At 35.8% G+C, this 57,671-nt stretch carries 52 protein-coding genes and 1 tRNA gene (2 of these 53 running past the window's edge); 14 read left to right on the top strand and 39 right to left on the bottom strand.

The annotated features are described in order from the left end of the window. From ACLMCG_RS19630 to lpxB, 12 genes are all read right to left on the bottom strand, one after another. A protein-coding gene (locus ACLMCG_RS19630; protein WP_413960808.1) for a GEVED domain-containing protein crosses the window boundary here: on the bottom strand, window positions 1-3,361 show its 5' portion. Its footprint begins 1,070 nt before the window's first position; only the first 3,361 of its 4,431 coding nucleotides appear in the window; it begins with the start codon at window positions 3,359-3,361; its stop codon lies off the left edge, out of view. Between the two features lie 167 nt (window positions 3,362-3,528). After that, window positions 3,529-6,561, bottom strand: coding sequence for a reprolysin-like metallopeptidase (locus ACLMCG_RS19625; protein ID WP_413960809.1), 3,033 nt, complete (start codon window positions 6,559-6,561; stop codon window positions 3,529-3,531). 180 nt (window positions 6,562-6,741) lie between these two features. Then, window positions 6,742-7,407, bottom strand: a complete 666-nt coding sequence (locus ACLMCG_RS19620; protein ID WP_413960810.1) for a DUF6048 family protein — start codon at window positions 7,405-7,407, stop codon at window positions 6,742-6,744. Further along, complete coding sequence (locus ACLMCG_RS19615; protein ID WP_413960811.1) at window positions 7,373-7,849, bottom strand: DUF6452 family protein; 477 nt, start codon at window positions 7,847-7,849, stop codon at window positions 7,373-7,375. Before ACLMCG_RS19615 ends, ACLMCG_RS19620 begins: the two co-directional genes overlap by 35 nt. Before the next feature lie 30 nt (window positions 7,850-7,879). Continuing rightward, window positions 7,880-9,292, bottom strand: coding sequence for a 23S rRNA (uracil(1939)-C(5))-methyltransferase RlmD (gene rlmD / locus ACLMCG_RS19610; RefSeq protein WP_047425122.1), 1,413 nt, complete (start codon window positions 9,290-9,292; stop codon window positions 7,880-7,882). A 107-nt stretch (window positions 9,293-9,399) separates the two neighbouring features. Then, complete coding sequence (locus ACLMCG_RS19605) at window positions 9,400-10,932, bottom strand: TlpA family protein disulfide reductase (protein ID WP_413960812.1); 1,533 nt, start codon at window positions 10,930-10,932, stop codon at window positions 9,400-9,402. Window positions 10,933-11,240: 308 nt separating this feature from the next. Further along, entirely contained in the window at window positions 11,241-12,008 is a 768-nt protein-coding gene (locus ACLMCG_RS19600; protein WP_062675785.1) for a succinate dehydrogenase/fumarate reductase iron-sulfur subunit, read from the bottom strand. Window positions 12,009-12,031: 23 nt separating this feature from the next. Beyond that, on the bottom strand, window positions 12,032-14,044 hold the full coding sequence (locus ACLMCG_RS19595; protein ID WP_413960813.1) for a fumarate reductase/succinate dehydrogenase flavoprotein subunit: 2,013 nt from the start codon (window positions 14,042-14,044) through the stop codon (window positions 12,032-12,034). 15 nt (window positions 14,045-14,059) lie between these two features. Next, entirely contained in the window at window positions 14,060-14,722 is a 663-nt protein-coding gene (locus ACLMCG_RS19590) for a succinate dehydrogenase cytochrome b subunit (protein WP_047425117.1), read from the bottom strand. A 144-nt stretch (window positions 14,723-14,866) separates the two neighbouring features. Next, window positions 14,867-16,639, bottom strand: coding sequence for a ComEC/Rec2 family competence protein (locus tag ACLMCG_RS19585; protein ID WP_413960814.1), 1,773 nt, complete (start codon window positions 16,637-16,639; stop codon window positions 14,867-14,869). Between the two features lie 142 nt (window positions 16,640-16,781). Further along, window positions 16,782-17,873, bottom strand: a complete 1,092-nt coding sequence (locus ACLMCG_RS19580; RefSeq protein ID WP_413960815.1) for a glycoside hydrolase family 99 protein — start codon at window positions 17,871-17,873, stop codon at window positions 16,782-16,784. Window positions 17,874-17,913: 40 nt separating this feature from the next. Then, entirely contained in the window at window positions 17,914-19,017 is a 1,104-nt protein-coding gene (gene lpxB, locus ACLMCG_RS19575) for a lipid-A-disaccharide synthase (RefSeq protein WP_413960816.1), read from the bottom strand. Window positions 19,018-19,095: 78 nt separating this feature from the next. On the opposite strand from lpxB, the gene ACLMCG_RS19570 reads away from it, so the two are divergent. Next, complete coding sequence (locus ACLMCG_RS19570; protein ID WP_047386039.1) at window positions 19,096-19,605, top strand: DUF2480 family protein; 510 nt, start codon at window positions 19,096-19,098, stop codon at window positions 19,603-19,605. Window positions 19,606-19,716: 111 nt separating this feature from the next. Then, window positions 19,717-20,373 carry a DUF937 domain-containing protein gene (locus ACLMCG_RS19565; RefSeq protein ID WP_413960817.1) on the top strand — a complete coding sequence of 219 codons (657 nt, stop codon included), beginning with the start codon at window positions 19,717-19,719 and terminating at the stop codon, window positions 20,371-20,373. A 58-nt stretch (window positions 20,374-20,431) separates the two neighbouring features. Here ACLMCG_RS19565 and ACLMCG_RS19560 read toward each other — a convergent pair whose 3' ends face one another. Next, on the bottom strand, window positions 20,432-20,551 hold the full coding sequence (locus ACLMCG_RS19560) for a 30S ribosomal protein THX (protein ID WP_081983639.1): 120 nt from the start codon (window positions 20,549-20,551) through the stop codon (window positions 20,432-20,434). 241 nt (window positions 20,552-20,792) lie between these two features. Then, window positions 20,793-22,187 (bottom strand): MATE family efflux transporter, encoded by a 1,395-nt coding sequence (locus tag ACLMCG_RS19555; protein ID WP_047425109.1) that lies wholly within the window; start codon window positions 22,185-22,187, stop codon window positions 20,793-20,795. Window positions 22,188-22,561: 374 nt separating this feature from the next. Here ACLMCG_RS19555 and ACLMCG_RS19550 point away from each other — a divergent pair, with 374 nt between their 5' ends. The 3 genes from ACLMCG_RS19550 (at window position 22,562) to ACLMCG_RS19540 (ending at window position 26,549) form a co-directional block, all read left to right on the top strand. Continuing rightward, the gene (locus ACLMCG_RS19550) at window positions 22,562-22,924 is read left to right on the top strand and encodes a hypothetical protein (RefSeq protein ID WP_413960818.1); all 363 of its coding nucleotides are present in this window, start codon (window positions 22,562-22,564) and stop codon (window positions 22,922-22,924) included. A gap of 137 nt (window positions 22,925-23,061) precedes the next feature. Next, window positions 23,062-24,816, top strand: a complete 1,755-nt coding sequence (aspS, locus tag ACLMCG_RS19545; protein ID WP_413960819.1) for an aspartate--tRNA ligase — start codon at window positions 23,062-23,064, stop codon at window positions 24,814-24,816. A gap of 401 nt (window positions 24,817-25,217) precedes the next feature. Further along, the gene (locus ACLMCG_RS19540) at window positions 25,218-26,549 is read left to right on the top strand and encodes a M12 family metallopeptidase (protein WP_413960820.1); all 1,332 of its coding nucleotides are present in this window, start codon (window positions 25,218-25,220) and stop codon (window positions 26,547-26,549) included. Between the two features lie 77 nt (window positions 26,550-26,626). On the opposite strand, the gene ACLMCG_RS19535 is transcribed toward ACLMCG_RS19540, so the two are convergent. Both ACLMCG_RS19535 and ACLMCG_RS19530 read right to left on the bottom strand, forming a co-directional pair. Continuing rightward, window positions 26,627-27,895, bottom strand: a complete 1,269-nt coding sequence (locus tag ACLMCG_RS19535) for an adenylosuccinate synthase (RefSeq protein WP_413960821.1) — start codon at window positions 27,893-27,895, stop codon at window positions 26,627-26,629. A gap of 156 nt (window positions 27,896-28,051) precedes the next feature. Continuing rightward, a complete protein-coding gene (locus ACLMCG_RS19530; RefSeq protein WP_413960822.1) occupies window positions 28,052-28,621 on the bottom strand; it encodes a Crp/Fnr family transcriptional regulator in 570 nt (189 codons plus the stop codon). Between the two features lie 144 nt (window positions 28,622-28,765). Here ACLMCG_RS19530 and ACLMCG_RS19525 point away from each other — a divergent pair, with 144 nt between their 5' ends. From ACLMCG_RS19525 to ligD, 3 genes are all read left to right on the top strand, one after another. Next, window positions 28,766-29,551, top strand: coding sequence for a Ku protein (locus tag ACLMCG_RS19525; protein ID WP_209786906.1), 786 nt, complete (start codon window positions 28,766-28,768; stop codon window positions 29,549-29,551). After that, complete coding sequence (locus ACLMCG_RS19520; RefSeq protein WP_413960823.1) at window positions 29,551-30,156, top strand: DNA polymerase ligase N-terminal domain-containing protein; 606 nt, start codon at window positions 29,551-29,553, stop codon at window positions 30,154-30,156. Before ACLMCG_RS19525 ends, ACLMCG_RS19520 begins: the two co-directional genes overlap by 1 nt. Before the next feature lie 71 nt (window positions 30,157-30,227). Beyond that, entirely contained in the window at window positions 30,228-32,099 is a 1,872-nt protein-coding gene (ligD, locus tag ACLMCG_RS19515) for a DNA ligase D (protein ID WP_413960824.1), read from the top strand. A gap of 50 nt (window positions 32,100-32,149) precedes the next feature. Here ligD and ACLMCG_RS19510 read toward each other — a convergent pair whose 3' ends face one another. The 5 genes from ACLMCG_RS19510 to ACLMCG_RS19490 all read right to left on the bottom strand — a co-directional run bounded on the left by ACLMCG_RS19510 (window position 32,150) and on the right by ACLMCG_RS19490 (window position 35,950). Next, window positions 32,150-32,995: a mechanosensitive ion channel family protein gene (locus ACLMCG_RS19510; protein WP_413960825.1), complete on the bottom strand. Its 846-nt coding sequence runs from the start codon at window positions 32,993-32,995 to the stop codon at window positions 32,150-32,152. Between the two features lie 321 nt (window positions 32,996-33,316). After that, the gene (locus ACLMCG_RS19505; RefSeq protein WP_413960826.1) at window positions 33,317-34,051 is read right to left on the bottom strand and encodes an SDR family NAD(P)-dependent oxidoreductase; all 735 of its coding nucleotides are present in this window, start codon (window positions 34,049-34,051) and stop codon (window positions 33,317-33,319) included. 112 nt (window positions 34,052-34,163) lie between these two features. Continuing rightward, entirely contained in the window at window positions 34,164-34,526 is a 363-nt protein-coding gene (yajC, locus tag ACLMCG_RS19500; protein ID WP_149387236.1) for a preprotein translocase subunit YajC, read from the bottom strand. 10 nt (window positions 34,527-34,536) lie between these two features. Next, complete coding sequence (locus ACLMCG_RS19495; RefSeq protein WP_413960827.1) at window positions 34,537-35,043, bottom strand: DUF1573 domain-containing protein; 507 nt, start codon at window positions 35,041-35,043, stop codon at window positions 34,537-34,539. 1 nt (window position 35,044) lies between these two features. Beyond that, on the bottom strand, window positions 35,045-35,950 hold the full coding sequence (locus tag ACLMCG_RS19490) for a transcription antitermination protein NusB (protein WP_223601488.1): 906 nt from the start codon (window positions 35,948-35,950) through the stop codon (window positions 35,045-35,047). 91 nt (window positions 35,951-36,041) lie between these two features. Between ACLMCG_RS19490 and ACLMCG_RS19485 the strand changes: the two genes are divergently transcribed. Next, the gene (locus tag ACLMCG_RS19485; RefSeq protein WP_413960828.1) at window positions 36,042-37,703 is read left to right on the top strand and encodes an ABC transporter ATP-binding protein; all 1,662 of its coding nucleotides are present in this window, start codon (window positions 36,042-36,044) and stop codon (window positions 37,701-37,703) included. Between the two features lie 99 nt (window positions 37,704-37,802). Further along, a complete protein-coding gene (locus tag ACLMCG_RS19480; RefSeq protein ID WP_034701927.1) occupies window positions 37,803-38,138 on the top strand; it encodes a DUF3276 family protein in 336 nt (111 codons plus the stop codon). Window positions 38,139-38,377: 239 nt separating this feature from the next. Here ACLMCG_RS19480 and ACLMCG_RS19475 read toward each other — a convergent pair whose 3' ends face one another. The 12 genes from ACLMCG_RS19475 to ACLMCG_RS19420 all read right to left on the bottom strand — a co-directional run bounded on the left by ACLMCG_RS19475 (window position 38,378) and on the right by ACLMCG_RS19420 (window position 50,312). Further along, the gene (locus ACLMCG_RS19475; RefSeq protein ID WP_413960829.1) at window positions 38,378-39,580 is read right to left on the bottom strand and encodes a hypothetical protein; all 1,203 of its coding nucleotides are present in this window, start codon (window positions 39,578-39,580) and stop codon (window positions 38,378-38,380) included. Window positions 39,581-39,835: 255 nt separating this feature from the next. Further along, a tRNA-His gene (locus ACLMCG_RS19470) sits at window positions 39,836-39,911 on the bottom strand. Between the two features lie 35 nt (window positions 39,912-39,946). Then, a complete protein-coding gene (bshB1, locus tag ACLMCG_RS19465; protein WP_213277193.1) occupies window positions 39,947-40,666 on the bottom strand; it encodes a bacillithiol biosynthesis deacetylase BshB1 in 720 nt (239 codons plus the stop codon). Between the two features lie 81 nt (window positions 40,667-40,747). Further along, window positions 40,748-42,400, bottom strand: coding sequence for a tetratricopeptide repeat protein (locus ACLMCG_RS19460; protein ID WP_223601492.1), 1,653 nt, complete (start codon window positions 42,398-42,400; stop codon window positions 40,748-40,750). Window positions 42,401-42,491: 91 nt separating this feature from the next. Beyond that, window positions 42,492-43,364, bottom strand: a complete 873-nt coding sequence (locus ACLMCG_RS19455) for a PstS family phosphate ABC transporter substrate-binding protein (protein WP_413960830.1) — start codon at window positions 43,362-43,364, stop codon at window positions 42,492-42,494. Beyond that, entirely contained in the window at window positions 43,354-43,551 is a 198-nt protein-coding gene (locus tag ACLMCG_RS19450; protein ID WP_172617109.1) for a DUF308 domain-containing protein, read from the bottom strand. Before ACLMCG_RS19450 ends, ACLMCG_RS19455 begins: the two co-directional genes overlap by 11 nt. A 75-nt stretch (window positions 43,552-43,626) precedes the next feature. Further along, window positions 43,627-44,466: an energy transducer TonB gene (locus ACLMCG_RS19445; RefSeq protein ID WP_223601494.1), complete on the bottom strand. Its 840-nt coding sequence runs from the start codon at window positions 44,464-44,466 to the stop codon at window positions 43,627-43,629. Window positions 44,467-44,494: 28 nt separating this feature from the next. Next, complete coding sequence (locus ACLMCG_RS19440; RefSeq protein WP_223601495.1) at window positions 44,495-45,061, bottom strand: ExbD/TolR family protein; 567 nt, start codon at window positions 45,059-45,061, stop codon at window positions 44,495-44,497. 13 nt (window positions 45,062-45,074) lie between these two features. Beyond that, window positions 45,075-45,677 carry an ExbD/TolR family protein gene (locus ACLMCG_RS19435; protein WP_223601496.1) on the bottom strand — a complete coding sequence of 201 codons (603 nt, stop codon included), beginning with the start codon at window positions 45,675-45,677 and terminating at the stop codon, window positions 45,075-45,077. Window positions 45,678-45,738: 61 nt separating this feature from the next. Beyond that, complete coding sequence (locus ACLMCG_RS19430) at window positions 45,739-46,602, bottom strand: MotA/TolQ/ExbB proton channel family protein (protein ID WP_047373530.1); 864 nt, start codon at window positions 46,600-46,602, stop codon at window positions 45,739-45,741. A gap of 240 nt (window positions 46,603-46,842) precedes the next feature. Beyond that, entirely contained in the window at window positions 46,843-49,656 is a 2,814-nt protein-coding gene (gene leuS, locus ACLMCG_RS19425; RefSeq protein ID WP_413960831.1) for a leucine--tRNA ligase, read from the bottom strand. A 182-nt stretch (window positions 49,657-49,838) separates the two neighbouring features. Further along, window positions 49,839-50,312, bottom strand: coding sequence for a lipocalin family protein (locus tag ACLMCG_RS19420; RefSeq protein ID WP_223601498.1), 474 nt, complete (start codon window positions 50,310-50,312; stop codon window positions 49,839-49,841). 198 nt (window positions 50,313-50,510) lie between these two features. Between ACLMCG_RS19420 and ACLMCG_RS19415 the strand changes: the two genes are divergently transcribed. The 3 genes from ACLMCG_RS19415 to ACLMCG_RS19405 are packed head-to-tail and all read left to right on the top strand — an operon-like array spanning window position 50,511 to window position 52,893. Next, window positions 50,511-51,488 (top strand): acyltransferase family protein, encoded by a 978-nt coding sequence (locus ACLMCG_RS19415; protein ID WP_413960832.1) that lies wholly within the window; start codon window positions 50,511-50,513, stop codon window positions 51,486-51,488. A gap of 23 nt (window positions 51,489-51,511) precedes the next feature. Continuing rightward, the gene (locus ACLMCG_RS19410; RefSeq protein WP_413960833.1) at window positions 51,512-52,267 is read left to right on the top strand and encodes a glycosyltransferase family 2 protein; all 756 of its coding nucleotides are present in this window, start codon (window positions 51,512-51,514) and stop codon (window positions 52,265-52,267) included. Further along, the gene (locus ACLMCG_RS19405) at window positions 52,267-52,893 is read left to right on the top strand and encodes a deoxyuridine 5'-triphosphate nucleotidohydrolase (RefSeq protein WP_413960834.1); all 627 of its coding nucleotides are present in this window, start codon (window positions 52,267-52,269) and stop codon (window positions 52,891-52,893) included. Before ACLMCG_RS19410 ends, ACLMCG_RS19405 begins: the two co-directional genes overlap by 1 nt. Here ACLMCG_RS19405 and ACLMCG_RS19400 read toward each other — a convergent pair. From ACLMCG_RS19400 to ACLMCG_RS19375, 6 genes are all read right to left on the bottom strand, one after another. Next, window positions 52,885-54,123, bottom strand: a complete 1,239-nt coding sequence (locus ACLMCG_RS19400; protein ID WP_413960835.1) for a 3-deoxy-D-manno-octulosonic acid transferase — start codon at window positions 54,121-54,123, stop codon at window positions 52,885-52,887. The two genes, ACLMCG_RS19405 and ACLMCG_RS19400, sit on opposite strands and share 9 nt — an antisense overlap. 5 nt (window positions 54,124-54,128) lie before the next feature. Beyond that, window positions 54,129-54,473 (bottom strand): cupin domain-containing protein, encoded by a 345-nt coding sequence (locus ACLMCG_RS19395; RefSeq protein WP_413960836.1) that lies wholly within the window; start codon window positions 54,471-54,473, stop codon window positions 54,129-54,131. After that, complete coding sequence (locus tag ACLMCG_RS19390; protein ID WP_413960837.1) at window positions 54,470-54,937, bottom strand: DUF1648 domain-containing protein; 468 nt, start codon at window positions 54,935-54,937, stop codon at window positions 54,470-54,472. The genes ACLMCG_RS19395 and ACLMCG_RS19390 overlap by 4 nt, the downstream gene beginning before the upstream one ends. Before the next feature lie 22 nt (window positions 54,938-54,959). After that, window positions 54,960-55,676, bottom strand: a complete 717-nt coding sequence (locus ACLMCG_RS19385; protein WP_413960838.1) for an NlpC/P60 family protein — start codon at window positions 55,674-55,676, stop codon at window positions 54,960-54,962. Between the two features lie 85 nt (window positions 55,677-55,761). Next, window positions 55,762-56,409 carry an O-methyltransferase gene (locus ACLMCG_RS19380; protein WP_223601506.1) on the bottom strand — a complete coding sequence of 216 codons (648 nt, stop codon included), beginning with the start codon at window positions 56,407-56,409 and terminating at the stop codon, window positions 55,762-55,764. Between the two features lie 129 nt (window positions 56,410-56,538). Then, window positions 56,539-56,694 (bottom strand): CCPGW family putative bacteriocin, encoded by a 156-nt coding sequence (locus tag ACLMCG_RS19375; protein WP_410493605.1) that lies wholly within the window; start codon window positions 56,692-56,694, stop codon window positions 56,539-56,541. 823 nt (window positions 56,695-57,517) lie between these two features. On the opposite strand from ACLMCG_RS19375, the gene ACLMCG_RS19370 reads away from it, so the two are divergent. After that, a protein-coding gene (locus ACLMCG_RS19370) for a hypothetical protein (protein ID WP_413960839.1) crosses the window boundary here: on the top strand, window positions 57,518-57,671 show its beginning. 440 nt of this gene lie beyond the right edge of the window; the window shows 154 of its 594 coding nt (coding positions 1-154); it begins with the start codon at window positions 57,518-57,520; the stop codon falls past the right edge of the window.

Genomic DNA, 57,671 nt, shown 5'->3' with positions numbered 1-57,671 from the left:
TAGTGAACGGCTCTAATGGAGTTACACTACCTAACACATAAGTATTTGCAGGAGCTGCTGGTAAACTGATAAGAGTCCATGCAGTAGTACCTACTTTTCTCCATCTCATTGTATAGGTAGAACTTGCCGCAAGCGGAGCCCATGTAATCAATGCTGTTGTTGGAGTAATGTTCCCTACCGTCACATTCGGAGGAGTAGGATCACATCTTGTCGTGAATGTCTTGATTGGAGTAGCTGTACCCACAATATCTCCACAAATTGCTGCAACTTCAACTTCGTAAGTAGTAGCAGGAGTTAATCCACTAATTACTAATGGAAGGTTTCCTAATTGTGTAGAAGCATATACTGATGTCCATGCTGTTGTTCCCTGAACTCTGTATCTTACTACATAACTTACTCCTCCCCCTGTAATTGTAACAGTAGCTGTTGTATGAGTAGTTGTAAATGTAGGTGAGTTTGGAGTTGTATTGCTACAAGGTCTGATTCTTACTCTGTAGTCTTCCACTTCTCCATCTACAGCATTCTGACACATTACAGGAGCACTTGTACGTTTTAGCACAACTCTCATAGTGGTTGTCAACGGACCTGTATAAGATGTTGAAGGAACGGCAAACGTAGCAGTAACAGGAGTAGTTGTGTTAGCCGGAGAAATTAAAATTCTCTCAGCATCTGTAAACTGTCCGTTTCTGTCAAAGTCGATCCATGCTGTTACAGCATCATTTCCTGTTGCTCCGGTCCAACCTTTAGCTACAGAGATTTTATTATTTTGAGAATTAACATCTAAAGTAATAAGAGTCTCAGGTGTTGTATAGCTGGTATAATTAGTTTGTACTGAAGTATTGTTCATTGGAGGAACTCCTAGGTTCGAAGAGGTAATCGTTACATTCGAAATATGGTCATTCGTTCCGGTACCTGTCATCTGGCAGTAAGACAACGGTGGAGTTGTAAACGTTACTGATGATGAATAAGCTCCTGTAGAACCTCCACATGTTGTAGAAACCTGAACTTCATAATTTGTCTGTTCGGTAAGACCAGTAATTCCATAGAAGTTTTGACCCGCCGGCACAGTAGCCGTTTGCCATACACCTCCAGGAGTAGTTCTCCATCTAATATTATAAGTAGCTCCTACAGTTGCAACCCAAGATACTGTTGCAGTAGTTGCACCAATATTATTTACTGTAATATTCGTTGGAGCAGCCGTTGAACATGGTTGAGAATCTACAAATTTCACTGCGTAATCTTCTACTTCTCCCTGAGTAAATGTTCCACAAGGGTTAGCGTTGTCAAAATATCTCATTACGACACGCATACGAGTAGGAAGAGTTCCTGTATATACATTTCCACTCGCCACTGTAGGTACAGCAAAAGTTGCCGTTACCGGAGTAGTTGTGTTATATGTTGTATTAAGAATTCTCTCACTTGTTTCAAATGTTCCGTTTCTGTTAAAGTCAACCCAAGCTGAAACTCCATAAGATGTAGGAGAACCCGGCCAGTATTTGTTAACAGAAATTTTATTATTTGCAGAACCTCTTTCAAATATAACAACTCTTGTAGGGTCTGGTGTATAATCTTTATAGTTATCCGATCCTGAATTACTCAACATAATAGGAGTATTCGTAGGAGTAACGGTTACATTATTAATATATCCACTAGTAGCAGTATTACTTGTAGGACCTGCCGTACAATAAGTAAGAGCTGGAGTTGTAAAGGTTACAGTCGGAGAGAATGCTCCTGTAGTACCTCCACAAACAGTAGCTACCTGAACGTCATATGCTGTTTGTTCTAATAACCCTGTAAGCAATTGGTTACTTACCAAAGGTGTATTTACAGCAATCTGCTGCCATGCACCAGAAGGAGAAACTCTGTATCTTACGATATAAGTAGCCCCTGTAGTGGATGTCCAAGTAACATTAGCTGAAGAAGGGGTTACATTGTTTACCTGAATATCAGCAGGTGGAGCTGTAGTACACGCTGATAAATCAATAAGTTTAACAGCATAATCCTCAGTCTCACCATAAGAATATGTTCCACAAGCATTAATAGGACTATATTCATTCATTACAACACGCATTCTGGTAGTAAGGTTTCCTGTATAGGCACCACCTCCAGCATTTGGTATATTGAATGTAGCCGTAACCGGCGTTGTTGTATTACTTGGAGAAGTCAATACTCTTTCAGTCGCTTCAAAAACACCATTACGGTTAAAGTCAATCCAAACTCCTGTTAAGAAGCTGTATTGATAACCCGGCCATGTTTTTGATACAGAAACACTAGCAGTACCACCTCTTACCAAAGTAACTAATCTTGTAGGGTCTGTACTGTAATCTGTATAACCACTTTGATTAGAGTTACTTGTCATTGAAGGAGCTCCTTGTGCATTAACAGAAACCTGGCTTATATACCCATCAATAAAAGTACTTGTAGCAGCTGAATTACAATAGCTGAGTGCCGGAGTTGTAAAGTTTACGCTGGAAGAAAATGCTCCCTGAGTACCCCCACATATAGTAGCTACTTGAACTTCATATGCCGTTTGTTCTGTTAATCCGGTAATGATCTGATTTCCCACCATAGGTGTTGTTACGTTAATTGTCACCCAAGGTCCTCCTGCTAAAGGTCTGTATCGTACAACGTACGTAGCTCCTGCGGAAAGGTACCAGCCTACATTAGCTGTAGCTGTTGTAAGGTTTGAAACTGTAATATTGGTAGGTGGAGCTGTTGAACAAGCTGGCAGCGGATGGCTTTCCAACTGTATTCTAGGAATATCTGCAAGCCTGTCTTTTGCAGCAGGAGGTGCTGCAGGATCTGGGTTTGCAGAGTCTTCATAATAGATCATCCCTCTGTTTGCTCCTGCATTATAAGATCCCCAAGCTGTACCTGGCGAAGACGAATAACCTGGAGTTTTTTCATTTACAGCAATCACAAGATTGTCTGTTCCGTTCCACAAAAACGGAGTAGCCAATTGAAGAGTTACCCAGTTCCCATTTGTTAGGTTAGGTAAAGTTCCGGCGAAAACCTGGGTCAAAGAATTTAATGGAACCCAACTTGTAGTGGTGGCAAAGTTATTCTGGGTTGTGTTTCCCATATATACCACCCAGTCCTTATATACATCCTGAGATGTTGAAACTGTGGTGGAATAAAACTTTACAGCCGTGATATAGTTCGACGTACCTATGGCAGTCGTAAGTTCCGCAGCTGTATAAATCTGCTGGGAATAACTATACCCATAATAGGAACGTATGGGGAGATACACTGAGGTACCCGTTCCTGTCCCGATCTGTCCTGCCTGAGCTGAGACTTTGGATACAAAGCCTGTACATATCAAACAGAGAAACAGAATTAAAGAGGTAAAGAATTTCTTCATAATGTTTTCATTATAATATTAATCATACAAATCTAATCATTTTTTGTTATTAATTTACAGGTACATTTAGGTTTTTTTTGTAAAAACACAACAATATCTCCACTTATGCTTTAAATAAAGAAATCCCCGGGAAGGCCCGGGGATTTACTAATATATAAAGGTTATCTTTATTTTTTGATGAATTTAGATTTGAATTGCTCAATTCCTTTATCATCTATTGTAATTACATAACCACCTTTAACTAAAGTTGAAACATTTACTTTTCCATTATTGATATTTCCTCTATCTACTAATTGTCCAGCAGCACTATAAATTTTATAAGTAGCTTTATCTGAAACTTTAGTAACATTTAGAATATCACTTACAGGGTTTGGATAAATCTGAATACCATTGTTTTTAACAGAAGTTTCAGAAGTTGCAAGGTTACCAGTAATTACTACGTTATAGTCTTCAACTTCACCATCGAAAAGCTCTCCACAAATATAATCTGTAGGTAATGATAAACCAATGTTACCCCCACCAGTTCCAGCACCCACATAGAATGCTACAACTCTCATTCTTAATGGCTGTCCTTCTACTGCATTACTTGGAATGGTAACCGTTCCGTTCACTACAGTTGATGGCTGCGTTAATGTTACAGGATAATTTAATACTCTTTCTGAATCACTGAAAACTCCATCCTTATTAAAGTCAATAAATGCAGCTACCGTATCATAATCCGCACCACCAGAATTTCCAACAGTAACAGAAATAGGATAAGAAGTTCCTTTTACCAAGTTAGCCTGAAGTGCTGTATTTGTTGTATAGTTTGTATATGTACTATTTGCTGAAGTGTTATTTAAATTCGCAAGTGTCACATTGGCAATATACTCATAATCTGCACTAGTTGAAGCAGCAGCACAGTAAGCAAGTGCAGGTGTACTGAAATTTACAGATGCTGAATAGGAACCTACAGTGGTACCACAAACTAATGCAACCTGAATTTCATAAGTTGTCCCATCAATTAAATTACCTAAATTGATTGAAGGAACAGTTGTATCAGCTTCAGTCCAAACTGTAGTACCTACCTTTCTATAACGTACTTTATAAGTTGCACCAGTATAAGACATCCAAGATGCGCTAGCTGAAGATACTGTAATATTACTAACTACTACATTTGTTGGAGCAGCACTACTACAAGCAGACAGAGGTGCAATACTAACAGGTCCTACCGCATAGAAAACATTACCTATTGAAGAAATTCTTACTTTAATAGTCTGTCCGTTCAATGAAGAAGGGAAAGTAAAGTTTTCAGTTCCGTCATTAGGTGTTGATGCTGATAATACAGTCCAGGTTGTTCCGTTATCTGTAGTATAGTCGATTTTTACAGTAGTAACATTATAAGGAGCAGCGTTAGTATTTGCAACAATCCACTGAATTGGAGTTGGTGTATTCACATCAGCATATTGGTTAGCTAATCTGAATGGTCCATTATCTCCGACAACAATAGTCTGAACTTTAAAAGCTGACTGCTGTTCAGCCACATTAGAGTTATTATCTCTAACAGTTAATGCAAAGTTTGTCGTTCTTGCTACAGTTGATACCGCTTCCCAAGTATTGTTTGCATTATTCAATACTCCATTCATTACAGATGTAAACTTTGGAAAGTATCTTGCTGGATTCGTACTTGGCGGAGCAGATCTGAATGAAGCTCCAGACATTGTATTTCCTAAGTTAAACTTGTTGATAGAAACTGATGCATCATCAACTTCTTCCCAAGAATAAGTCATTGGATCATTTTCAGGATCTGTAGCACCACCTGTTAAAACAAATGCAGTCCCTTTAGGTATAGTATATGTTGGCAGATCCGTAATTACCGGAGGATTGTTGGTAATTGTAGTTTCTACATCACAAGTTTTTGCAATTAAATTAGCCTGAACCTGACCGATACTTGCTTTATGGAAATAAGGATCTGAATTAGCCTGAACATCCGTATCAGGACCAGTAATACCTGCATATCCCATAATGGTAGTTCCTGAACCTGGTTCCATATTTACACCACTTCCTTCAAGATTATGAGAGAAAGTATGGTTAGCCCCTAACTGGTGCCCCATCTCATGGGCAACATAGTCGATATCAAAGCTATCACCAGATGGAATTCCATTTGCAGGAGAAGTAAATCCTGAACCTTTTCCTTTAGGAACGGTAGTTGTAGGATTGATACATACACATCCGATACATCCGGCATTTCCTCCACCTCCTGATTTACCGAACAAGTGTCCGATATCATAGTTGAGATTTCCTACATTAGCTGTTAAAGCGGTTTGCAGCTGTGTGTTCCAAGCTCCTCCCGCTCCTGTAGCAGCAGCAGAATATGGATCTGTAGCCGGGTCAATATAAATTACAGCCGGAAAGTTTTGCAAATTCAAATGCAATGCAAAATCTTTCTCAAAAACTCCGTTTACTCTGGTTAAAGTATTATTGATTGCAACAAGTGCCGGAGCTCTTTTCTGGTCATCTGTAGCTGTAGCAGGTACACCAGCAAGCCCCATAAAGTATTGAGTATACTCACCTGTAACAGACATAGCCAATCTCATTGTTCTGTATTTCTTATCAGAACTCTTGTTGAAAGTTGTTGCCTGATTTGAAAATGACTGCCCATTTTTCAATAAGGCATCTATTTCTTTTTTAGCAACAGGAGATTCTTCTGTAGAACATAAGAATCCGTTTTTATCCTTTCTAGTTTTAGGATGAACAGCATAAACTGTTTTATCTGAAGAAGCCGGGTCAATAAATTCATATTTATCTCCATGGATGATCATCGACTGAAAATCATTAGGAGCAATACTGAATCTTAAATACTTGGTAGGGTCTTCTACACTTGTTCCAACATAAGATCCTAATTCATACTTGTCTGCCAGTTCTTTTACGACTACTGGAAAACTGTATACATTAAATCTTTCAATCTTCCCGCTCATAGTGGGAAGAGAAATCACTACAGGAGTGGCATTTGTACCCATTTCCTGTGCATTCTTCAGCTGAGATCTCAGTAAGTTCAGGTCTAATTTATAGTACCCGTTACCTCTTACATTAGATTGATCTACTCTAAATCCTGTACTTCTTTTGTTATCGTCTCCTTTTTTAAAGGAAGTTGGCGTCCATTGACCGAACACAGCTCCTCCTATAAAAGTAAACATTAAAGCAGTAAATACTCTTTTCATAAATTAAAACACAATTATAATTTCCGCCAAATATAACTATTTTATAAATCTTATGGATAAAATAAGTTAATATTTTTCAACATAACACACCTATCATCCATATCTATTAAAAAAAATACAAACTTCAGACTCAACTAAAGTTTGTATTTTATATATTTTAAATGCTAAGAAATACTATTTCTAAAACTTATACGCAATATTCCATGCAAATCCCATATTGAATTTCGAAGAGCTTCTTCCGAAGCCCGGAACAATCATTGGAGAAATATCATCCTGCTTGGAAGTATATACCATATATCTTGGCTGAAGATTCACATCGATATAGAAATTGGAATTAAATAACTGTACTCTGCCTCCCAATGTTCCTTCCAGCCAAAAAGATGACTGTGAGGATGAAGGAAAGGCTTCAGAAGAATTGCTTCCTCCAAATCCACGAACAGGAATTGCCATATATTCCTGATTATAAAATGATCCGGCAGCTTTTCCTCCGGCATAAAATCCGTTGAATTCATTCTCTGCATCTTTTGCAAGCATATAGAATGCTCCCAACTTCACAAAAGGACCGCTTGCCTTTGCATCATACCCATTCTTTTGGTACACATTCTTTTCAAAACCTGCTTCCGCAATAGCATGGAGATTTCCTTTTATCTTTGACGAAATAAATCCCTGATACAGTTTTCTGTCTGAAAAGAATCCGGCTCCGGTATTCAGTACATCAAGGCCAACCATAAAATTGGGTTCATATTTTTCGTGAACCTTCTTTTCTGCTTCCTTTTTTTTGTCTTGTGCCCAGTTTATTATTCCCAATAAACTAAAAAGAAAGGTAAAGATTAGTCTTGTCTTCATTCTCTATTTGATTTTGTCCGGCTTCCAGTTTCAGAACAGGATTCGGAGTTACTAATTCTGAACTTAAATTCTCGTAAGATTTTTTGATTCCGCATCCGGGAGAAACATACGTTGACTTCGTCGTATAATTAATCCTTACTTTAGATTCCACTCCCTTCTTGGTAAGTTTAAAATAAACGTCTGTATACGGTGAGTTGTCTACCCGTAGAGGAATTAACCTGGAATCAATTTTTGCAAGTCCTCCCAGATCTACCTTTCCTGCGCCATAATCTACTGCAACATAGAGTGAATCCAGAGTAGTTTCTTTTCCAGAATCCAGTGATCTGAAAGCCACCTTCATTCTTGGAGTTCCTTCTCCACTTTCACAAATATCATCATCTCCCCCACAGGAAAAAAGCATTCCTAAAAAACAGATCGCTATCAGAAATTTAAAGTATTTCATATTAAGATTTGAAATTCAAATTTAAATAAATTATTTTTTAATCAACAACGCGATGTTCTCAACATGGTGTGTTTGCGGGAACATATCTACCGGTAAGATCTTCACCAAAGTATAATGTTCTTTCATCAAAGCAAGGTCTCTTGCCTGTGTTGCTGAGTTACAGCTTACATAAACTACTTTTTCCGGTGAAAGTTTTAAGATTTGTTCTACAACCTTCTGATGCATTCCGTCTCTTGGTGGGTCTGTAATTAATACGTCTGCTTTTGGATGATTTTCTAAAAACTCATCATTAAAGACGTTTTTCATATCTCCACAATAGAAAGTTGTGTTGGTCAAACCATTCAATTCAGCATGTTCGATTGCTGCATCGATTGCTTCCTGAACAGATTCGATTCCGATAACCTGTTTTGCATTTCTTGCCACGTATTGTGCAATCGTTCCAGTTCCTGTATAAAGGTCATACACTACTTCATCCCCTTTCAGATCTGCAAATTCTAATGTTTTTCTGTATAATTCTAATGCTTGTTTGTAGTTGGTCTGGAAGAATGATTTCGGGCCTATCTTAAACTTTAGTCCATCCATTTCTTCCATCAGGTAACCTTCTCCGAAATATACGTTGATATTTAAATCATAAATAGAATCATTCTGCTTAGGATTAATAGCATATACCAATGTTTTAATCTGCGGGAATTTTTCTAATAAGAATTCAAAAAGTTTCTCTCTGTTTTCTTTTTCTTCTCTGTAAAGCTGAAAAAGAACCATCCATTCTCCTCTGGAGTTTTGTCTCATCATTAAGGTTCTTAAAAAACCTTCTTGGTTTCTTACATCAAAAAAATCCAACCCGTTATTTACTCCATACTCTTTTACAGCCAGTCTTATTGCATTGGAAGGATCTTCCTGAAGGAAACACTCTTTCAAATCAAGAATTTTGCTCCACATTCCAGGAATATGAAATCCTAGAGCATCTTTACTTCCAAAGTTCTCTTCTGAACTGATTTCATATTGAGTAAGCCATCTCGCATTTGAGAAAGAAAACTCCATTTTATTTCTATAAAAATACTGTTCTTCAGCTCCCAGAATTGGCATCGTCTCAAAGTCATCAATTCCGCCGATTCTTTTAATATTATTATATACTTCTTCCTGTTTAAAGTCAAGCTGTTTTTCGTAGCTCATGTTCTGCCATTTGCATCCTCCACAAGTCCCGAAATGAATACATTTAGGATCAACTCTGTAAGGTGATTTTTCAAGTACTTCAACCGCTTCCCCTTCATAATATTTTGACTTCGCCTTTTTCACTCTTACATTGACAATATCACCGGGAATTGCGCCTGTTACCATCACAGCTTTTCCTTCTTCTGTCTTTCCTATTGCAACGCCTTTTGCTCCGGCAGTCAATAGCTTTATATTTTCAAGAATCAGATCTCTTTTTTTCTTCCTACTCATTCTAAAATTTTCTATTTTCCTAATTGAAACTTTACGTTTCAGTTTGCAAAAATACAATAAAAAAAACCTTATCCGAAGATAAGGTTTCTATACTGTGTTAAAGTTTATTATTTTGTTGGAGCCGGCTGTGGATTTGCTGGCTGTTGAGCTGCAGAAGGATCAAGCTGTAATTGTGGCTGCATCTGCATATTTGGTTCTGCCTTTGGAGCTGAAAGACCAGTCTGCTTATCCAGAATAGTTACCAATTCCTGCTCACCAAGGTTTACAAATGATCTGCTGGCAATTTTACCATCTTTATCAATGATCACAAAGCAAGGTAATTTGAATCCGTATACTCCATATTTCTTGGCAATATCAGAGTTCAGACCTCCTTCTCCATACACATTTACTCCCTGAACTCCTTTTAAAAGAGAATTACTGGTTTTAATAAACTGATCTTTTGTATCGTCTACGTTTACGAATACAAAATTCATTTTAGATTTATAGAAGTTTACTACTTCTTTTAATACAGGTACTGTAGCTTCGCTGATATAAGGATTCCATGAAGCATAAAAGAATAACATATAAGGTTTTCCTTTGTTTTCAGAAAGTTTATAAGCTTTTCCGTCTTGTTTTGCTAAAGCTGCATCTGGAGCAACATCTCCTATTTTAAGTCCTGTAATAGCTACCTGCATTTTTAACAGGTCATTTTTAATGGTAGCATCTTTAATATCTGAATCAATGATTTTTTTGATTTTGTCAATATTTGCTGCAGGAGTTGTAGGATGAATATCAGCCTGAGCCATTACAAATGCCAAAAGATAGTCTTTTGCAGTCTGAGATAACTCTTTCTTTGTTTTTAAATATTGAGCAAACATCTCAGAAGTTGTAATTCCTGTTTTTCCTTTGCTGTTTGCTTCTGCATACTTCTGGAAATCTGGAGTCATTTTTACAAGAAGATATTGTCTGTAAAGAGGGATTGTTTTCACCATCGCGTCTTTATCTGTTTCCAACTGAGTCTCGTAATCTTTTAATGCTTTAGAAGCCTTGTAAGATGGATTTCCAGACATTGGCCCGTGAGACATTTCATAGTTGGCAAGCAAATTAAGAATAGTAACTTTCACATCATTTTTCTTCCACTCCAAAAGTGCTTTGCTAGGACTGTTTTTCTTAGCAAGATCATCTACATTTTTATTGATATCTGCTTCAATTTTATGCATCCCTTTCAAGAATGCAGCTTCATCTCCGCCCATCAAAGCACCTATATTAACTTTAGTACCGTACTCAGCTAAGAATTTTTGACTTGCTGTAAGAAAATCATTATTCTTCTTGGCATCTCCTGTAACCACAAATTCATTTGGGAAAGTAGCTCCGTTTCCTGAAATATTCACTTTTTGTCCTCCTTCAAGATAGATAAGGCTTTGTCTGCCCGCATAGTTGATCACGTACATCCCGTCTTTAGGAGCATCAAAACTTCCTGAAAAGTTTCCGTCTTTATCTAAACCTATATTAATCAAAGGCAGAGTTCCTACTCCTGAAGCTTCTACAAATTCAATTCTTTCTAATGGAGAACTTCCAGTAATTTTTCCTTTTACTTCTACTTTTTTTGAACAAGACATCACAAAAGCTGTGATGATAAACAATAAAAGATATTTTTTCATTTCAATTTTTAATATTACACAAAAATACGCTTTTTAGGGCTTGTTAATTCACACTAATTATTTTTTTTGAAAATTTTATTCCTGCTGTTCAAAAAGGATATTTCTAGTTATTTTATCCATCTCTTTTTGAATAGCAAACTGTATTTAAAAGTTTAAAAAAACGTTTCAACTACCCTCCAAATATATACTTATTAAATAAAGAATAACTAAAATCCATCAATAAGTTAACAAACTTTAACAGGATAATGGCATTCATAAAAAAATCGCCTCCAAAAATGAAGGCGATTTTTTATGTATTTGAATCAATTCTATCCTTGATCTACAAGAGCAGCCATATATTCTCTGTTCATTCTTGCGATGTTTTCAAGAGAAATACCTTTAGGACATTCTACTTCACATGCGCCGGTGTTTGAACAGTTACCGAATCCTTCTTCGTCCATAGCTTTCACCATGTTCAGAACTCTTCTCTTAGCTTCTACTCTACCTTGAGGAAGTAATGCATACTGAGAAACCTTAGCTCCTACAAATAGCATAGCAGATCCGTTCTTACAAGTAGCTACACAAGCTCCACATCCGATACAGGCAGCTGCATCCATTGCTTTGTCTGCATCTTCTTTAGGAACCGGAATTGCGTTAGCATCTAATGTATTTCCAGAAGTATTCACAGAAATGAAACCTCCTGCTGCCATTACTCTGTCAAATGCGCTTCTGTCTACCATCAAGTCTTTGATAACAGGGAAAGCGGCACTTCTCCAAGGTTCAATAACGATAGTCTCTCCATCTTTGAACATTCTCATGTGAAGCTGGCAGGTAGTGATACCTGTATCCGGCCCGTGAGCTCTACCATTGATGTAAAGTGAACACATACCGCAGATTCCTTCACGACAGTCGTGGTCAAAAGCAATAGGTTCTTTTCCTTCGTTAATTAAATTTTCGTTCAGGATATCCAGCATCTCCAAAAATGAAGAGTCTGTAGATACATCTGATATTTTGTAGGTCTCAAACTGACCTTTAGTTTTACTATTTTTTTGTCTCCAAATTTTCAGCGTAAGATGTAAGCCTTTTTTTGCACTCATAATGTTATATTTTAGGTTGGAGATTATTTATAACTTCTAGTTTTAACCTCGATGTTGTCATATATCAGTTCTTCTTTATGCAACACTTCAGCGTTGATATCGTTACCCTGATATTCCCAAGCTCCGACGTATTTGTAGTTTACGTCATCTCTTTCCGCTTCTCCGTCCGGAGTTGAATGGTCTTCACGGAAATGTCCACCACAAGATTCATTTCTGTGTAGTGCATCGATAGCCATTAATTGTCCAAGTTCAAGGAAGTCTGCTACTCTGAAAGCTTTTTCAAGCTCAGTGTTCATCCCTTCACCATCCCCAGGTACTTTTACATTTTTCCAGAAATCGTTTCTTACTTCTTCAATTTCTTTAATTGCTTCTCTCAATCCTTCAGGAGTTCTTCCCATTCCTACTTTATTCCACATAATGTTTCCTAATTGCTTATGGAAGTGGTCTACAGAATGAGTTCCTTTATTGTTTAAGAAGAAATCAATTTTTTCTTTAATTCCTTTTTCAGCTTCGTCAAACGCTCCTGAAGTGGTAGGAATAGCGCCTGTTCTGATATCTGCAGAAAGGTAATCTGCAATTGTGTAAGGAAGTACGAAATATCCGTCTGCAAGACCTTGCATCAATGCAGAAGCTCCAAGTCTGTTTGCACCGTGATCTGAAAAGTTAGCTTCACCAATTACGAAACATCCGGGGATTGTAGACTGAAGGTTATAATCAACCCATACACCACCCATTGTGTAGTGAACTGCAGGATAGATCTTCATTGGAGTTTTATAAGGATCATCAGCTGTAATCTTTTCGTACATTACGAATAAGTTACCGTATTTCTCTTCTACCCAGCTCTTACCTAAATCATAGATCTGCTGATCTGTTGGATTATGAATATGTTTTTCGATAGCGGATTCTTTACCTTTTTTCATGATCTCTGTAGAGAAATCAAGGTAAACCCCTTCCTGAGTATCGTTATTTTCGATTCCGAATCCAGCGTCGCATCTTTCCTTAGCAGCTCTTGAAGCAACGTCTCTAGGCACAAGGTTACCGAACGCAGGGTATCTTCTTTCTAAATAGTAATCTCTATCTTCTTCTTTAATATTTTCAGGTCTTAATTTCCCTTCTCTGATTGCTACTGAATCTTCAATCTTTTTAGGAACCCAGATTCTTCCGGAGTTTCTTAATGATTCAGACATCAAAGTCAGTTTAGACTGCTGTGTCCCGTGAACAGGAATACAAGTCGGGTGAATCTGTACGTAGCAAGGGTTTGCGAAGTAAGCTCCTTTCTTGTGAATTTTCCATGCTGCAGAAACGTTAGATCCCATTGCATTGGTAGAAAGGAAATATACGTTTCCGTATCCTCCTGAAGCAATTACTACAGCGTGAGCAGAGTGTCTTTCGATTTCACCTGTTACAAGGTTTCTTGCGATGATCCCTCTTGCTTTTCCGTCAACAATTACAAGGTCTAGCATTTCATGACGGTTGTACATCTTGATTCTACCTTTACCGATCTGACGGCTCATTGAAGAATATGCTCCTAATAATAACTGCTGTCCTGTTTGTCCTTTTGCGTAGAACGTTCTTTTTACCTGAACCCCACCAAATGAACGGTTATCTAACTGACCACCGTAATCTCTCCCGAAAGGAACCCCTTGGGAAACACACTGGTCAATAATATTTGCAGAAACTTCAGCTAATCTGTAAACGTTGGCCTCTCTTGCTCTATAGTCACCACCTTTAATGGTATCATAGAATAATCTGTAAGTAGAGTCACCGTCTCCCTGATAATTCTTAGCTGCGTTGATCCCCCCTTGAGCAGCAATAGAGTGCGCTCTTCTTGGAGAATCCTGATAGCAGAACGCTTTCACGTTGTATCCTTGCTCAGCCAATGTAGCTGCAGCAGAACCTCCTGCCAAACCTGTACCTACAACAATAATATCAATCTTATCTCTGTTGTTTGGTGCAACAAGGTTCATATGGTCTTTATGATTTTTCCACTTGTCTTTAAGAGGACCCGCTGGAATTCTTGAATCTAATTTACTCATACTAGTATATTGATATTATTGAGTTATAAAATGAAAAACTGCAACGATGATAAATCCTGCAGGAATAAGGATTGAATACCATTTCCCAAAAGCTTTGATCACCGGCGTATATTTTGGATGTCTTGCTCCGATAGACTGGAATGAAGACTGGAATCCGTGAGCCAGGTGTAATCCTAATAAAACAAAAGAGATCACATACAAAGCCACTCTCCAAAGATCAGCAAACTTCTCATGAAGTTCCGGCCAGAAACGTTCTGCATCCGGAGTTAATCCTTCTACATACTTGTAATTGATTTCATGCAACCAGAAATCATATAAGTGAAGCGCTAAGAAAGCTAAAATAACAGCCCCTGAAATAATCATATTTCTGGACATCCATGAAGAATTCACGGCTGCATTGTTTGCTGCATACTTTACCGGACGCGCTTTATTATTCTTGATCTCAAGTACAAATCCCATAATGAAATGGAAAATTACTGCAAAACCAAGAATAGGCTGCATTAAGAACTGCACAAAAGGATTATAGCCCATGAAATCAGATGCTGTATTGAATGCATCCTTATTCAGAACTGATAACAAATTGGTCGTCAAATGCAGTATAAGAAAAATCAGCAAAAATAGAGCTGATAATGCCATAGCATATTTTCTACCTATCGTAGAACTCGTTAAACCTGCCATATAAGTTTAAATTTGAATTTCTACAAAATTAAGAAAGTTTAACAATATCGAAAAGTGAGAAATCTCACAAATAGACAGTTTGTAATCTTTCTAAATAAGAATTCCATGCATTATAAATGCAGGAAAACATATAAATTATAACCATTATTTCAAATCATAAATCTTATTCCTGAAAACTACTTTTTGAACTGAATTTGAAAAGGTTTTAATCTCAAAATGATGTATTCTTCGTGAAGAACAGTAAGGTTTCACAACAAACTGTAAAACCTTGTCCTTATTTTCCATATCTGATATCCAGAAGCAGGCCCTGTCTCCCCTTTTTATTGAAATGAGGTTGTTTTTACCGAATGTATGAATCAGCACCTCTTCTTTTTGATTTTCAAAGACATTACTTCCTGTTCTTATGATGAGAAATAAAATGACAGCCATTATCAATCCTGAAGAGTTTTTAAGATTGAATTTTAAGATAACCGATCTTAATAAATAGAGCACCACAAACACTATGAATACCTCTAATCCGTTCATTGGAATATTTTCAAAGAATAATACGTCAACCTCAGCAAACCAATGAATCATTTTCAACAAAACCTGAATAACAAAATCATATACCACATTCATCAATTCGAAGTCAATTCCACAAGAAACAAGAGCCGTCATCAGGAATGAAAAAACAATGATTATTTCTGAAAAAGGAACAATCACAATATTTGCAATGATTGAAATGAATGAAAACTGATGAAAATAATACAGCACCAAAGGAAGTGTTGCCAATTGCGCAGATAAAGATATTGTAATGGTATTAAACAGGAGTTTTTTAAGATAATTATCCTGTTTTGGAAAATATTTCAGGAGAGGCTGATTCAGCCAATAAATTCCTAAAACAGCCAGAAAACTGAGCTGAAATCCCACATCAAAAAACTGCTGTGTATCTCCAATCAAAATAAAAAAAGCAGATAAAGCCAATGAATGAAGCAGATCAGGTTTCCGCTGAAGCAATACAAAAATAAAATAGACACTCAGCATGATACAAGACCGCAGCACTGAATTTCCAAACCCGATAAAAGCAGCAAACAGCCAAATAAAAGCTAAGCTTAAAATAACTGCATATTTTCTGAATTTTAAGGGAATAAAACGAATCAGCAAAAAGTAAAACATCCCGAAAATAACAACAATATGAGTTCCGGAAATAGCGAGAAAGTGAACCATTCCGGATTTGTTGAAATCCTGCACTGTACCTTCATCAATTTCTGTACGATCTGCCAGAATGATTCCTTTTAAAAATTCTTTGGTCTTATCTGACATTCCGGTTTTATCGATGTCTTTGAGAACCTTAAATCTATATTGGTGTAACTTATCTGTTGGAGTTAAGTCATCCCGTTCTGTAGATTGAATTTCTTTTGAAACATAAGCCTGATATTCAATATGTTTTCGCTTCAGATACTTTTTATATTCAAATTGAAAATCATACTGAGGCTCTTTAGGTTGTGTTATATAAGCATCAGCCTTGTAGTAGTGAACAAAATCCAGCTCTTTACTATCCTTGGGAACATAAAAAACTGAATTGAAGTTTATATTTTCAATCTGTCCTGTTCCTTCATATTTCTTATATTTTTCAGTGGTATTTAATTTCTGAGAGATTTTAAAAGTAACCGTTTCTTTTTTATTTACAAATGAAGAAACATCTGATGAAAAAGTATTATGATAATGAAGAATAATCCCTGCTCCAAAGAACAGAAGTCCCAGCAAAAAAGCTTTGGTTTTATGTAAAAAGTAAGAATGAAAACATATTACAACCAAAATGATCAAACAGATCACAATAATCATATAGAATATCATGCCTGCCAATACCATTTTCTCCTGAAAAAGAATTCCAAGAATAAAACAGATCACCAGAAGAAGTAGAGGCTGCTTGTGCAATTTCAATTAATTATCCTTGTAAAATAGATAATTAACCAATGAAGCATTATCTCTTGAGTAGCTAAATAAGTACTCTTCTGCTTATCAAAAGCATCAACAGAACACTTGATTTTTTGCTATGAAATTAAAGTTTGAAAGTATACTATCTCTTTTTCAAAAATTTATCCGTTAAACGCTTCGTTTCTTTGATATAAAATAACGGATCTTTCCCATAATCTTCATATTTGAAATCTCCCGCTTTTTTAGGAATAGCTGGTTCTATTTGTGTTCCTTCATGCCATTCGTTGAAAGACGTGATACCAATGAAATCCGGATTGACTTTAATGGCAGCATCAAACATTTTTTCGTAATACTTTCCATTGTTTCTGCTTTTAAAGTTAGCTTCATTCCATGGGCGGATTCTGGTATCTGAATAACCGGGTCCTACACAAGGAATAAAAATCATATTGTGATCTTTAGCATAGCTGGCCATAAAATTCCAGTTAGCAACTGTGCTTCCGTATACAAATCCTTCGCTGGCAAAATAGGTATAGAAACCATCAAAGCCGGATGAATCAAAAAATTTCGCATCATCTTTCTCTACCCATAATCCAATGTAAAGCGCATCCAGTTGTGTATTTCTAACCGTTTTTTCTCCGTCTTTTGCTAACATTTTAGTCCACTCCTCTTTAGGAATTTTATAACTGTCGTAGACATAAAACAATGGCTTTCCTTCTTTTTTATAGAAAGCATGATGACCAGAATATGTTTTTACGAGATAAGAAAGCTGTTCTTTTAATTCTGAAGTATTTTTATAAAATGGCTCAATGTGAAATGCGATTTTTAAATCAAACCGATCTGCAATATCAAGGTATTTGATAAGACTTTTATCTGTAAACGAATCTTTTCCCAACCAACTCACCACTGCCACTCCTACTCCGGATTCTTTGATCATTTTCATATGTTTTTCAATGATCTTTGTGTCATTGGAACTGTAGTTTCCAAGCGAAGGATAAAAATTAGCCCCAATATCATCTCCTCCTTTGTGATGCCCAAGATTGTTCCATTTCGGGTTGCTCCAGTGAGGAAGAATTTCGTGGTTCCAATGCTGATAACTTCCGTCCGTTTCAGGATTTCCATACCATCCATAATAGAATATCTGAACTTTGTCTCTTGAGCTACCCTCTTGAGCAGCACTTTTAGAGAAAAACAATGTGAATACCAATAATAACAGAAGACGGTTATAATAATTCATAGTTAAAAAGTAGATTAAATTCTCAAAAACATCGAAAAGACTATACTTTCAATATTACCTCAGCAGCATGATCACTGGCGCCTTTTCCACCAAGCTTTTCTCTCAAAAGTTCGTAATCATTCAGAACCTGTGTTCTTTTTTCACCTGATATAATTTTATTGAGTTCTTCTACCAGGTTTTTAGTATTCAGATCATTCTGAATAAGTTCTTTCACCACTTCTCTGTCCATGATCAGATTAACCAGAGAAATATAATTGATGTTTTTCACCAATCTTTTCGCAATGGCATAGGAAATTTTGCTTCCACGATAACAAACTACTTCAGGAATATTCAACAGTGCTGTTTCCAGGGTAGCTGTTCCGGAAGTCACAAGAGCTGCTTTGGAACACCTCAGCAGATCATAGGTTTTATTGGATACGAAATGAACATTCTCATCCACATATTTCTGATAAAATTCTTTAGGAAGACTCGGTGCTCCGGCAATTACAAACTGATAGTTTTTAAAATGCGGTCTTACAGAAAGCATTATTTCAAGCATCTTTTCTACTTCCTGTTCTCTGGAACCCGGCAAAAGCGCAATGATTTCTTTTTCGTTCAGACCATTATCTGATTTGAATTTTTCAATATTGATTTCCTGCAGATCCGAAATAGCATCCAGCAAAGGATGTCCTACAAAATGGGAATGAACTCCATGTTTTCTGTAAAAATCTTCTTCAAAAGGAAGAATGACCATCATTTCATCCACATACTTTTTGATAATTTCTACACGTCCTTCTTTCCATGCCCAAAGCTGCGGAGAAATATAATAAACGACTTTGATTCCAAGCTCTTTGGCAAATCTGGCAATTCTCAGGTTGAAACCAGGATAATCTACTAAAATCAAAACATCAGGTCTGTTCTTTTGGATATCCTCTTTACAGAATTTAATATTATTCAGAATGGTTCTGAGATTCATCACCACTTCCAGAAATCCCATAAAAGCAAGATCACGGTAATGTTTCACCAGTGTTCCGCCCTGAGCTTTCATCAGATCGCCGCCCCAAAACCTGAATTCCGCATTCGGATCCTTTTGTTTTAAGGCTTTCATCAAATTGCTCCCGTGTAAATCACCAGAAGCTTCTCCTGCAATAATATAATACTTCATTTCTATAGTAAGGATAGACAACAAATTAAAATAGATATGATCTTAATTCGTAAATTTGTTCAAAGATAATGATAAAAAATGTCAGAAGAATTTGAAATCCGGAATAAAGTTGCTGAAAGCGGCCTTATCAATTTTGACCTTGCCACTTTACTTCCAAAAGGAGAAAGAAAGGGAATTGATCTTAAAGATTTTCTTTTTCAGGAAATGATCCTGAAAGAAAAAGATTTTCGTGAAAAGGTAGAGGCAATAGATACTGAACTATACAAAGACTCTTATATATACATTTATAACTCGGTAGATACAATCATCCCGCTTTGGGCTTATTTTGTATTGACAGCAAAACTTACTGATGTTGCAAAAAAAATAGTCTTCGGAAGCCGTGAAGATCTTGATGTTATTTTAATGCACAATGCTATCCAGACTCATGATTTTGAGGAAATGAGAGGTAAAAGAGTTCTGGTAAAAGGCTGTTCAGATAAAGATATTCCTGAAAATGCATATATAGAACTGGTAGAACAGTTAAAACCAATTGTAAAATCTTTAATGTTCGGGGAAGCCTGTTCTAATGTTCCTATTATTAAAAACTAAGGTCTTCTGAAAGGTTATCAGAAACTTTAACAATAATTATGAAAGTCAGTCAATTCGCGAGGCATATTTTTTGATAACTTTGGTTCACTTAATACTAAATAAACACAAAAAATGAGTTTAATTGACCTACTTACAGGGAACACAGGCAACCAGGTTGCAGAACAGGCTGAAAACAAATTCGGAATTGGCAAAAACCAGGTAATCGCCCTATTAGCAGTAGCTACCCCTCTTATTATTTCTTATCTTAGAAATAAATCTCAGGACGCTAAAGAAGCAGAAGCTTTAAATAATGCTTTAGATAAAGACCATAATGGAAGTATCTTAAATGACGCTTCTCAGATTGAAGCAAGACAGGCTGAAGGAGGATCTATTCTGGATCATATCTTTGGCGGGCAAAAAAGTACTGTTGAAAACCAGTTGTCACAAAACACAGGAATTTCAATAGACAAAATAGGTCCTATTCTTGCGATGTTAGCACCTGTAGTAATGGGATATATTGGTCAGCAGAAACAGCAGAGCAATGTAGGTGCAGGTGGTCTTGGAGATCTTTTGGGAGGAATTCTCGGAAATGCTTCCAATCAGGCCCAGGCTCAGCAGTCTAATCCTTTGAATGACATTCTTGGAAGTGTTTTAGGAGGAGGAACACAGTCTCAATCATCAGGAAATCCATTGAACGATATACTTGGTAGTGTATTGGGTGGTGGAAACCAACAACAAGGCGGTGGCGGCTTAGGCAGCATCCTTGGTAATATTCTTGGAGGTAAATAATTAATTTAATTTTCATAAAAAAAGACCGGAGATAAATCTTCGGTCTTTTTTATTTTAATTATTTTTTAGATTTTTCTTCTGAAGCTGTAAAAGATTTTGAGGCTTTCTTAGGTCTTCTTTTACCATAACTTCCGGAATTGATTTTTCCTCTTCTTGATTTTTTGTCTCCTTTTCCCATAGTAATTATGTATTTGTTAATCACGAATTTATAAAATACAGCTCTAAAATCCAATTAATGAAGCTGTTAAAGTTTTATAAAATAATAAGGGAAGCTGGGAGAGGGAGGCTGGATGTTATTATAGGTTACTATTTCTCAATTCTCAGCCAGCACATCAGTTCTCTCAATACTGCTGATAAAAGCTATTTTTAGATATTTCACACTTCATTACTTCTCTCTTCCAGCTTCCATCATCCAGCATTTAAACTTTTATCGTCTTCCATTTTCCTTTTTTGAATAAGATAAAAGCAACTATGGTAATCAGTGTTTCTGCTGCAGGAATTGAAATAAACACTCCTTTGGGACCCATTTCAAAATATTTTGACAGAAAATACGCCAGAGGAATCTGAAACAGCCAGAATCCAAAAAGATTAACCCAGGTAGGTGTCCAGGTATCTCCGGCTCCGTTGAATGCATTAATCATTACCATCCCGATTCCATAGAAAATAAATCCTGTGCTCATAATCTGAAGAGCATTTTTAGCAAAGTCTTTAATAGCCGTTTCCTGAGTGAAAAAACCAACTAAAAAATTTCCCATAAAAATAAAGATCAGGCTTACAATCAGCATAAAGATGACATTATATTTCACGGTTTTCATTACCGATTGTTCCGCTCTCAGCATTTCATTGGCACCCATATTCTGCCCTACAAGTGTAGACGCCGCATTGCTCAATCCCCAGGCAGGAAGCATAAAGAACATCATCAGTCTTAAAGCTGTCTGATAGCCGGCGGATGCATTTTCACCACCAGTAGTTGCTACCAATTCTGCAAGGAAAATCCAGCTGCATGAAGCGATGACAAACTGAAAGATTCCGGGAGTTGCGATCTTTATAATGGATTTTATTAATTCATAATTCGGTTTAAAATAAGGAATCTTTATACGGATTTGGGTATCTGCTACTAAAAGATGATACAACTGATAGATCACCCCGATACTTCGGCCTATAGTTGTTGCCAAAGCTGCTCCAGTCAACCCCAAAGCAGGAACAGGTCCTAATCCTTTTATCAATATTGGACATAGAATAATATTGGCAATATTCGCTATCCATAAGCTTTTCATAGCAATCATTGCATTTCCAGCACCTCTGAAAATACCATTAATTAAAAATAACAGCATAATAATTGTGCTGCTGCTCATCATAATTCTGGTAAAATTCTTTCCATAGGCTGCTGCTTCCGGCTTCGAGCCCATCAATATCAGGATTTCTTCAGCATAGATAACTCCCAGTAAACTTAAAACAAAAGTAATAACAAATGAAACCAGCAATACCTGCGCAGCACTTCTGGAAGCCTGCTCGGGATTTTTCTCACCGATTCTTCTTGCCACCAAAGCTGTTGCCGCCATACTCATACCAATCGCAATAGAATACATCACCGAAAGTACAGATTCAGTAAGTCCCACAGTCTGAATAGCAAAACCACTTTCTTTCAAATGTCCGACAAAATACAGATCAACAAGGGCAAATACAGATTCCATAGCCATTTCCAGCATCATGGGAATCGCTAAAAGCAATACAGCACTTCTGATATTCACTTTCGTAAAATCTGTTTCTTCGCCACTGAATGCTTTTTTCAAAAACTCAACATATTTTGTCATGATTTCTTTTAGTTTACTTAGCAAAAGTATTCATTCAAAAGCAATTAAAAGTTGGCATATGGAAAGTTTTTAATAAGATTGCTCTTGTAAGAAAATCAAAATTGTAATAAAAGTCTAGCGTGATATGATAAGCTTTGAAAGAGTATCAGTCATCTATCAGTAATACAATTGAGGATTATACCTGGAAATATGTGAAACCTGCAATCATTAAGCTCCTGGAATAATTTTAAATTGATGACATTCAAAACAGCAGTTTTACAATTCTATAATTAATACGAGAATAATCTGATTAATAGAACGATAATTATTATCAAAACTTAGCAATTGGTAATAAAATTTAATTTAGATTTGTATATTCTTAAAAAAGTATCCTTATGAAAAAAATAATCTCTACTACCTTTCTATTTGGAATATTACTGTCTGGCGGTATGTTTTCTGCTCAGAAGATGACTCAGGAAAAGATGAAAGCCATCTATTCTGATGATGTAGCAACATTTAAAAAACAGTTTGCCCCGGGAGATTACAACAAATGCTTCCTTGTTGGAAACATAGCTTATTCACCTCTTGGTTTTAGTGTAATGTCCGATAGAAAGAATATTATAAATTTCCTTTTGGACAACAAGGCCAATGTCAATAAAAAATGCCAGAACAAAACACCTCTTGAAGTAGCTGATGATACAAAAGGTACTGAAGAAATAAAGAAAATTCTGACAGAAAAAGGGGGTAATAGAAATTAAAAAACCTGAAAACAATATACGAAACTTCCGAAAGGAAGTTTTTTTTATTTATAAAACCTGCAAAAATCTTATCTTTGCCAACGAAAAATTCAAGGTTCGGAATTGAACCTTAAACATTGAACTTTAAACAAATAATTATGTTTCGATCACACACCAACGGAGAGCTATCTCTGAAAAATCTGAATGAAGAAGTTACACTATCAGGATGGGTACAAACTATCCGTGATAAAGGATTTATGATTTGGGTAGATCTTCGAGATCGTTACGGAATTACCCAGCTGGTTTTTGACCAGGAGCGTTCTTCTGCACAACTGATGGAAGAAGCTAAAAAACTGGGCCGTGAATTTGTGATTCAGGCTACCGGAAGAGTTATTGAAAGAGTAAGTAAAAACCCTAATATTCCAACAGGAGAAATTGAAATCCTTGTTGAAAAACTGACTATTCTGAACGATTCTCAGCTTCCTCCTTTCACCATTGAGGATGAAACAGACGGCGGTGAGGAATTAAGAATGAAATACCGTTACCTGGATATCAGAAGAAATCCGGTAAAAGATAAACTGATCTTCCGCCACAAAATGGCACAGAAAGTAAGAAATTATTTATCTGAAGAAGGTTTCATTGAAGTAGAAACACCTGTTCTGATCAAGTCTACTCCGGAAGGAGCAAGAGATTTCGTTGTACCAAGCAGAATGAATCCGGGGCAGTTTTATGCATTGCCACAGTCTCCTCAAACTTTTAAACAGTTGTTGATGGTAGGTGGAATGGATAAGTATTTCCAGATTGTAAAATGTTTCCGTGATGAAGATTTAAGAGCCGACAGACAGCCGGAATTTACACAAATCGACTGTGAGATGGCGTTTGTAGAGCAGGAAGATGTCATGAACGTATTTGAGGGAATGACTAAAACTCTGATAAAAGATATTACAGGTCAGGAATTCGGAGATTTTCCAAGAATGACTTTCGCAGATGCGATGAGAAAATACGGAAATGACAAACCGGATATCCGTTTCGGAATGGAGTTCGTAGAACTGAATGAGCTGGTAAAAGGAAAAGACTTTAAAATATTTGATGATGCAGAATTAGTAGTAGGAATTAATGTAGAAGGATGTGCAGAATATACAAGAAAACAGATTGACGAGCTTGTTGACTGGGTAAAACGCCCTCAGGTTGGAGCTTCAGGGATGGTTTGGGCTAAATTCCAAAATGATGGAGTAAAAACCTCATCAGTAAACAAATTCTACAACGAGGAAGATTTAACAAAAATCATCGAAAAATTCGGCGCTAAAGAAGGAGACTTAATGTTGATTCTTTCCGGAAATGAAAACAAAGTAAGAGCCCAGCTTTCTGCTTTAAGAATGGAACTTGGGAACCGTTTGGGATTAAGAAAAGGAAACGAATTTGCACCACTTTGGGTAGTTGATTTCCCTCTATTGGAATTTGATGAAGAAAGTGGACGTTACCATGCGATGCACCACCCTTTCACTTCTCCAAAGCCGGAAGATATCCACTTGTTGGAAACAGATCCAGGAAAAGCAAGAGCTAATGCTTATGATATGGTTCTGAACGGAAACGAAATTGGAGGTGGTTCTATCAGAATTTTTGACAGAGATCTTCAATCTAAAATGTTTGATTTATTAGGATTCACCAGAGAAGAAGCTGAAGCTCAGTTTGGATTCCTGATGAATGCCTTCAAATATGGTGCTCCGCCACATGGAGGTCTGGCATTCGGGTTTGACCGTTTGGTAGCAATCCTTGACGGAAACGAAGTGATCAGAGATTATATCGCATTCCCTAAGAACAATTCAGGGCGAGATGTAATGATTGATGCACCGGCTTCGATTGCTGATGCACAGCTCGATGAACTGGAACTACAATTGAACTTAAAAGCATAAATGTAAAGCGGGGTATTTGCCCCGCTTTTTTTATATACTAAATTTCAGCACACTTCATTAATTTGTTAATAGAATAAACTTTATGCCAGTATAAAGTAAGGTTTTGGATATCATATCAATTATTAGTGAAATAACTTAATTTGAAATCTGATAGTAAAAATTAATATAAAAACAGAGAATTATCGAAATTAATACACGTTTAAAACAAAAACACAACAAAACAATCATTATATTATGTTATATACAAACATAATCTTTTATTAATATATTTACACCATACAGCTGAATTATAATGAAGGTTTAATCAAAACTCAGGATTTGATTAATTTTATAATCTTTTTGCGTAGGTAATAATATAGCTGTTCATATTTAATCTGATCACCAAACCAAAATTAAATAATATGAAAAGTAAACTATTACTCTTATCAGCATGCCTTGTTTTGGCACTGAATTCATGTAGGTCGGATATTGAAAATACACAGGCAGATTCAATAGACCAAACAACGACAAAACTGGACAATGCAAAGATTCACAAATTATTAATTAACGGGAAATACACGTATGTTAATGAAGTAAATGGTGAATATTTTTATGCAGATGATATTACTATTAGCTCCGAGCAGTTTGACAAATTAAAGATGCAGGCCAATTCTGAAATGTCAACAGCTGAGAAAAGCACTATTGTAAGCTCCTTTATTAAGACATGGCCGAATGCAACGGTTTATTATACATTACCCAGCCAGGGAAGTCTGAGCACTCAGAATTACAATACATTCCTTACCAATATCAACAAAGCGTTTGATATGATCTCTTCTCAAACCAGCATGCAGTTTGTTGAACGCACGAATCAAACAGAATACATCACCTTTACTTATACAACAAGCAACAGCTCACCACTTGGATGGCAAAAAAACAGAGTGAACGGGATTAAAATTTATAATATTACTTATCCCGCAATTATCGCTCACGAAATCATGCACTCTATGGGAATCATGCATGAGCAGTGCCGTCCGGACAGAGATCAGTATATTATTGTAGATGTTAACAAAGCCGTGGAAGGCAGCCGTCATAACTTCAACCTTTACAATGATTACGCAGGACACGGTGCATTTGACTTCGGTTCAGTGATGATGTATCAGTCTACAGACTTCGCGATAGACTCAAGCCAGCCTGTAATGACCAAGCTGGACGGATCTACTTTTACAAAGCAAAGAACAGGTTTGTCTGCCGGTGATTATGCAGGAATAAATCATTTGTACGGACCTGTGAATGCTACTTCTGCAATCAACGGAACTTATACAATGAGAACAGCTTTAGCGAATGATAAAAATGTAGATATTACCGGAAGTTCCACTACAGATGGCACCAGTATTATTCTGTATTCAGCTTCTACAGGGAATAACCAGAGATTTACTTTCAGCAAATCGGATCATGGATATTATATCATCAAATCAATACTGGATCCTACAAAGGTGTTAACCGTAAAAGGTAACGGAACAACGAATGGAACAGCTGTTGAATTAAGAACCAATTCCAATACAGATTCTCAGAAATGGTTATTATTCAACCTGGGAAACAATGGTTTTGGATTTGCTCCCAAAAATGCACCAGCACTGAGACTAGAAGTAAAAGATGGCTTAACAACCAATCTTACCCCTATTGTAATCGGCACTACGGACCAAACGGTACAGCCTTCTACAAAGCAGCGTTTTATCCTTACAAAAGTTAACTAAACTTTTTTCAAATAAAGAGGTTAGGAAATGTATTTCCTAACCTCTTTTGTTTTTATATAATTCCTGCTTTATAATTATTAAATCATTTTTATCATCTGCTCCCTTCCCGGCCCGGTCGAAAGATATGCCACCGGAATACCTAATTCCGTTTCCAGAAATGATAGAAACTCATTTACTTCTTTTGGTAGCTCCGAAGGACTTTTCATTGTGGAAAAATCAGCATCCCATCCATTCACCCATTTCAGTATAGGCTTTCCGTTTTCAGGAAGCAATCCCGAAACCTCAACTGTATTTCCACTTTCCAGTTCATAATGGGTACAAATCGCCACAGATGCCAAACCGCTTAAAACATCAGCTTTAGTCAGGACTAACTGAGTAACTCCGTTGATCATTACAGCATACTTTAAAGCAGGTAAATCTAACCAACCTGTTCTTCTCGGACGTCCGGTATTGGAACCAAACTCATTTCCTTTTGTTCTGATTTCTTCACCCAACTCATCAAATAATTCTGTTGGAAATACTCCGTTTCCTACTCTTGTACAATATGCTTTAGCGATTCCAAATATTTCACCGATATTTTTCGGTGAAATACCTAATCCACTGCTCGCACCTGAAGCGGTAGTTGAAGAAGAGGTGACATAAGGATAGGTTCCGTGGTCAATATCCAGCATCGCAGCCTGAGAACCTTCTGCCAATATTGTTTTTCCTTCTGCCAAAGCCTTATTCAAATATATTTCCGTTTCAGTACATTTGAATCTTTTTAAAAAGTCTACAGCTTCAAAAAACTCATTACTTATTTCCTCCAGAGAAGGAAGTTCCATACCTCCTGCCGTAAGCATTTTATAATCTCTTGCTAAAATATGCTGAACTCTGCTTTTAAAATCAGGAGCAAACATATCTCCTATTCTTACATTCTGTCGTAAAATTTTATTTGAATACGCCTGTGCAATCCCGTTTTTCGTAGTTCCGATGGTTGTATAATCCGAGCTTTCTTCCATAAAAACATCCAAAAGTTTATAAGTAGGCAGCACAAAGTGAGCTTTCAATGAAATAATCACATTCATTTCCGGCTGAACTGTCTCATCAAAAGTCCGAAGATTGATAATTTCTTTTTTAAAACTCACAGGATCCAGAACGGTTCCTGTGCCAATTACATTCTCTACCCCTTTCATAAAGATCCCCGAAGGAATCATTTTAAGCGTTATTCTGCGTCCGTTTCTTTCAATGCTGTGCCCAGCATTAGACCCGCCATTAAAACGAGCTGTAATGTCATAATTTTCACTGATCAGATCAATAAACTTTCCTTTACCTTCATCTCCCCATTGTAATCCTAATACAATATCCATATTCGTACTTTAAATTTTATGAAGCAAAGCTATGACAATCAATGAGAAAGACCATTGTCATTTGGCAAAAAGGAACTCAATTGTACAAAGTATAATGTAAAATGTATTAATGACTAAAAACCATCATTAATCAATTATCACCTATCATTAATAATTCTAGACGATATTCCTCCTGATCCTGCTCAGGGATGAAGGTGTCACACCAAGATAAGATGCCAGCATAGATTGCGGAACCCTGTTGGCAAGACCTGGATAATGATTTAAAAAGTGAATATAACGTGATTTTGCATCCTGATTCAGCATGATACTCGCTACCTTCAGTTTATTCTCCACTACAAAAGCATGGATTCTTGCAAATAAAACCGGCCAGACAATTATTTTCTCTTCCAGTATTTTAAAATGCTTAAGATCTATCACGAGCAACACAGCATCAGTAATAGCTTCAATATCTTCGTGAGCAGGCAGCTGATCGGTAAAGCCCTGAAAATCTCCGATAAATCTTCCTTCATAGATGAAATACCTGGTAAAATCATCACCCTGTTTATTATAATACAAAGACCGGAAGACCCCTTCTTTCACAAAAGCAATTCTTTGGCTCACCTTTCCTGCTTCTATAAAAGGTTCTCCTTTCTTCACAGTAATTTCCTGAATTCCTTCAGCAATTAAAAGTTCATCCTGAGGATTAAGCGTCCCGAATTTTTTGATATAATTAAAAAGTTCTTCCATATTTTTTGTAACCACAGATTACGGAAATATAAAGGTATAAAAGTCCGGGCTAAAAACAATTGTCATTTGACAAAAAGCCTATTAAAGGTACCACACGAGCCTCCAACGGCATGTTAATTGCTTGATTTTTAAAAACGTAAGACAATGAAAGCAATTTGGAACGGCGCCATTGGCTTCGGTTTAGTCAACATTCCTGTTAAAATTTATTCGGCAACGGAAACCACAAAATTGGATCTCGATATGCTCGACAAATCTGATTTTTCCAATATCCGGTTCAAAAGAGTAAATGAAAATACGGGAAAAGAAGTAAAATGGGAAAATATCGTCAAAGGTTATCTCATGGACGACAAATATATCGTTCTTGATGAGGAAGATTACGAAGCGGCAAGCCCCGAAAAGTCAAAAATTCTCTCTATTGACCAGTTTGTAAAAGAAGTGGAAGTAGACAGTGTGTATTTTGAAAATCCTTATTATCTGGAGCCTCAGAAAAATGGAGAAAATGCCTACAGACTTTTACTGAAAGCTCTTGAAAAAACAGCTATGGTAGGAATCGGAACGTTTGTGCTCCGTGAAACGGAAGCTATTGGAATGATCCGTCCTTACAAAGATGACATCCTCGTTCTCAACCGTTTGAGGTTTGATCAGGAAATAAGAGATTATAAAGATTTAAAAATTCCCGCTCAAAAAGCTCCGAAACCGGCAGAACTTAAAATGGCGGTTAATCTTATTGAACAGCTTTCCCAGGAATTTGATCCTGCGATGTATAAAGACACCTATTCTGATGAACTAATGAAAATCATTAAGCAGAAAGCAAAAGGTAAAAATATAAAAGCTAAAAAAGCACAGCCTGCAAAAGAAGGTAAAGTGATTGACCTCATGGCACAGTTAAAAGCCAGTCTGAATACTTCTAAATCCAAATCTGCATCATAATGGCTCTCAAAGATTATAATAATAAAAGGAAGTTCGATGAAACCAGCGAACCGAAAGGAAAAACGAAGAAAAGCAAAGACAAACTTATTTTTGTAATTCAAAGGCATGCTGCGAGCAGGCTTCATTATGATTTCCGGCTTGAAATGGAAGGTGTACTGAAAAGCTGGGCTGTTCCTAAAGGTCCTTCTTTAGATCCAAAAGATAAACGCCTGGCCATGATGGTGGAAGATCACCCTTACGATTATAAAGATTTTGAAGGGAATATTCCCGAAGGAAATTATGGTGCCGGACAGGTGGAAGTATGGGACAGCGGAACCTATGAGCCTTTGGAAGAAAACACTAAGCTTTCTGATGAAAAAGAGCTGCTGAAAGAATTACATGCAGGATCTTTGAAATTCATTTTACACGGTAAGAAACTGAAAGGTGAGTTTGCTTTGGTTAAAATGAAAAACACGGATGACAACTCATGGCTGCTGATCAAACATAAAGATGATTTTACAGAAAGCCCATATGATGCTGAAGAAAACACTTCATCAAAATCATTGGTCACAAAATTTTTAGAGGAAAAAAAAAGCCTAAAAATAAAGGAAAAAAAGAAGTCATAACTTCCGAAAAAACTTTCAGAAATTTCAATTCTTTAACGAACGAAAAAAAATTAAAGTCTTTCATAAAACCTATGCTGGCCAAGCTTTCCGAAGAAGCCTTCAATAATAAAGACTGGATTTTTGAAATAAAATGGGACGGCTATAGAGCCATTGCCGACTTAAGTAATGACGTTCCGCTCTTCTATTCCCGAAACGGGATTTCATTTTTATCCAAATTTGAAAAAATAGCACTGGAATTTGAAAAACAGAAACATCATATGATTCTGGATGGTGAAGTGGTAGCGTATGACGAACAGGGAAAGCCTAATTTCCAGTTTTTGCAGCAAATTGGGGATAATCCTGATGCAGCCCTTGTCTATCATATTTTTGACCTTCTATGGCTGAACGGCCATTCTACCGAAGAGCTTCCCCTTATTCAAAGAAAGGAACTTTTAAAAGAGGCTCTGATAGAAACGGATCGTATTAAATATTGTGATCATATTCCGGAAAAAGGTATTGAGTTTTTTGCACAAATGAGAAAAATGCATTTGGAAGGGATGATTGCAAAGCGGGCAGAAAGTCTATATATCGAAAATCACAGAACCAATGACTGGCTTAAAATCAAATTTTCCAACACGGAAGAGGTTATTATTTGTGGCTTCACAGAACCCAGAGGTTCAAGAAAGAGTTTCGGGGCTTTAATTTTAGGAAAATACCTGAATGGAAAGCTTACTTACTGCGGACACACAGGGACAGGTTTTAATAACACTTCTTTAAAAGAGCTTTACCAGAAACTTCAGAAGCTGGTTGTGAAAGCATCTCCATTCGAGACTATTCCCAAAACGAATATGCCGGTAACCTGGACAAAACCTGAACTGATATGTGAAATCAAATATTCTGAAATTACACGAGACGGAATTTTCAGACATCCTGTTTTTATCGGGATACGAGAAGACAAAGATCTTAAAGAGATCAAAGATTCATCCTTCACCGAAAAATCTAAAGAAATGAAAACGAAAGTATCATCAAAAAAAACTGAAGTTTCTGGAAAAGAAAAAGAGATTACTTTGGACAAACATTTGGTAAAACTGACAAATCAGGATAAAATCTATTTCCCAAAAGATGGCATTACTAAAGGAGACGTTATTGATTACTATCAATCGGTAGCTGCTTATATTCTGCCTCATTTAAAAAACCGGCCGCTTTCTCTTAATCGTTTTCCGAATGGAATTGAAGAACAAAGCTTTTATCAGAAAGACGCCGGAGATCATATTCCGGACTGGATAAAAACCACAGAGGTATATTCTGAATCCAATGATAAATACATCGACTATATTTATTGTAATGACAAAGCAACTTTAGCCTACCTGAATAATTTAGGATGTATAGACCTAAATCCATGGAACAGTTCTTTACCGGATCTTGAGCATCCTGATTACTTGGTATTAGACCTGGATCCTTCTTCCAAAAACACATTTGATGAGGTGATTGAAACAGCGTTTCAGGTGAATGAGGTTTTAAAAACAATTAAAGTAAAAGGATATTGCAAAACCTCCGGCAGTACAGGAATTCATATTTATATTCCCATGGGATCTCATTATGATTTTGACCAGGTAAAAGATTTTGCCCATATTCTTATGAAACAAGTGAATGAAAGGCTTCCTAAGATTACTACTTTAGAGCGAAGTCTTCAAAAAAGGGATAACAAAAAAATCTATCTCGATTATCTGCAAAACAGGACGGGACAAACTTTAGCAAGCGCCTACAGTCTGAGACCTAAACAGGGCGCATCAGTTTCAATGCCATTAAATTGGGATGAATTAAAGCCCGGATTAAGACCTACGGATTTTAATATTAATAATGCTTTGGACAGAATCAAAGAGAAAGGAGATTTGTTTAAGCCGGTTCTGGGTAAGGGAATTGATATGATGAAGGCTTTGGAATTGCTACAAAATATTGATTAAAAAAACTCCCACATCATTGTAAATGCAGGAGCCTAAAAAAATTAATCTAATTACTTATTGTAAACATGAATATCTCTTTGCGGAAAAGGAATTCCAATTCCGGCTTTATCGAGAGCTTCTTTACAGCCTATAATCAGTTCTTCATTCATTGCCCAGAAATTCTCTGTAGATGTACTTACTCTTATTGATAAATTGACAGCACTTTCTCCAAGCTCAGTAACCACTACCTGTGGAGCAGGTACTGTAAGGGCATATTGATTATTTTTAATAACATTCATTAAAAGTTCTTTGGTCTGCTTAAGATCAGCATCATATGCAACTCCTATATCCAATGATGTTCTTCTTGTTCCCAGATGGGTAAAGTTGGTAATACTGTTGTTTGAAACCACCCCGTTAGGAATAACGATCAATTGGTTTTGCGGGGTAACCAGTTTCGTATGGAAAATATCTATTGCCTGCACGGTCCCTGAAACACCGGAATTGGTAGAAATAAAGTCACCAATTTTAAAAGGCTTTAGTAATAAAATTAAAATTCCACCTGCAAAATTCGTCAGAGAGCCTTGTAAAGCTAAACCTACCGCCAAACCTGCAGCACCAATCATCGCAACAAATGCAGAGGTCTGCACTCCCAGCTGAGTTACAACAACAATAAACAACAGAATATTCAGTCCCCAGTTAATAATATTCAGCAGAAAATGCTGCAGAGAAGCTTCCATATTTCTTTTTTTGAAACCTTTCTCCACCAGCTTTTTGATCATTCTTATCATCCATGATCCAATCAGATAAATCAATAATGCAGAAATAACTGCAGTAAAAACTCTTGGTGCCCATGAAATTGCTGAAGAAATTAACGTGTCCCAGTGTTGTTGAATCTTGTTCAATTCTAAATCGTCCATTTTTATACTATGTGTTTACTAATTATCAATGAGATATTAAGCTCTGCAGGATTTAAAAATGAAATCGAGATATCTGTCTAAAAAGAAAATTGCCTCCCACTTCAAAAGTGAAAGTAAATGATATTATAGATTAAAATAGATTGACAGCAGAACAGATTGTTTCAGCTTTACTCAATAATCATTCAGAAATTGAATCTTGCAGGAAGAAATAATTTTCGGGTCATATAATTACAAAAACGATACCGAAGTACTATAATTATCAAAATTAACGCTCTTTAAAACTAAAATTATAAATAAAACAGTGCCTGCTGATGAATTTTTTTATGGTAGTTTTGCAGCCAGACTTTCCGGTAAAAGTCTAAGAATATGGTAAATAATTTTCCATTTAAAATTCGGAACGATGGTAAAGGAATTTCCTGCATTGACAATATATTTTGCCACATAATCCGGCTCCATAATCAAGGATTCATTCAATTCTAATCCTTCATTGATTTTTGTTCTGATGTAGCCAATGACTAAAGCATTCACAATAATTTTCCGGGAAGCTAATTCCTGCCTCAATCCGGCCAGAAACTGAGTAAATGCAGCTTTTGTACTTCCGTAAACAAAATTACTTTTCCTTCCTCTTACTCCGGACAGTGAAGAAAGACCGATTATTCTTTCCAGGTTTTTGTTGTCTTTATCCATTGCCATGATACTCAGGATAGATACTCCACCCATATAATTCACTTCCATCATTTGCTTAGCGCCTTTAAAATCAATTAATGCTTTTTGATTATCAACTAAGAAACCTGCTGCATATACTACAATATGAGGTTTCAAAGGAAGTTCAGAATAAAACTTCTGATGTGAATCAAAATCTGCTGCATCAAAATATAAAACAGAAACTTTTGAAGAGTCCAGATCATTTGACTTAATAAAATCTTCCAGAGATTTTGTATTTCTGGAGGCTGCAATCACGGCAAAGCCTTTTTCAACATATTGCTTTATACATTGTTTTGCTACATCTGAATTTGCTCCAAGAATAAGAACCGTTTTGTTTGTGTTTTGATTCATAGGACAAAGATAATTTTATTAAATACTAATCCCAAATGTTAGTAAACTGTATAAAAAGACTGCGGCGGGTGAACTTCATTCACCCGCCGCAGCTACATATTTTCAGACTGAATTATTTCTTTTCTTCAGTTGCTGTTTCTTTTTTGTCATCTGCTTTATCTGCAGATTTTGTTTTATCTCCAAAACGAGATTCTGTCATTTCTCTGGAAACGGCTGCTTTTTCAAATTTCAGTTTTCCTGATAATGTTTCAATAACAAAACCATCATCCTGAACCTGAGCAATTCTTCCGTGAAGACCCGAGGTAAGAACTACTCTTGTTCCTACTTTAAGGTTTTCCTGAAAGTTTTTCTCTTGCTTTTGCTTTCTCATTTGAGGTCTTATCATCAGGAAATAAAATCCTACAAACATCACCCCCATCATGATCAGCATCATAGGTGAAGACCCGCCTGCTGCCTGTAAAAATAGTGTCAACATATTGTTATTATTATGGTTGGATATTCGCTGTGAATGTTAATCTGATTGGAGCTTTTTCTACGTTTGCAAAAACATCTGCATACTTCTGAACGTTTCCGTCAAAGCTTGAAGAATCAAAATGCAATGTAACTTTTCCTTTTTTACCTGGCATAATCGGCTCTTTTGTGAAATCAGGAGCTGTACATCCGCATCCTGGCTTAACTTCAGAAATAATTAAAGGGTTTTTACCTGTATTGGTAATTTCATATACGTGCTGTACTTTGTCTCCTTTTTTGATTTTCCCAAAATCGAAGCTGTTTTCAGATAAAGCAACAGAAGTAGATGGTTCGTTAGAAACCGGAGCAGCTACGTCACCCGTTACAGGTGCTGCCGCAGAATCAGTGGTTACCGGAGCCGCAACAGCTGCAGAATCAGTAGTTGCAGTTTCAGTACTTTGAGTTTCTTTGTTTTCTTTTTTACATGAAACTAACCCAAAGCCTATAATAGACAAGGCGATAATTGATAACGTCTTTTTCATTTTATATTCTATTTTGATCTTTACAATATTTATCTAAAATACCATTGATGAAGATATTGGAACGGTCTGTAGCAAATACTTTTGCAATTTCAATATATTCATTAATAATAACTCTTGAAGGCGTGAAAGCAAAATTATCAAGTTCTGCAATCGCTGTAGACAAGATTACTTTATCCATTAAAGAAACTCTTTCAAGATCCCAGTTTTCAAGTCTCTCTCCCAGTTTCTTTTCATTGTTTTCCCAGTTGTTCAGAGTATCTTTCAACAGTTTTGCAGCGAAAGTCTTATCTTCTTCATCTTTAATCATTTTAATTAAAGTTCTGCTTTCTTCATCTTCTCTCAGGAAACCGATTGTTTTTTGTACCATGGAGTTAGCAATATGAATATCATCATACCATGAAAGTTCTTTATCTCCCAGATAATCATGAAAGTCTTCATTTTCAGCAATATATCTTAAAAATAATTTTCCGATAAATTTCTGATCTTCTTCAAAAGAGTATCCATCTTCTTTCATGAAATCCTGATAACGCTTTCCAGCAGTAATTCTTTGGAAAGTTTTTACCAATAGATCATCATGCATATCCCATTTCAACTGCTTATGCTGGCCTGTAAAAAATAATCTTTCAGGATTTTCTTCCAGTTTAAGCAATACCTGGTTGTTGATGAATTTTTGGTTAGGATTAATGTCAGAATCAGTTTTAAGATATTTGTTCTTCCCAATTTCGATTTGGTGTTCTGCCAATTCTTTAAGAGCCACCAAAAAATTGAGCTGATAAATGTATAGATAATAGATTTTCTCTATACCAGCAAACATGTTTTTCTCTAAAACATCAAACTTTACAGGATTTTGGTAGTATGAATACACTGTCTGTACTACTTTTTCACGGATTTGTCGTCTTCCTAACATTCAAAGAGCTTTTTTATGGGTGCAAAGATACAAAATTTAAAATTGATGAAATTCGTAGTGTGATGACATTTTTGTAATTTTGTACAACTATATGAAAGCGCTTAAAACCTTAAACCCCTATTTTTGGAAACACAAAATACTGCTGTTTTGGGGAGTACTATTTATCATTGCCAGTAATTTCTTCAATATATATAAGGTTCAGTTTGTAGGAAAATCTGTGGATGAGCTTACAAAAAACGGTAACCTTGGCTTTAACAATCAGGTTTTGATCTATGTTGGAATCATTGTTGGCTGTTCACTTCTGACCGGATTCTTCACTTTCATGATGAGACAGACCATTATTGTGGCTTCCAGAAGAATAGAATATGAACTTAAAAATAAAATCTACAGACATTATCAGGATTTATCTTTAACGGATTATAAGCAGACAACCATCGGGGACTTAATGAACAGATTGAGTGAAGATGTGGTTGCCGTAAGAATGTATCTTGGTCCCGGCGTGATGTATGTTGCCAACCTGATCGTTCTGGTAGTGATCACGGCAATTTATATGGTGAAAACGGATGCATCCATGACGATGTGGACCTTGCTTCCGCTTCCGATTTTGTCTTTTGCTATTTATAAGGTAAGCTCAATTATTAATAAAAAGTCGAAGATCATGCAGAAAAGTCAGTCTGCAATTTCAACTTTTGTTCAGGACAGTTTTTCAGGAATCCGTGTAGTAAAATTTTTCGCAAGAGAGAAATACATTGAAAAAAACTACGGAATTAAGGTAACTGATTATCAGAATAAGGCATTGGATCTGGCAAAAACAGAAGCCTATTTCTTCACCATTATTCTCTTTGTAATCGGGCTTCTAAATGTAGCTATCATCTGGATTGGAGGTACAAAATATATTGCCGGAGAATTAAGTATCGGTAAGATTGCAGATTTCTTCATGTATATCAATACCCTGATCTTCCCTTTCTCTATGGTTGGCTGGGTAACATCTGTGAATCAGAGAGCTGAAGCATCCATGCAAAGAATCAATGAATTCATGGATAAGAAATCTGAAATCATTAATACTAATTTTGAAACCTACCCTATCAAAGGAGATATCGAGTTTAAGAATGTTTCTTATGTATATCCTAATACCGGAATTAAAGCACTGGATAACCTAAGCTTTAAAGTGAAAGCCGGAGAATCTTTAGCCATTATGGGTAAAACCGGAAGCGGAAAATCAACAATTGCTCTGCTTTTATGCCGATTGATAGATCCAAGTGAAGGAGAGATTCTGATTGATGGTAAAAATCTGAAAGATCATAATCTGAGCAACTACAGAAACTTCATTGGATATATTCCTCAGGAGAGCTATTTATTCTCTGATTCTATAGAAAATAATATCGGTTTTGCTATTGATCATCCTTCTCATGAGAAAGTGGTAGAATATTCAAATATTGCAGATGTTCACAAAAATATTGTAGAGTTTAAAGAGCAATATAAAACACTTGTAGGTGAACGCGGAGTAATGCTTTCGGGAGGGCAAAAACAAAGAATTTGCATTGCAAGAGCCTTAATTAAAGACCCGAATATCATCATTTTTGATGATTCATTGTCTGCTTTAGACACTGAAACGGAGCAGAATATTTTGGAAAATATCGATAAAAAAATAAGTAACGCTACTTCCATAATCATCACACACAGAGAGTCTAGCGCTCAAAAAGCCGATCAAATAATCAACCTCACGGAAATTGCCAATTCTGTAACCGCTTAGCCATTTCGTTCTCAATTGTTAAATAAATCATAAAAAAAATTTTGTGATTAAAAGAATTCTTTTATATTTGTTCTTAACAAGATTAAAAAATATCTAACAATGAGTGAATACAAGGAACGCCATGAAAATGAGATTTTCACGAAGGTGTTAAAAGCAGGGAGAAGAACTTATTTCTTTGATGTGCGTGAGACGAAAGCAGGAGATTATTATCTTACAATCACTGAGAGTAAGAAAAATTTCGGAGAGAATGGGGAAGCTACATTCGAGAAGCATAAAATTTACCTTTATAAGGAAGATTTTAAGAGTTTTCAGGAGATGTTTAATGAGTCCACAGATTTCATCATTAATGAAAAGGGTGAGGATGTAATTTCAGAAAAACATGATAAAGACTTCAAAAGCAAATCATTCACAATTGATTCTGACGACGAAGTTTAAAAAAGAATATCTAAAAACACAAGCATCTGAAAAAGATGCTTTTTTTATGCCCAAAATCTACTTAATACTTAATTTAGAAATAGTGTAGAATATAAGGATAAGGGCAAAAACGATCACCGTTAGACAAAACAGATTTTCTTTTACACTTAAAGAGGATATTCAATTGCTGCATGTTAAAAACAAAGAAGAAACACATTCATCAAAATATTTATTTATCTATCTAATGCAAAGAAAACATGTTAGTTTTCATTATATGCAAGCAGTGCTAACGTCAAAGAGTCATCTACTGATAATTTTGTATTATAATTTTTATTCTTTTGTATATCAACAATTAACGAATACAATTTTTTATCATACTCCCCCAGATATAGCCATCTATTACAGATATAACTATCATATGTCAGGCTACCAACTTTCGTATTAGACTTAAGATCCCAATATTGAGCATGATCATTTACCCCACCATTCATCAATAAGGAAGATGTTGCAATATCATTTGTGAAAGTATTAATGTATCTTTTTATTTCCAAATATGAATAAATAGATTTTTTATTATATAATAATTTATACTTATAACATTCATATGGAAAACTTATAGTCAAAGCTGCATGAGAAACATCCTCAGCTAAGTCATTATATTTCCAATATTTCCAGTTATTAGACTCTAGCTCATTGTTATACGATGTATTTGATTTTATGAAATTAGCTATTTGATATACTTGTGTAAGATAAGAACGCTGAAAAGTTGCTCTATACATTTGAATCAAAACCCTTCCTACAGCACTCTGCATATTAAATGGCAAAATTACGCCTGGATGAGATATTGGAGAATTATTATTCCCCCATTCCTTGTAATAACCAATATTTTTAGATTCAGAATGCCATTGATCTTTATGATAATTAAGAGTTTCCTGAACTTTTTGAATAATATCATCTGCAATATGGCTATAAGTTTGATTACCATAACGACCTCCCGGATCCGAAATTAACCGCAGAATGGAATTATTAAGTTTAATTATAGCAGCAAATTTCGCCATTGGATATACTATATTAGCACTATGCACTAAGTGTGAATAAGGATCTCCTTTATCAGTAGTAACATTATAATGGTTAGTTGACCAAGCAGCTCCAGAAATCTTCCTGTAGTCAGAAATCCTACTTAAACCCTGCACTTGAATTCTAAGATCATCCCTTCTATCGATTACATTTCCTATGCACTTAATGAGTGTTTCAGCATATTTTTTTTCTTTAGTCTTCTCATACATCAATACCAATGCCTCCATATTAGCAGATACACCCCATGAAAATTCAAGTTGATTCGAGTTATTTGAATAGCCTATTGATGTATCATACCCTTTGCTATCAAATAAATTCTTGTAATAAGATTGGGAGTAACATTTGAATGAGAATATTAGAATAATGATTACAAAAAGATTTTTCATATTCGTTAGTTTTTTAATTCGATACAATTTCATTTGTATCTTTTTTATTTTAGTTAATCAAATATAAAAGTTTCAATCACCAAACCCTGAATTTATTTTCAAAAACTTAAATAGAACCATTTTTGTGTATTGATTTACAAATTATAAGCGCTGGATGAAAAAAAATTTTAGAAAGGATATGAAAAAAGAAGTATCTGTTATTATTGAAACAGACATAAAATAAAAAAGTACACTTGTAAAAAGTGTACTTTCTTTGGGTGAATGAGGGGTCTCGAACCCCCGACCTTCGGAACCACAATCCGACGCTCTAACCAACTGAGCTACAATCACCGTTTTGTGAGTGCAAATATAGAACATTTTCCTCAACTACCAAACAATTCCATCAAAATTTTTCAAAGAAATTAACTTCTCAGACGTAAATCCCTCAGCATAAGCAACTCCCGATAACCGCCCTAAATCCTGAGCGCGGTAAGTTAAGCTTTCATAAAAGTCTTTTGTTGTAATCGGAGTTTCTGGTTCTTTAGAAGCCGGATCATAAAACTGAGTTTTATAGGCCATACAGGATGCAATTTTTGTCTCCAGAAATTCTGAAATGTCAATAACAAATTCCGGTTTGATATCTTTCCATTGAATATAATGAAAAACATGCTTAGGTCTCCACACCTCCTGATTTTCGCCTTCTTCTACCGTTTCTATTTTTCTCAGCCCGGACAAAAAGCACGCATCCGATACTAATTTCGCTCCTTTTGCATGGTCTGGATGTCTATCATCAATTGCATTAGCTAACACGATTTCCGGGCGGTATTTGCGAATCATTTTTACGATCCTCATTTGGTATTCTTCAGAGTTTACCAGAAAGCCATCTTTCATTCCAAGATTCTCTCTTGCTGAAAGTCCCAGAATTTTAGCAGCATCTGCCGCTTCTGCCTTTCTTGTTTCATCTGTACCTCTTGTTCCGAGTTCACCTCTTGTAAGGTCCACCACTACACATTTTTTACCCTCTGAAACCATTTTAGCAATAGTTCCGCCACATCCCAGCTCTACATCATCAGGATGTGCTCCAAAAGCAAGTATATCAGTTTTCATATAATCAAAGATAAGTTTAAAATAAAAACTTCCCAAACATTACGAATGGGAAGTTTTAATATCTGTAATTTACATTTTAAATTACTTATTGATCTCTGCATTTAATTTTACAGCATCCTGGTAAGTAGGATCTAACTGTAGAGATTTAGCTACATAATCTTTAGCTTTTGCAAGATCAGTATCTTTATTCATATAAGCCACAGCAAAGTATGCATAAGCAAGAGTCTGCTTGTTGGCTTCCTGATCAGCAGGTTTTACTGTACTGATGAATTTTTCGTAAGCCATTTTTGCCGCATCATTGTTTCCTGCCTGTTGGTAAGAATACCCCTGGCTGTAATATGCAGGAGCCCAATCAGGAAGTAGAGCTGACATTTTTTGCCATGTAAGGATTGCTCCGTTCCAGTTTTTAATATCCTGGTAAGCTGTAGCTAACTTAAATAATGAATCAGAATCCTGGCTGTTAGCAGCAACTTTCTGTTTCAATGCTTCAATAGCAGGGTTAGTAGGTCCTTTGTCAACTTCTGACTGAGAAACACCTCCACCTCCAGCGATGTTAGCTAATTCAAGATCCCACTTCATTGTTTCATCTTTTGCAGCTTTTGCAATAGCAACTTTCTGCTGAGCCTCCGTCATTAAAGCCGTTTTTTTAGCAGCATCTTTTTCATCTTTTGCTAGACCTGCAGCAATAAGTCCTTGTAAACCTTGGTCAGCAGGCTGTACTCTTGTTTTCTCAGCTTGAGAAACGAAAGTATCCATGTTTTGCTTAGCATCCGCATAGTTTTTATCTGCGTATGCATTGTAAGCTCTTAATTTGAACTTGATAGGATCCTCAATTTTATCAAAAATCTTATCTAATACCATTTTAGAGTTTGCATAATCTTCGTTTGTGAAGTATAGTTTTGCAATTTCTAATTGAGTATACGGATCTTCATCAGCATATTTTGTATAGTTGATAAGGTCTTGTGTAGCTTTTGCATTCTGTTGGTATCTGATATCATAACCAGCCAATGCTTTATATGCAGGAGCATAAGTAGCATCTACACCGATCGCTTTATCGATATTCTGCTTAGCTTGCTGCCATTGCTGTGCAGCCATCCATAAAGTTGCCATTCTTGTATAAACGGAAGCCTTATTTTTAGCAGTAGGTAATGCCTTATCATAAGCAGACATAGCCTCTCCCGGCATTCTTTTTAATCTGTAAGCATCTCCTAATGTATAATAATAATGTGCAGGAACACCTTTTTTCTCTGCTTTCTCAATAGCTTTAGTCAAAAACTGGATAGCAAGATCAGGTGAACTGTTCTTTTCAAATAAAGTTAAAGCTTCCGCAGCTCTGAAAAGAACTTCAGCATCTTTTTCTCTTGAATCAGTTACTACTTTCTGAATTTCAGCAACAGCATTTTTATCACCTTTGCCTAATTTAACAGCAGCCAAACCGATTTTGTTAAGATAGCTTTTTGAATCAGCAGCTAATCCTTTATTGAAACTTTCAATTGCTTTAGCATAATCTGGCTCTCCCTGTCTTAAGAAAGTATTTCCCAAATAGAAGTAGTTTTCAGCTGTAGGCTCTTTAGCGATCATTTCAGTGAAGTTCGTTTTTGCCTGAGCAAATTTATCACTGTCTATACTGTTAATACCATCCTGCAGTGTCTGTGCAGAGGCAAAACCGGTAAAAAATACCACGGCTGCTCCAAAAGCAATCTTCTTTACATTCATATTCATTATATCTTTCATTTTATATTTTCTAATAATTGAGTTATATTCTACACAATTTTCAGACCAAATCAATATTTTTAATAAGGCTAAATTGTGAATTTAATATTTTTTAACGCATCTGAACTTCTCTCTTATAAATATTATAAGGCTGAAGACCTTCTTTCTGTACAATTTTCTGACCTAAATGGGTACATGAAAATCTAATAAATCCATTGGCAATATTGAAATTACCTTCGTTAATCAAGAAATAAAGAACTCTTGTAAATGGATATTCCATGGTGCGGAGCCCTTCAAAATCTGCATTGTAAAGTTTTCCTTTTTCTACAACAGGAAGAATTTTAACCATTTCTCTCAGTTTCTCAGAAGCTTTATCATAAGGACGGCTAAAAGTATTAAGCCCCACAACCCCTATTTTATTGGGATATTTACCTAATTCCTCTATGATCTTCTGATTTCCTGGAATAATGGAAAATTGAAGGTCTTTCGGCTGTTTTTTAAATTTTTCAGCGACAAAATTCAAATTACTTGAGTTGGTTCCATCGAAAATGAATTCTTTTTTATCAGACATCAGTCCGCTGTTGATTTCCTCCATTGAAATACTTTCTTTCGGAGAATCTTTAGGAACAACAAAAACTACTGCATCAGCAGCGAATTTAGCAGGAAGAAACTTTAAATCGGTTCTTTCTTCGTATGTTTTTATTTCTTCAGGAGTAAGATTTCTGGACATTACAACCACTTTAGCACTTCCTTTCAGAAGATCCAGAAGTCCTAAATCTTCTTTTTTGGTTTCTACTTTGATGTGGGTTTCAGGGTAGTTGATCATATAGCCGTCAGCTAATGCTTCTGTGACACTTTGAAAGGACTCGTCAGTAAAAATTGTAAGATCACCTTTGTGATAGGAAGGAGCATTTTTCTCCTTTTTGCAGCCTGCAAGCATGATGCTTAAAACAAAAATTACTGCAAGCTTAAAACTATTCTTCATTTCTCGATTTTTTAATTCTTGAGATGGCCCTGTAAATTCTGAAAATACCATATATAACCAGTACTACACCTAGTGCATAGGCAACAGCAGGTTCTAAAATAGTAAAGAAGAATTTGTAGACAATCACTACAATTCCTAAAACGATATAAAACAATCCCGTAACCAGGGATAACCAATTGAACATCATGTAACAAAAATACCAAAAAAAATAAAAAGAGAAGCATATGCTTCTCTTTTTATTTATATTTTGAATAAATAAGTCTTATTCAAAGTTCATAGTAAATGGTACACTATAGTAAGATCTAACGCTCTCCCCGTTTCTTTTCGCAGGAGTCCATTTTTTAAGTTTCTTAACTACACGTACAGCTTCACTGTTGAAGTCGCCATTTGGAGATTTCTCTTCAATAGTAACTGCAGAAACAGTTCCGTCTTTTTCTACAACGAACTTAAGCTTAGCTTTAAGCGTTCCTTCACCTCCTTCCATTAAAGAAGTATCGAAATTATCTCCCAAGAACTTTCTTAATGCTCCCATACCTCCAGGATATTCTGCAGATTGGTCAACATCTTTATAGATCTCGTTAGGATTATTTGCTTTTACCTCTACAGTACTAGCTTTAGTACCTGTAGATGGTGGTGGTGGCGGTGGCGTATAAGCCGGAGCCTTTACCCCCTCCTGATTCTGCAAACCAGTTGTTGTTTCCAACTGCTTAGAGATTGGCGGCGGTGGAGTTTCAATTTTCGGAGCTTTTACAGGCTCAGGAACTACGTTCTGAATCACCTCAATTTTCTCTTCTTCTTTTGGAGGAGGAGGTGGTGGTGGTTCTTCGTCCTTAGGCTGCTCGATAATCGGTTCTTCTTCGATAATATCTACTAGATCTGCCTTTACTTCTTGCTTAGGCGGAGCTGTAAGATTTTTAATCGTAAGATAGATGAACGGAGACAAAGCTGCCAAAAGGAATAATGCTGTTCCGATGATAAAAGACTTTGTTAAAAGTCTCGGATACTGATGTCTAATATCGTAGGCACCATATTCCTTGTTTCTATTTTCAAATACAATCTCGTCTAAAGTAAGATTCTGACCGTATACATTTTCATCTGCCATAGATTAGATATACAATTTTATGGTTAAATTACTTTGTAGCAGCCGGTGCAGCAGCACCTCCTACTTTCTTGTCATAAATAGCTTTTTCCCAAGGCTTCACATCAGTAACACCGTACTGCTCACTTTTGGTAATTGCCATTTCGTCAAGAATATCAACAAAGTTCTTATATATAGCATCGTCAGTTGGCTTAATGATCACGGTAAATTTCGTTTGATCTGCAGCTCTAGATTTTGCCTGCTGAATTACTTTTCTAATTCCTTCTCTATCAAGAGTAGTTTCCATAAGCGTTTGGTCATTCAAGGATGTAGCATCCTGCTGGTGCCAAAACACTCTGTTATTTTTTCCTAATAAAATAGAAATTGAATTAGAAAGTTTAATTTCTGTTGGAGGTGGTTTTTGTTTTTCATCTTTCGGTTTAGCCGGAAGACCCAAATCCATAACATTCGGTTTACTGAATGTAGTTGTGAACATAAAGAAGGTAATCAATAGAAAACCCAAGTCCACCATCGGAGTCATATCGACTCTGGTACTTTGCTTCTTGGAACGAACCTTGCCGCCCTTGCCGCCTTTTTCCTGTACTTGTACTTCTGCCATTTCTAATGATATATTATGGTTTACCTTCTTGTGATGTAATCAACCAAAATTTAAGAAAATCAATATCTCTTAAACCCTCAAATAGGCTTTTAACTTTAGGGTACTGAGTAGTAACGTCACCTTTAATAGCTAACTTGTAGTCAGGGTTAACGCTCAAACTTTCTTTTACCCAATCAATTAATTGCTTATTTGTACTGTCCATAGGAATACCTGTAGGACTCTTATAATTTTTCTGCTCATCTCCAGACATATCCAAGTACCCTTTAAGTTGGTTCATTGGAACTCCAATTGCCTGAACTTTCTGGAAAGCTACTTTTTGGTTGTTGTCAAAAGTAATACCATACTTTTGTCCCATTTTTTCCAAAAGAGCAACTCTTTCTGATGCATTATCTACTGGTTGGAAATAGAATTTTCCGTCCGGAGTAGCGTTGATAGTCATTAAACTAGCATCAGGAAGTAATTTTTCCGAAATTGAAGATGGCGGTTTGATCTGCTCCACGTCAGGTTTTTTAAACTGAGTGGTCAATATAAAGAACGTAAGAAGTAGGAACGCAACGTCACACATTGCCGTCATGTCCGTAACTACTCCATGTCTTTTTGGTTTGACTCTCGCCATTATTATAAAATATTTTTAATTAAACTTCTTTTAATTGCTAATGCAAATACCTTGCTAATTCTTAGTTGAATTCAGCGAAAGATTGTTGGATACTCATAGAGATCTCATCGATCTTGTAAGTTAATCCGTCAATTTTAGAAGTAAAGAAGTTATAAAGGATAATAGCGATTGCTGAAGTACCAATACCTAATGCCGTGTTGATCAAGGCTTCAGAGATACCTGTAGATAGAGCAGCAGCATCTGGAGTACCACCTCCTGAACCTAATGCGAAGAACGCCTTGATCATCCCGATTACCGTTCCAAGTAGTGCTACTAACGTTGCAACAGTACCTAAAGTAGAAAGGATCATCATGTTTTTCTCAAGCATTGGCATCTCAAGAGTAGTAGCTTCTTCGATAGCTTTGTTAAGCGCTACCATTTTCTGCTCCTTATTTAATGTAGTATCGTGAGATAGTGCTTTGTAAGTAGTAAGACCTTCTTTTACTACGTTACCTACAGAACCTTGTTGTCTGTCACACTCTTCGATAGCTTCGTCAATTTTGTTTTGGTTTAGTAAGCTTCTTACTTGTACAACGAAGTTGTCTAAGTTTCCTTTTCCAGCAGCTTTACCAAGAACGAAATATCTTTCAAAAGAGAAAACGATTACAGTAATCATGAAAGTAATCAAGATTGGTACGATAACCCCTCCTTTGTAGATAATACCTAAAAACGATTCTGGGTGAATGTCTTTTCCTTCAACACTTGAAAAAGCTACAGATCCACTTCCTAGTTTATCTGCATCTTTAAAGTTTCCTGGGCTACCAAGAACGAATAAATAAATACATACTCCTATAATAAATAGAATAGGAATAATAACAGCTGGATTTAAACCTCCTGCCTTTCTAGCAACTACTTGCTCATCATTTTTTGAAACATTCATTTCCATATTTAACTAAATTATATTGTTTTAAAATTTTACAGGGTGTAAATTAAAGGCAAAATTAATTAAAATGCAAGAGTCTTAATTAAACATTTTGCTTTTTTTTGATAAAGAAATTTTAATACGATTTCGATATAATAATTATTTTTAATTATTTTATTTATTTTCCCCAAATTTAACATTTGAGTTAAAAAATCAAAAAAATAAGACACCCATTTTTTTTAATTTCCCAATGTTAAATTTTATTTAAATTACGATATTCACAATACGGTGAGGGACTACAATGATTTTTTTAGGGGTTTTGCCCTCCAAAATCTGTTGCATTTTATCACTTGAAATCACCAAATCTTCCACTTCCTTGGCAGATAATTGAGCTGAAAGTGAAATTTTGAACTTCATTTTACCATTTACGCTTACCGGATATTCAATTTCATCTTCTACCAGATAATCTTCATTTAATACCGGGAACTTTTCAAACTCAATAGATGCATTGTGTCCCAATAAACTCCACAGTTCTTCACAGATGTGAGGAGCATAAGGAGAAATGATAACGGCCAGCGGTTCTAAAATATTGCGCTTGTTGCATTTTATTTTCTGAAGCTCGTTTACAGCAATCATAAATGATGATACGGATGTATTGAAAGAGAAGTTTTCAATATCATATACCACCTTCTTTATTAAGGTATGTAAAACTTTGTATTCTGCTTTTGTAGGTTCTTCTTCTGAAACTTCAAATGAGTCTTCGTTGAAATACAGATTCCAGAATTTTTTAAGGAAACCATATACTCCACTTAATCCTTGAGTATTCCAAGGCTTGGATTGCTCTAATGGCCCCAGGAACATTTCATACAATCTTAAACCGTCAGCTCCGTACTCTTCACAGATGTCATCAGGGTTTACCACATTGTATTTTGACTTGGACATTTTCTCTACTTCGCGGTCTGTGATGTATTTTCCGTCTTCTAAAATAAATTCTGCATTAGCATAATCTGGTCTCCAGGCTTTGAAAGCTTCAGTATCCAATTCATCAGAAGTTCCTTTTAATAAGGATACGTCAACGTGAATCTGCTGAGTCTGGTAATCTTTAGCTAAATTTTTAGATACATATTGGTTGGTTCCGTCAATTCTATATACATATGCACTCATTCCTAAGATCATCCCCTGGTTGATCAATTTCTGGAACGGCTCATTGTGATTGATATATCCTCTGTCTTTTAAGAACATATTCCAGAAACGGGAATATAATAAGTGACCTGTTGCGTGTTCGCTACCACCAATATATAAATCAACTTGTCCCCAATAATCTGAAAGGTCTTTTGCACAGAACTCTCCGTCATTCTGAGGGTCCATATATCTAAGGAAATACCATGAGCTTCCTGCCCAACCAGGCATAGTAGATAATTCTAACGGGAAAATAGTTTTATCATCAACAAGATCTGTAGCAACTACTTTCTGGTTAACCTCATCCCATGCAAATTCTTTCGCATTTCCTAATGGTGGATCTCCGTCTTCTGTTGGCAAATATTTTTCAACTTCAGGAAGTTCCAATGGTAAAGCAGAAGTCGGCAACGTGTAAGGCATCCCATCCTTATAATATATAGGAACAGGTTCTCCCCAATAACGCTGTCTTGAGAAAATTGCATCACGCTGTCTGTAGTTTGTTGTTCCATGACCGATACCTTTAGTTTCGATCTCAGCAATGATTTTTGATTTCGCTTCATTATAACTCAATCCGTTTAAGAAATCAGAGTTTACGCAAACTGAGTCTTTAGAATCAAAAGATTTCTCCTGAACGTCTTCTTCAGTTTCTACAACTTTTTTAATTTCAAGGTTGAATTTCTTTGCAAATCTGTGATCACGTTCGTCATGTGCCGGAACAGCCATAACTGCTCCTGTTCCATATCCCATCAATACATAGTCTGAAATATAGATCGGCATTTTCTCATTGCTGAACGGATTGATTGCATAACTTCCGGTGAATGCCCCACTCACGTTTTTCACGTCAGACATTCTGTCTCTTTCCGTTTTTTTGGAAGTTTCTTCAATATAAGTATCTACTTCTACTTTCTGAGCATCGGTAGTAATAGTTTCTACTAAAGGATTTTCCGGAGCCAATACCATAAAAGTTGCTCCAAAAATAGTATCAGGTCTTGTTGTAAATACCTCAACGATTTCATCGTGGTTTTCTACCTTAAACTGAACCTGTGCTCCCTGAGATTTTCCAATCCAGTATTCCTGGGAATCTTTCAAAGGTTGTGGCCAGTCCAAAGTATTTAATCCTTGTAATAATCTTTCAGAGTAAGCAGAAATTCTCATACTCCACTGCATCATTTTCTTTTGGAAAACAGGGAATCCTCCTCTTTCAGATTTACCGTCTTTCACTTCATCATTTGCCAATACAGTTCCTAATGCAGGACACCAGTTCACCGTAGTTTCAGCTCTGTAAGCAAGACGATAGTTTAACAGGATATCTTCTTTATCAAGATCGGAAGCTATTTTCCATTCTTCTGCTGTGAAATTTAATTCGTCGTTTTGATTGGCATTTAATCCTTCGGTTCCTTTTTCTTCAAAATGTTGGATTAATGAATCAATAGATTCTGCCTTGTCGGTATTTTTATTATACCAAGAGTGATACAGCTGGATAAAGATCCACTGTGTCCATTTATAGTAAGAGGCATCTGAAGTTCTCACTTCTCTGCTCCAGTCGAATGAAAATCCGATTTTTCTTAACTGCTCTTCGTATCTGTTGATATTTTGTTCTGTAGTAATAGCCGGATGCTGTCCTGTCTGGATCGCATACTGCTCAGCAGGAAGTCCAAAGCTGTCATATCCTACCGGGTGAAGAACATTAAACCCCTGATGTCTTTTGTATCTTGCATAGATATCCGATGCTATATATCCCAGCGGATGACCTACGTGAAGACCTGCTCCGGATGGGTACGGAAACATATCGAGTACATAAAATTTGGGTTTATCTGTATTATTAGAGGTTTTATAGGTTTGATTTTCCTCCCAGTATTTCTGCCACTTTTTTTCTATCTGCTGATGATCGTAAAACACTTTATATATATGTTATATGTTAGACTTTAAAATATCGAATTATTTTCTCTTTTAACAAGATTCACAAAAATAATGATTTTAAAGTAAATGGAAATTTAATTTATGATGAATTGCAATTCTGTCCTCAACAAAAAAATCCCATCCGGAGATGAGATCTGTTTTATATCCTGAAGTATATACTATTATTGAATAACTCTTTTGAAGGTATATGTTCTTGTCTGGAATATAGTAGGATCCTGAGTCTCCTCTCTTACAGCAAGATTGAGCGTTGTATCATCCAAAGTAATGATCTTTGCATTTTGCGGCTCTACAATCCCCTGAATTTTCATTTGAACGTCTTTTCCTTCCTTATTATAAGTATAATTGAATTTTATATCAGAAAGAATAGCACACTGACCAGGTGTAGCGGTATCTCCCCAGTTTGTTTTCCCTCCTTTGGAGTCAGCGCTGAACCACCATCTTGTTTGTTTCTGACAGTCAGTATAAGTAATCGTGTTAGAAACCGGGTCTTCACCCACCTCAACAGTAGTAACTACTTCTTTTAACGGTTGCCAAGTCCCAACTAGAGGAGCTTCCAGAACAGGATCATTATCACTGCTACATCCTGTAGCGGCAAACAGAGACAAACCTGCAAATAGTAATGCTAATTTCTTCATAGATCAATTTTTTCAAGCGCTAAAATTATAATTTTTTTGATTTATATTACTATTTTTTATGAAAAATTATTTCATCGACCTTTATTTATATATATTTTAAAACCCTCAGACCTCATTTTCCCTTTATTTAACAAATAATGAATACATGCACCTATTCATTTTATTAAAAAAGTTATTTTTGCAAGAAAGAAAATACAAATGCAGGATATTACGAAAAACAATTTTGATTTCATACGTGTTCTCCTTGCCTTTATTGTCTTTCTTGGACATCTTGGCACCCTCAGCGCTTCTCTCGATCTTAAAATTTTTGAGCACAGCCCTATAGAAATTGCTGTTTTCGGCTTCTTTGCAGTGAGTGGATTCCTTATCGCAAGGAGCTATGACAGGTCTTCAAGCCTGAAAAGCTATTTAAAAAAGAGAATCAAAAGAATTGTTCCCGCTTATTTATTGGTTATTTTTCTATGTGCAATTTTATTAAGTTTGGTTAGCACGTATTCTCTCACCGAGTATTTCAGCAATACACAAGTTTATAAATATCTTTTCTGGAATTCATTATTTTTAAATTTTAAAGCACCGTGGCTTCCCGGAGTTTTTGGAAATCAAGCAGTGAATGGTGCCTTATGGACACTGAAAATAGAAATGTGCTATTATTTCTCTGTCCCTTTGTTGTTTTTACTTTTCGGAAAAAATAATAAATTCAGAAATATAAGCTTAGTTATTTTATACTTTTTATCACTTATTTATCTCAATTATTTTGAATCTTTACATAAAATTTCAGTTGCCAAACAGCTTCCAGGAACACTATCCTATTTTATCCCCGGAATGCTGATTTACTTTAATTTTGATAAATTCATCAAATATAAAAATATGCTCTTCATCATTGCCCTCGCTACGGTGTGGATTGATTTATATTTAAATATTCAACTTTTTTCCCCAATGATGATTGGTGTTATTGTAATGTACATTGCCTATTCATTCAAATTCTTAAACAATTTCGGAAAATATGGTGATTTCACCTACGGAATCTATATTTTCCACTTCCCTATTATCAGAACTTTCCAGACTTTAGGATTGTTTGAAGATTACAATCCATTTGTAATGGCTTTGGTATGTATGTTGGTGGTTATTGCGGTAGGGGTAAGCTCCTGGCATTTTTATGAAAAAAGATTTTTATAATTTTACAGTCTCAAAAAGCATAAATGAAAGATCTTGTCTCCATTATCACTCCCTGTTATAATTCTGCTGAATTTATCGAGGAAACCATACACTCTGTTCTTAACCAAACCTATGAAAACTGGGAATGGCTGATCACTGATGACCTTTCCAAAGATAATACTGTTGAGATCATCAGAAAATACAATGATCCCAGGATAAAACTGCAGGTACTCGAGAAAAACGGTGGGGCAGGAAATGCAAGGAACAATAGCCTGGAAAGAGCACAGGGAAGATATATCGCTTTTCTGGATTCTGACGATTATTGGTATCCCGAATATCTGGAAACAATGACAGATTACATGCAGGAACATAATGCAGAACTTGTTTACTGCAATTATTCAAGATGTGATGAACAGCTTCAGCCTATTCTGAAAGATTTTCTGGCTGACAAAGTCGTTACTTTCTCCAATCTGCTGAAGACATGCCGCCTGGCACCGGTTTCCACAATGTATGACACCAAAAGGGTTGGAAAGTTTTTGTTTCCTGTAAAAAGCAAGCGTGAAGATCATGTGATGTGGCTTAATCTTTTAAAAGTAATTCCTGAGGGGATTCCTGTAAAAAAAACACTGGCAAAATACAGAATGCGTGAAAACAGTGTTTCCAGAAAGAAAAAAAACATCATCAAAGATCAATATCTTGTTTATAAAGATTTCATGGGCTTTTCAACATTAAAATCATTGTACTATACGGCAAACTGGGCACTGAACGGATTCATGAAGTATTCGAAAATTTTCAATTAATGGAGTATTCAAAAGAGTTTAAAGCCGCTCTGAGCGCTTTTTCCGGTACCGAGAAAGACAAACTTATTTTCAGACTTCTGAGAAAGGATAAATTATTGTCTAAAAAGCTGTATTTTGAGCTTATTGATCCGGAAACCACAGATGACAAGAGAAATGCAATGGAGGAAATTGTAACGGAAAAGGTTCTTTTAGCCTCAAAATATACCGGAAATGCTCCTTATTTTCTGACTATTATCCGAAAGATAAGTGCAGAAATCACTGAACACATCAAAATTACCACCGATAAATTCGGGGAAGTTTCATTGAATCTTCTTCTTATCAATAAAATCCTGGAAAACAACAGTGATCTCAGCAGACAAAGGTTTGACAATGTTTACAAGCTTTATATTTATATCATCAACAAAGTATTCAAGTCTTTGACTCTTATTAAAAAACTGGATGAGGATTACTGGATGGAAATTGATGAATATCTGCGTGACACTCAAGAGAAAATATTAGAGAACCATTATCTTCAAAAACTCTGTATTAACAATGGTCTAGACTTCAATTGGTTTGAATGTGAAAAAATACCAGAAAATATTGATCAAATCATGAAGGAAATAAAAAGTCAGGGATTTTTAAGATAAAATTTTCTGCAGAATCATTTGGGTAGAATTAGGTTTTTCGTCTACGAATTTTCCTGCATTCTGAGACATTTCTGTTAGCTCTTCCTGATTATCTTCATTCATAAGAAATAAAACAAATTCTGCTGCTGTATATTCGTCTGGAAATGATTTTCCGCCATTCGCAGCGATCAGATCATCGGCTTCCGGATTCTTTTTATAATGATTTCCAAAAACCACAGGAACACCAAAAGTTGCCGCTTCCAGAATATTATGAAGTCCGGCATCATGAAATCCTCCTCCTACAACAGCTGCATCTGCATAAGAATATAGCTTTGATAATAAACCGATACTGTCTATAATCAGAATTTGAGCATTGTTGGTTAATGGCTGAGCATTTTGTATCTCACTGTATAATAATGCATTCGGAAATATACTTTTCAAATGCTCTACTCTTTTCAGATCGTGTGGGGCGATAATGAGTTTCACTGTATTATTTTTACGGGAAACTATTTCTGCTATTTTTTCTTCAGCCTGCCATGAACTCCCAAAGACCACAGCTTTATTTTTTCCTATAAAATCCGCAATAAAATCAACATGGTTGTTCCGTTCACGAAGTTGCTTTACTCTGTCAAACCTTGTATCTCCCGTTACAGAAGATTTCGTCAATCCCACACTTTTAGCCAGAGCTAAAGAAAATTGAGTCTGATGAAAAAACCAATCTACATCTTTCTGAAGCTGCTTTACAAACCATTTACCATAGGAAGTAAAGAAGGATTGTCTTTCATAGAACAGAGCTGAAATAACGTAGATTTTTGTCCCTTTACTTTTCAGTTCAGCTAGCAGATTATACCAGTAATCATATTTAACCGTAAAAAATAGTTCAGTATTAAACTGTGATATAAATTCCTTCACAGTGCTTTTTTTATCGAATGGCAAATAACAAATGACGTCTGCGATATGTTTCTTTTTAACGACATTCTCATACCCTGATGGAGAAAAAAATGTCACCAGAACTTTATAATGGGGAAAATTCTCCTTAAGCTTTTCCAAAACAGGCAGTCCCTGCTCATATTCTCCCAAACTGGCAGCATGCATCCAGATTACTTTATCTGTTTTTGTAAATGCAGATTTTACTTTATCTAGCGACTGTTTTCTTCCTTCAACGCCTTTTTTAGTTTTGCTGTCAATTAATGCAAAAACCTTCATTCCGAAAGTAAGGAGACTGATAAATATATTGTATAGAAAAGCCATGTTTATTATTCTTTTATTTCAATTCTATCATGATCCGTAGGAGGATTGGATATGACTAAAAATTCGATTTCTTCGGTGGATTCATTGGAGATAAAATGTTTTGATTCCGGTGCAACAGAAATAGATTCTCCTTGTTTAACCGGGTATTTCTCTCCATTAATATAGAATACAGCTTCTCCTTTCAGGATATAAAAAAACTGTTCTGACACTTTATGATAGTGTAGTTTTTCTGACGTTCCTGCAGGCATCTTTTCCTGCTTCACAGATAAGCTTTGCGTATTTTTCAGGATCCAGCTGTCACAGTGGTTTCCCCAGGTATAGTGTTCTGAATTATCTTTAGAATGTATCATTTAAATAGATGGGCAATAAAAAGCAGTGCTGGAGTAAATAAAACGACCGATATAAAAATAGTAGCAAATGAAATTCTGGGTTTAGCTTTATCATCAACAGCATATCTGAAAATATAGTCCTGAATATTTGTAAAAATGACTGCCAGTACAACAAAAAGAATTCTCAATCCAAATTTCATAATTAAAAACTGAGCATTCATATTCTGATCTGTAATTTCTACAGGGAAATTAGTATCTTCAGGATGTTTTAATCCATACACGAACACAGCATATAGTCCAAGAGCTAATACAGGCATCAGAAATGCATATATTTTCCCACCAAATCCATCAGCTTTTCCTTCCATATCAAAATGTACCGGAATTCTCTCCGGCAATGCGATATAGTTTTTCAGGGTAAACCACCACAAGAAAGCGACCCATCCAAAATTAAAAATATCAAAAATTGTAAAAAGAATATTTTCCATTTCAGATGAGATTGAATGAGAATTAAATTACACTTTTCAACACTCTCAGTTTGTGAGTATGTTTGTTCATTTCTTTGTTGAAAATCCCTGTAGAATCCAACGTGTCAATTCTTACTTTTCCGGAAGCATGAATGATCTTTTGATTATCCAGCATAATCCCTACGTGAATAATTTTTCCTTCTGCATTTTCAAAGAAAGCAAGATCTCCTGGCTGCGCTTCTTCTACAAAGGTAAGTGGTTCTCCTACCTCAGCCTGTTGTGAAGCATCTCTTGGAATTTTAATATTGTGAATTTTATAGACCAATTGAGTAAATCCTGAGCAGTCTACTGCAAAAAAACTTTTGCCACCCCATAAATAAGGTACATTAAGGAATTCTTTTGCCGCCATAGCAATACTTTCACGCACATCATGACTTCTCCTTGAAGCAACCACCGGAAACTCCACTTCTGACCCCATAGACAGTAGTGTCTTCCCGTCATTCATCAATACAGAGGAAAAATCTTCAGTAACCACAGTCACTTTTCTTGCTGCCAGTTCTTCATCTGTTATCGGTTTCAACTGTTTGGTATCCATCCATCCTTCATAGCCGTCATAGTGCATTTTTATTTTGGTCCAGTTTTTATCTACTTCCAAAATATCTGCGCTTTCTCCAAACAATATTTCCGTAACAATTTCAGCTCTGTCAGAATTCTCTGCACGAACCGGCGCTACTGTAACAATACAAATTCCTTTATTCATTAACTCTCAGTTTAAAGATTGAATAATTTAAAGATTAAAAATACGACATGTACCTCTTTAAATGTTTAATCCTTGAATGTTTTAATTACTTTCTGCGAAGAAAGTTGACTCCATCACGCAAAGGTAAAATAAGATTTTCAAAATCTTCGTCTTTTGCCGCCAAATCATTTAATTCCTGGATAGACTGTGTAGATTTCAATTTTGGGTTTTCTTCCAGCACTTTTCCATACCACAAAACATTATCAAACAGGACTACCGTTCCGGACTTAGTGTGAGGTTTTATCAGTCTAAAATATTCCGCATAATTTTCCTTATCAGCATCCACAAAAATCAGATCAAAAAACTCGTCTGTTTCTTTTAAAAATTCTTTAGCATCCTGAAGTTTAAAATCAATCTGACTGGCATATTCACTGGACTCAAAATATTTTTTCGGCAGATAAGCAAGATCTTCGTTCACATCCAGCGTAGTAATTTTCCCGCCTTTCGCTAGTCCTGATGCAAGACATAGTGTAGCATATCCTGTGAAGGTTCCTATTTCCAAAATACTTTTTGGCTGCAGCATCTGGGAAATAATAGTCAATAACCTTCCCTGCTGATATCCGGAAATCATATGAGGCTGTGTCGTCTTCTGGTAAGTCTCTCTTCTCAGTTTTTTCAGCATTTCGGATTCTGAAGAAGCGTGTGCTTCCAAATATCTGTCCATTTCAGGATTCTTTTCTTCAAAAAAACTCATACCATTTTAATTTAAAACAAATTTAAGGATTTTAAAGCTAGTTTTTAAATTCAACAATAAGATACAAAAAAAGAGAGAAATTAATCCCTCTCTTTTTCTTAGCCAGATCTAAATTTTATATAAAAATCATTATACGGCTATACAATATTGTCTTATACCAGCACAAACCCATCCTGGGCAGCACTCTGTTTGTGGGCTAGTACAAAATATCTGTGGGTTACACCCTCTGATAGCACCTTGTACAGTTTTCATTTCCACTCTTGAAAGTTTTTTTGAATTTTTCATAATTATTTTGTTTAGTATTAATTTCCTACTCTTTAGATTTTCGGATACCTCTTTAATTATTTCCTTTAATAGAGATTTAAATATACATATTCTTTTATTAATCAACTAATTAAATGAATAAAAATCTATATATCAGTGAAAACCCCATATAAAATACCGTGAAAACACGGATGGTATTTTTGTGGTATTAGTTATAAGTTTGCAATGAGAATAAGGGGTAAAAACACTAAGAGAAACAAGATGATTGCAGGAGAGACACAAACTAACCATGAGAATCACAAAAAAGTTATGCTGAAAGGCACAACTGATTCTTCTGCAGCAAAAACTAAGAAAGAAATATCCACTTCATTTTTGCTACGAATTATTTCGCTCCTGAAAAAGGAAGAATTAATTTGATTAAAAAATAAATCCCGGCCACCTTCGGGATTTGTTTTTTTTAAATCATCCTCTTTCTGTCAAAGCCACTTCAGTTATTCTATCTGATCTTCTGATCAAAAACATAATTCCATTCTGGGATTATCTTTTCCCAAACTTCAACTCAAAAGAACTTTTCTGAGTTCATCCAAAAAATATTTCTTCCAAGCATCAACAAAAACAGTCTGAATTAGCCTTGGACGCTAAGTTCTTTCGGAATTCTCATTCTTTACAGTCTTTACTTTTCAATCTTAACAGGGTAAAGTCCTCGTAAAAAACAGGATAAACACTTATTCTTAAGCACTTACATAATCCTACATTTGATCTATGTTTCTCGACCATGAAACACTCACACCAAGGAGGTATCCGAAAATCCTAAAACAGAGTAGGGATATTTTAAAACAACCACATGAAAACAAAGACTTTATTTTTAATTGGAGCAATAGTGGGAATTGTTATGATATTTTCCCAGCTAAAACCTCAGGAAATGTCTTTTTATAAAGAAAAAGGCAATTACATTGTAGACAACAATTACATCCTTAAAGATGTCAAAAAAATTTCTG

Origin of the sequence: Chryseobacterium sp. S90 (assembly GCF_047444895.1) — a bacterium.
In the GTDB taxonomy this organism is placed as follows: domain Bacteria; phylum Bacteroidota; class Bacteroidia; order Flavobacteriales; family Weeksellaceae; genus Chryseobacterium.
This window is presented reverse-complemented; position numbering and strand designations above follow the sequence as displayed.

Bases quoted from the DNA above. Each gene is read 5' to 3' on its own strand.
- ACLMCG_RS19625 (WP_413960809.1), bottom strand. From the start codon at position 6,561: ATGAAAAGAGTATTTACTGCTTTAATGTTTACTTTTATAGGAGGAGCT.
- ACLMCG_RS19620 (WP_413960810.1), bottom strand. From the start codon at position 7,407: ATGAAGACAAGACTAATCTTTACCTTTCTTTTTAGTTTATTGGGAATA.
- ACLMCG_RS19615 (WP_413960811.1), bottom strand. From the start codon at position 7,849: ATGAAATACTTTAAATTTCTGATAGCGATCTGTTTTTTAGGAATGCTT.
- rlmD (WP_047425122.1), bottom strand. From the start codon at position 9,292: ATGAGTAGGAAGAAAAAAAGAGATCTGATTCTTGAAAATATAAAGCTA.
- ACLMCG_RS19605 (WP_413960812.1), bottom strand. From the start codon at position 10,932: ATGAAAAAATATCTTTTATTGTTTATCATCACAGCTTTTGTGATGTCT.
- ACLMCG_RS19600 (WP_062675785.1), bottom strand. From the start codon at position 12,008: ATGAGTGCAAAAAAAGGCTTACATCTTACGCTGAAAATTTGGAGACAA.
- ACLMCG_RS19595 (WP_413960813.1), bottom strand. From the start codon at position 14,044: ATGAGTAAATTAGATTCAAGAATTCCAGCGGGTCCTCTTAAAGACAAG.
- ACLMCG_RS19590 (WP_047425117.1), bottom strand. From the start codon at position 14,722: ATGGCAGGTTTAACGAGTTCTACGATAGGTAGAAAATATGCTATGGCA.
- ACLMCG_RS19580 (WP_413960815.1), bottom strand. From the start codon at position 17,873: ATGAATTATTATAACCGTCTTCTGTTATTATTGGTATTCACATTGTTT.
- lpxB (WP_413960816.1), bottom strand. From the start codon at position 19,017: ATGAAGTATTATATTATTGCAGGAGAAGCTTCTGGTGATTTACACGGG.
- ACLMCG_RS19570 (WP_047386039.1), top strand. From the start codon at position 19,096: ATGTCAGAAGAATTTGAAATCCGGAATAAAGTTGCTGAAAGCGGCCTT.
- ACLMCG_RS19565 (WP_413960817.1), top strand. From the start codon at position 19,717: ATGAGTTTAATTGACCTACTTACAGGGAACACAGGCAACCAGGTTGCA.
- ACLMCG_RS19560 (WP_081983639.1), bottom strand. From the start codon at position 20,551: ATGGGAAAAGGAGACAAAAAATCAAGAAGAGGAAAAATCAATTCCGGA.
- ACLMCG_RS19555 (WP_047425109.1), bottom strand. From the start codon at position 22,187: ATGACAAAATATGTTGAGTTTTTGAAAAAAGCATTCAGTGGCGAAGAA.
- ACLMCG_RS19550 (WP_413960818.1), top strand. From the start codon at position 22,562: ATGAAAAAAATAATCTCTACTACCTTTCTATTTGGAATATTACTGTCT.
- aspS (WP_413960819.1), top strand. From the start codon at position 23,062: ATGTTTCGATCACACACCAACGGAGAGCTATCTCTGAAAAATCTGAAT.
- ACLMCG_RS19540 (WP_413960820.1), top strand. From the start codon at position 25,218: ATGAAAAGTAAACTATTACTCTTATCAGCATGCCTTGTTTTGGCACTG.
- ACLMCG_RS19535 (WP_413960821.1), bottom strand. From the start codon at position 27,895: ATGGATATTGTATTAGGATTACAATGGGGAGATGAAGGTAAAGGAAAG.
- ACLMCG_RS19530 (WP_413960822.1), bottom strand. From the start codon at position 28,621: ATGGAAGAACTTTTTAATTATATCAAAAAATTCGGGACGCTTAATCCT.
- ACLMCG_RS19525 (WP_209786906.1), top strand. From the start codon at position 28,766: ATGAAAGCAATTTGGAACGGCGCCATTGGCTTCGGTTTAGTCAACATT.
- ACLMCG_RS19520 (WP_413960823.1), top strand. From the start codon at position 29,551: ATGGCTCTCAAAGATTATAATAATAAAAGGAAGTTCGATGAAACCAGC.
- ligD (WP_413960824.1), top strand. From the start codon at position 30,228: ATGCTGGCCAAGCTTTCCGAAGAAGCCTTCAATAATAAAGACTGGATT.
- ACLMCG_RS19510 (WP_413960825.1), bottom strand. From the start codon at position 32,995: ATGGACGATTTAGAATTGAACAAGATTCAACAACACTGGGACACGTTA.
- ACLMCG_RS19505 (WP_413960826.1), bottom strand. From the start codon at position 34,051: ATGAATCAAAACACAAACAAAACGGTTCTTATTCTTGGAGCAAATTCA.
- yajC (WP_149387236.1), bottom strand. From the start codon at position 34,526: ATGTTGACACTATTTTTACAGGCAGCAGGCGGGTCTTCACCTATGATG.
- ACLMCG_RS19495 (WP_413960827.1), bottom strand. From the start codon at position 35,043: ATGAAAAAGACGTTATCAATTATCGCCTTGTCTATTATAGGCTTTGGG.
- ACLMCG_RS19490 (WP_223601488.1), bottom strand. From the start codon at position 35,950: ATGTTAGGAAGACGACAAATCCGTGAAAAAGTAGTACAGACAGTGTAT.
- ACLMCG_RS19485 (WP_413960828.1), top strand. From the start codon at position 36,042: ATGAAAGCGCTTAAAACCTTAAACCCCTATTTTTGGAAACACAAAATA.
- ACLMCG_RS19480 (WP_034701927.1), top strand. From the start codon at position 37,803: ATGAGTGAATACAAGGAACGCCATGAAAATGAGATTTTCACGAAGGTG.
- ACLMCG_RS19475 (WP_413960829.1), bottom strand. From the start codon at position 39,580: ATGAAAAATCTTTTTGTAATCATTATTCTAATATTCTCATTCAAATGT.
- bshB1 (WP_213277193.1), bottom strand. From the start codon at position 40,666: ATGAAAACTGATATACTTGCTTTTGGAGCACATCCTGATGATGTAGAG.
- ACLMCG_RS19460 (WP_223601492.1), bottom strand. From the start codon at position 42,400: ATGAAAGATATAATGAATATGAATGTAAAGAAGATTGCTTTTGGAGCA.
- ACLMCG_RS19455 (WP_413960830.1), bottom strand. From the start codon at position 43,364: ATGAAGAATAGTTTTAAGCTTGCAGTAATTTTTGTTTTAAGCATCATG.
- ACLMCG_RS19450 (WP_172617109.1), bottom strand. From the start codon at position 43,551: ATGATGTTCAATTGGTTATCCCTGGTTACGGGATTGTTTTATATCGTT.
- ACLMCG_RS19445 (WP_223601494.1), bottom strand. From the start codon at position 44,466: ATGGCAGATGAAAATGTATACGGTCAGAATCTTACTTTAGACGAGATT.
- ACLMCG_RS19440 (WP_223601495.1), bottom strand. From the start codon at position 45,061: ATGGCAGAAGTACAAGTACAGGAAAAAGGCGGCAAGGGCGGCAAGGTT.
- ACLMCG_RS19435 (WP_223601496.1), bottom strand. From the start codon at position 45,677: ATGGCGAGAGTCAAACCAAAAAGACATGGAGTAGTTACGGACATGACG.
- ACLMCG_RS19430 (WP_047373530.1), bottom strand. From the start codon at position 46,602: ATGGAAATGAATGTTTCAAAAAATGATGAGCAAGTAGTTGCTAGAAAG.
- ACLMCG_RS19420 (WP_223601498.1), bottom strand. From the start codon at position 50,312: ATGAAGAAATTAGCATTACTATTTGCAGGTTTGTCTCTGTTTGCCGCT.
- ACLMCG_RS19415 (WP_413960832.1), top strand. From the start codon at position 50,511: ATGCAGGATATTACGAAAAACAATTTTGATTTCATACGTGTTCTCCTT.
- ACLMCG_RS19410 (WP_413960833.1), top strand. From the start codon at position 51,512: ATGAAAGATCTTGTCTCCATTATCACTCCCTGTTATAATTCTGCTGAA.
- ACLMCG_RS19405 (WP_413960834.1), top strand. From the start codon at position 52,267: ATGGAGTATTCAAAAGAGTTTAAAGCCGCTCTGAGCGCTTTTTCCGGT.
- ACLMCG_RS19400 (WP_413960835.1), bottom strand. From the start codon at position 54,123: ATGGCTTTTCTATACAATATATTTATCAGTCTCCTTACTTTCGGAATG.
- ACLMCG_RS19395 (WP_413960836.1), bottom strand. From the start codon at position 54,473: ATGATACATTCTAAAGATAATTCAGAACACTATACCTGGGGAAACCAC.
- ACLMCG_RS19390 (WP_413960837.1), bottom strand. From the start codon at position 54,937: ATGGAAAATATTCTTTTTACAATTTTTGATATTTTTAATTTTGGATGG.
- ACLMCG_RS19385 (WP_413960838.1), bottom strand. From the start codon at position 55,676: ATGAATAAAGGAATTTGTATTGTTACAGTAGCGCCGGTTCGTGCAGAG.
- ACLMCG_RS19380 (WP_223601506.1), bottom strand. From the start codon at position 56,409: ATGAGTTTTTTTGAAGAAAAGAATCCTGAAATGGACAGATATTTGGAA.
- ACLMCG_RS19375 (WP_410493605.1), bottom strand. From the start codon at position 56,694: ATGAAAAATTCAAAAAAACTTTCAAGAGTGGAAATGAAAACTGTACAA.